The following is a 57,671-nucleotide window of genomic DNA, read 5'->3' as shown; positions in this document are numbered from 1 at the left end:
TGCCGTCCATCGCCGATAAAGACATTGGCTTTATTTTGAAAAACACCGGCATGGTGCTGCTCTCAAGCGTCGGGGGGGCCAGCGGTCCACTGTTTGGTACCTTTTTTATCCGCGCCGCCCAGGTAACCCAGGCTCATCAAAGCCTGACGCTTGAGGAGTTGTATCAAATGATTCGTGATGGCGCAGAAGGTGTGATTAGCCGCGGTAAAGCTGAACCTGGCGACAAAACCATGTGCGATGTCTGGCTGCCGGTAGTGGAATCTTTACGCCAATCCTGCGAGCAAAAGCTGAGCGTACAGGCGGCGCTGGAAGCGGCAAGCCAACAAGCGGAAGCAGCAGCGCAAAGCACCATCACCATGCAGGCCCGCAAAGGCCGCGCCAGCTATCTCGGTGAGCGCAGCATTGGGCATCAGGATCCCGGCGCAACGTCCGTAATGTTTATGATGCAAATGCTGGCTCAGGCGTCCAGAGAGTAAGGATAAAGCGATGGTAAACCTGGTTATTGTTTCTCACAGCGCCCAGTTGGGCGAAGGCGTCGGCGCGCTAGCCCGGCAGATGTTAATGGGTGATGGTTGCAAAATCGCTATTGCCGCAGGCATTGACGATCCTGAGAATCCGATTGGTACCGATCCTATCAAGGTGATGGAAGCCATTGAGTCCGTGGCCGATACGGATCACGTGCTGGTGATGATGGATATCGGTAGTACGCTATTGAGTGCGGAAACCGCGCTGGAACTGCTCGATCCGGCCATTGCCGCCAAAGTACGTCTGTGCGCCGCGCCGCTGGTCGAAGGCACGCTCGCCGCAACGGTTAGCGCTGCCGCAGGTGCTGACATTGAGCGGGTCATCTGTGATGCCATGAACGCCCTCGACGCCAAATGTGAGCAACTGGGTTTACCTTCGCCATCTGCAGCAAAGCCGACATCCGCCGAATTCGCGCCTGATGCAGATGCTCATTCAGTGGCCATTGTGGTGAAAAATCCAAACGGCATTCATGTGCGTCCGGCTTCACGGCTGGTTTCCGCGCTGTCTGGCTTTAACGCCGATTTGTGGCTGGAGAAAAATGGCAAGTGCGTCGTCCCTGATAGCCTGAATCAGATTGCCCTGCTGCAGGTACGCTGTAACGACACGCTGCGCCTGATTGCCAAGGGCGAACAGGCAGAGGATGCGCTGGCCGCATTCAAACAGCTGGCGGCTGAGAATTTTGGTGAATCGCTCGAGCCCGCGCATGCTGATACCGTGGTGACGAAGGTTCCCTCACAGGTCACGGGGACGGCATTCTGTTACACACCGTTCTCACCACAGGTAAGCCAACAGCCTATAGCCTCACTCCAGATTGAGCAGCAACGGTTACGGGTCGCTATCCAAAGCACGCTGAACGACTTAAGCGGGCTAACCGCGCTTGCAGAAGAGAGATATTCCGCAGATATCGCCGCTATTTTCTCCGGTCACCACACACTGTTGGACGATCCGGATCTGTTCGATATGGCCTGTGATCTAATGCGTGAAACGCAGTGCAGCGCGGCCTGGGCCTGGCATCACGTGCTGAGCGATCTCAGCCAGCAGTATTTACAGCTCGACGATCCTTACCTGCAGGCGCGATACATCGATATTGAAGATTTGTTGTCTCGTTCACTGCAGTATTTGACGGGAGAGACTGCACAAATTCCCGCCTTCATCCGTCCCACTATTTTGGTCGCGGAGGTCATCTATCCATCTACGGTGCTGCAACTCGATCCGAAGACCATCAAAGGCATCTGCCTGCGAGACGGGAGCGAAGCGTCTCACCCGGCGATTATCGCCCGTGCAATGGGGTTATGTTGGTTGTGTCAGCAAGGCGAGGCCATCGAGAGTATCACGATGGGTGATACCCTGACCCTTGACAGCGTGGCCCAGCGGATAACCCGCGCGGGCTGATGTCGGTTGCACGCCCTTTCCCGACAAAGGGTGTGCATCTTTTCGATTAGCGTCGGGAAATGTCTGTTTATTCGCAAAATGGGGCGTCGATCACGCGCAACGGTCGATCCTGAACTAAGGTTTTCTCATGGTAAATGCCGCTGCTTCGGCACACCCTAAGGAGATTAACCGATGATAACGCCTGCAACTCGCCATCCAGGCCTGCTCTCTGTTGCAATAAAACTGACGCTCGCAAGCACCTTTTTTGCCCTTTCCTCTTTTGCCGTCAACGCCGAGGACGCACCAACCGCTACGCCTCAGCCGCCTGATATTTTGCTTGGCCCTCTGTTTAACGATGTACAAACGGCCAAACTGTTTCCTGACCAGAAAACCTTTGCTGATGCCGTTCCTAACAGCGATCCATTAATGATCCTTGCCGATTACCGGATGCAGAAAAACCAGTCCGGATTCGACTTACGTCATTTTGTGGAAGTGAATTTCACCTTGCCGAAAGCTGGCGAGAAATACGTCCCTCCAGCCGGGCAATCGCTGCGCGAGCATATTGACGGACTGTGGCCGGTACTCACTCGTTCGACAACCGACGCTGAAAAATGGGACTCTCTGATGCCGCTCCCGGAACCGTATGTCGTGCCTGGCGGGCGTTTTCGCGAAATATATTATTGGGACAGCTATTTCACCATGCTGGGGCTTGCCGAGAGCAATCACTGGGATAAGGTCTCCGACATGGTGGCAAACTTTGCTTACGAGATTGATTCCTGGGGACACATTCCTAACGGCAACCGCACCTACTATCTGAGCCGTTCTCAACCGCCATTCTTTGCCTTTATGGTGGAACTGCTGGCGCAGCATGACGGGGATGACGCGCTGAAAAAATACCTCCCGCAGATGCTCAAAGAATACACCTACTGGATGGAAGGCGTCGAAACGCTCCAGCCCGGTCAGCAGAATAAGCGCGTGGTTAAACTGGATGACGGCACCATTTTGAATCGCTACTGGGATGACCGCGATACGCCGCGGCCAGAGTCCTGGGTGGAGGATATCACCACAGCTAAAAGCAATCCGAACCGACCGGCCACAGAAATCTACCGCGACCTGCGTTCTGCCGCCGCGTCGGGTTGGGACTTTAGTTCCCGCTGGATGGATAACCCCAATCAACTAGGCACCCTGCGCACCACCAGCATTGTTCCGGTCGATCTCAATGCGTTGATGTACAAAATGGAAAAGATGATCGCCCTCGCCAGCAAGGCCGCCGGGGATAATGCCAAAGCTGCACAATATGAAGGCTTCGCAAATGCCCGACAAAAAGGGATCGAAAAGCACCTGTGGAACGACAAAGAAGGCTGGTATGCCGATTACGATCTGAAGAGCCACAAAGTACGTAACCAACTCACGGCCGCCGCCTTGTTCCCGTTGTATGTCAATGCAGCAGCAAAAGATCGCGCCAGTAAAGTGGCCGCGGCAACCCAGGCGCATTTGCTGCAACCCGGCGGCCTGGCCACCACGTCGGTGAAAAGCGGCCAGCAGTGGGATGCTCCCAACGGCTGGGCCCCGCTCCAGTGGGTCGCCGCATCGGGATTACAGAATTACGGTCAGGATAACGTCGCCATGGACGTGACCTGGCGATTCCTCACCAACGTGCAGCACACCTACGATCGTGAGAAAAAGCTGGTTGAAAAGTATGACGTGAGCAGCACAGGCACTGGCGGAGGCGGCGGCGAATATCCGTTGCAGGATGGTTTTGGCTGGACCAACGGCGTAACGTTAAAAATGCTCGACCTGATCTGCGCCAAAGAAAAGCCCTGTGACAGCGTGCCCGCTTCGCGCCCGGCCCCGGCAAGTACCACGCCAGTCGAGCCTAAAAAACAGGCTCAGCCGACGTCTTAATGCCGTTACCTGAAGCGTTTTACTCCCCGAATCCGCGCTGCGTCGCGGATTTTTTCTGGCTTATATTTCGCCATTCCTGTTGTCTCTACGCCATCTAGCCCTTATGGGGTATTCCGGGTTTTCATCCGTGAGAAATTGATTCTGAACATGTTTTTATTCGCTATATATGTAAATATATAGCGATTTTATCACCTTCAGGATAACAATTATGCCACTGACAAGACGGATGTTTGCCCAGCTTGTGGCATCTGCACTGCTGCTACGCCATCTTCCCGCCTTGGCTCAAACGCCGCTAACCGTTGCCGTTGGAGGCCACCCAGCGCCAGAGGCGACCCAACGCGTGGTCAGCGCAGGCGCACCCGCCGACATGCTGCTGCTGGCCGTCGCGCCGGAAAAACTGGTTGGTTTTTCATCCTTTGATTTTTCTCGTCAGACCGCCATCCCGTTTCACGAAGACATTCGGGCTTTACCGAAACTGGGCAAGCTGGCGGGACGCGCCAGCACACTCTCACTTGAAGCGCTACTGGCGCTTAAACCCGACCTGGTGATTGACTGCGGCAATGCCGATGAAACCTGGCTTTCTCAGGCCAGACAAGTGAATGCGCAAACGCAAATTCCCTGGTTGCTGATTAATGGCGAACTGCGGCTCAGCCCGCAACAGCTACTCGCGGCAGGTGAAGCGCTGGGAGTCGCAACGCGGGCCAGGACTCAGACCAAACTGGCCCAGCGTTTTATTGATGAAGCCCTCGCGTTTTCACACTCTCCCGCAGCAAAGCTGCGTTTTTATGCCGCGCGCGGCGCCCGCGGACTTGAAACAGGATTACAAGGTTCATTGCATACCGAAGCGGCAGAACTACTGGGATTACACAATGTGGCGCAAATTCCTGGGCGGCACGGGCTGGCGCAGGTTTCAATGGAAAACCTGTTGAGCTGGCAGCCCGATATTATTCTGGTACAGGATGCGATTACGGCACAGTACCTGCGAGAAGATCCCGTCTGGCAAGGAGTCAAAGCGGTTGCCGATCGGCGCATTCTGTTTCTCAGCGGCCTGCCGTTTGGCTGGCTGGACGCGCCTCCCGGCATCAATCGTTTGCTGGGGTTACGCCGTCTGCATGCCTGGCTTGATCCACAGGTTGAAGCGGGCTTTAAAACCGATATGCAGCGCTACAGTGAACTGTTCTGGCACACCACGTTAAGCGACGCACAGTATCAACAACTGGTGAGCGTCTGATGAAAACATCTACCCTCGGTTTTCTGATGATTACGACGGTGGTGCTTTGCGCGAGCATCGCCGCGGTGTCGGGTGCTTATCGCCTCGATGCACAACAGGTTGTGGATCTTATTGCAGGCAGGGATGGCGTCCCGATGCAGGACAAAATCGTCTTCTGGCAAATCCGACTGCCACGCATTCTGGCTGCATTGTTACTCGGCGCAGCGCTGGCTGGCGCAGGAACCACTTATCAGGGAATGTTCCGTAACCCACTGGTTTCGCCGGATATCCTCGGCGTGGCGGCCGGTGCCGGTTTGGGCGCCTGTACGGCAATCCTGCTGGGGCTACCAATCCTGTTTATTCAGCTGTATGCGTTCACTGGCGGTTTGTTAGTAGTCGCCGGTGTCTGGCTGATCACCCGGCGAGTCAAGCGTCACGATCCAGTGTTAACGCTGGTGCTGGTCGGGATTGCGCTGGGTACGGTCTGCGGCGCGGGAATTTCACTCATCAAAACGCTGGCCGACCCGTATACCCAACTCCCGTCGATCACCTTCTGGCTGCTCGGCGGTTTATCGACAATTACTCTGCACGATCTGTGGTTCTCAGCACCGCTGATCCTTGCTGGACTGGTCCCGTTATTGCTGCTGCGCTGGCGCATGAACCTGCTCACTCTGTCGGATGATGAAGCCCGATCGCTTGGGATCAACGTCTCCCGACTGCGGCTGGGACTGATCGTCTGCGCAACGTTAGTCACCGCCTGTACCGTCGCCATTGCCGGCATTATCGGCTGGATTGGACTGGTGGTGCCGCACATCGGCAGACTCCTCAGCGGGAATAACCACCAGCAGTTACTGCCGGTGTCCATGGGGATCGGCGCCATTTTACTCCTGCTCACCGACACCCTCGCCCGCACGCTGAGCCGCACGGAAATCCCGCTGGGGATCCTGACTGCATTTATTGGCGCACCGTTCTTTTTGCTGCTTTTGCTGCGGGGAAACCGCCCATGACGCTATTACTCGTGCGCCACGCGTCGCTGGGATACCACAGTAAACAACCCGTGTTACGCGATATCTCCTTTCAGGTTTCGCCCGGTTCTGTCTGTTGTCTGATTGGTGCTAACGGCAGCGGTAAAACCACCCTGATGCGCACCATTCTCGGCGTTCTTCCGCCGCTTCGCGGTGACATTCTGCTTGATGGCGTCGCAGTGAATCATCTCAGCGATCGGGAACGCGCCGCAGCCATCGCCTGGGTTCCTCAGGCGCACGACGGCGCGTTTGCCTTCACTGCGCTGGACATGGTGATGATGGGACTGGCCCCGCAACTGGCGGCATTTGCGGTTCCCGGCGCTAAAGAGCGTGAAATTGCACATCAGCAACTGGCGATGCTGGAGATTTCTCACCTGGCACTTCGACGCTGGAACACCCTGAGCGGCGGCGAACGGCAACTGGTGTTGATCGCTCGCGCGCTGGCGCAACGTCCGCGTCTTTTATTGCTGGATGAACCCGCATCCAGCCTTGATTTTGGGCATCAAATCCGACTGCTCGACACGCTGGTGACGCTGAAAAATTCCGGTATGGCCCTGCTGATGTCTACCCATCACCCGTTGCACGCCCGGGCAATCGCCGACAGCGTGGTACGGGTTGAACCAAACGGCGAGGTGTCGCAGGGGCTGCCTGAACATCAGCTCGCCGCCGACCGCCTGGCCGCGCTGTATCGCGTTACACCGTCACAAATTACCCACCATCTTTATGGTTCACTCAATTAAGGAATATTCATGCTCATTGACGACATTGATTTTGCCGATCTTTACCGTAAGCAATTACAGCTGGCGAACAGAACCGAGAAAAAGCCGGAGCACTGGGACAAACGTGCGGAAAAAATGGCGGAGAATTGCGCCTCATTAACCGACAGCTATCTGCTGCAACTGCTGGGGAAAATCGACCTGCAAGGTGCAGAGTCGCTGTTTGATATGGGTTGCGGCCCCGGTACAGTCTCGCTGGCGCTGGCTAAAAAAATGCCAATAATTTACGGCGTAGATTACAGCCAGGGAATGCTGAGCGTAGCTGCCCGCCGCGCCGCACAAATGAACGCCCGTCACGTTCAATGGGTGCAACGAGCCTGGGAAGAGCACTGGGATGATTTACCCCAGTGCGATATCGCCGTCGCTTCGCGTTCCACGCTGGTTGCCGATATGCGCCAGGCAATGAGCAAGCTGAATAATCAGGCCCGGCTGCGGGTTTATACCACCCACCTCGTCAGTTCATCTTTCGTTTCTCCCTCCATTCAGCGCGCACTGGGCCGCGAAGTGATTGAACTGCCCAACTATATCTATGCGCTTAATGTTCTGTATCAGATGGGGATCCACGCGCACGTTGATTTTATCCGCGGTCCCAACTGTCAGCAGGACAACAGCATCTGGACGCGTTTTCTGGAAAACGTGCGCTGGAGTATGGGTGAACTGAGCGCAGACGAGGTCGAACGTCTGGAAAACTGGTATCAACAGCAGGATCCACGCGCTATTGCCCCCGCCAGCCGTGACTGGGCGCTTATCTGGTGGGACAGCATCCCGCGGGAGGCGCTGCGATGATCTACTTTTCGCAGGCGCAAATTGACGCGCTGCTGCTGGAAGATATTCAGGGCGGCGATCTGACCACCCGCGCGCTGGGTATCGGCGCCCAACCAGGCGTCATCGAGTTTAGCCATCGCCAGGGCGGATGCGTTAGCGGTACCGCTGTTGCCAGACAAATGCTGACTTCATTGGGATTAACCGTCACCGATATTTTGTCCGATGGCGAACGGGCGAACGCCGGACAGCGACTGATTCGCGCACACGGACCAGCGGCGGCGCTGCACCAGGGCTGGAAAGCGGTACAAAATGTACTGGAGTGGAGTTGCGGCGTGTCGGGCTATCTCGTCGAGATGCTGAGCATGCTGCATCAACGCTATCCCGATGGGCAGATTGCCTGCACCCGCAAAGCCATTCCCGGTACGCGTTTACTGGCGACTCAGGCAATACTTGCCGCCGGGGGCATTATCCATCGGGGAGGATGCGCCGAAACGGTACTGCTGTTTGCTAATCACCGCCGTTTTCTTACCAACCCAAACGACTGGACAGGCGCGATTGCGCGCTTACGCAGCCATGCGCCAGAAAAAAAGATCGTGGTCGAAGCGGATACGCCAGATGAGGCATTGGTCGCCCTACGTGCCGCCCCTGATGTCCTACAACTCGACAAATTTACCCCCGAGCAGGCGGCAGAAATTGCCCGTCAGGCCCCTGCTCTGGCCCCCCATTGCACGCTGGCGCTGACCGGCGGCATTACCCTCGCCTCGCTGGCGGGTTATCTCGACTGCGGTATCAGACTCTTTATCACTTCCGCGCCTTACTACGCTCCACCTGCGGATATCAAAGTGAGCCTGAGCCCGGACGCACGTGGCCTATAACATCAAAAAATGGACTAAAAATAATGAATTTCAACAAAAGTTGTCTTTACACAGCCCTGTCGTTTGCTTTCGCGCACAGTGCTTTTGCTGGGCAGGAAAGCGAAACCATGACCGTCTGGTCTAGTCCGGTCTCCGCGGCAACCACCACGGTTCTCGGCCAGGAAACGATACAACAGCTGGATAAACAGAACGTGGCGCAGGCGCTGAGCGTCGTCCCCGGCGTCGTGCTGCAAAAGTCAGGCAACCGCAACGAGCAACAGGTAAAAGTGCGCGGATTTGACAGCCGTCAGGTTCCCGTCTTTTTCGACGGCGTGCCGGTGTACATCCCCTATGACGGCAACCTCGACTTCGGCCGTTTTCTGACATCCGATATCGCTTCGGTTGAAGTCTCCAAAGGCTACTCGTCTCTGTTACAGGGGCCAAACCAGATGGGCGGCGCCATCAATATCACTACAAAAAAACCGACCAAACCGCTTGAAGGCAGCATTGGCTATCGCCAGGGCTGGAGTCGCAGCAAAGACAACGCCCACGATATGCACGCTTCATTTGGCGCCAGTAACGATCTCGGCTATATCCAGCTCAGCGGCAGTCAGCTGAAGCAGGATTTCCTTGGGTTACCGCATGGCGTGGACAACCCGGTTGCGGGCAGTCACGGCAAGATGATCAACTCTTCCGCTGATGACAAGCGTGGCATCGTGAAGCTGGGCTTTACCCCTCGTGGAGATGATGAATATGTGCTGACCTATATAAATCAGGACGGTGAAAAAGATAATCCACCGTACGCCGGAACCAGCAGCCAGAAGTCACGCTACTGGCAATGGCCACAATACGATAAAGAGAGCTATTACTATCAGGGAACCACACATCTGGGCGACCGTTTTACCCTGAAAAGCCGTCTGTATCGCGACACCTTTGAAAATACGTTAATGATGTACAACTCGCTGGCCGATCTGAAAAATAAGAAAGGCAGCTACAGCCATTATTCGGACTATAGCGATGGGGCTGGCCTGCAGCTCGCTGCGGATATGCGAGAAAACGATCTGCTCTCTTTCGCCGTGAACTGGAAGGACGATGTTCACCGCGAGAAAGGCGCACCGAATGCGGCTTACGACCGCTACGAAGACCGCACCTGGTCCGTAGCCAGTGAATACCAGTGGGCTGCGGCGGATAATATCGATGTGGTGGCGGGAATAAGCTATGACTGGCGAGACAGTCTGGAAGGTATGAAGCACGAGAAAAACGGCAGCGTCACGCACTACGATGACAACAACCAGTCGGCCTTTAACTGGCAGGTGATGACAAAATACCACTTTGAAAATTCAGATACATTAGCGCTGTCTTACTCTGACAGAACGCGTTTCCCAACGTTAAAAGAACGCTACACGACCTCGAAACCGGCCTATAACCAGGTGGCCCTGGTCAATCCACAGCTTAAACCGGAGCGCGCCCGCAGCGTGGACCTGACATGGAATGGTTCACTTAGCCAGAACTGGGGATTCGAAGCCAGCGTGTATTACAACCGCATCAGCGACGCGATTCTTTCGCACAATATTGATGCCGACACCATCCAGAATCAGAACAGTGGTCGGGTGGATTACACCGGCCTGGATGCAGGCGTTAAAGGTAAAGTTTTTGATATGCTGGACGTCGGGCTGAGCTACGGCCTTATTCATGCGGACGCCAAACGCAGCGATATCGGTAAGATTACCGATCTGCCGACGCAGACCCTGACAGCCTGGATGACGCTGAAACCGTGGGAGCCACTCAGCATTACGCTGTCCGAAGAGGCCCGTTCGTCGAGCTATAGCAATACCGACGGCTCGCAGAAAGCCGCTGGTTTCGCCATTACCCATTTGCGCGCTGATTACGCCATTGGCCACGGGTTTAGCGTTAACGCTTCGGTCAATAACCTGTTCGATACGCAGTACGTTTACAGTGAAGGATTTATTGAAGAGGGGCGTAATTACTGGGCGGGCATTGAGTATCAGTTCTGACTTAACAATGCAGAAAAACGGCCCCGTCAGGGGCCGTTCGATTAATCTCGTCGTACAAGCCGAAAGACACCCAGCACAACAATCGCGCCGACCACGGCCACCAGGAAGCTGTGGAGATTAAACCCGCTGATATCGCCGCCGATACCGAACATCGTAGCCAGCCATCCACCGACCACAGCACCGATAATACCGAGAATGCAGGTCAGGATAAATCCACCGCCATCGCGCCCCGGCATAATCAGTTTGGCGATAACCCCCGCAATCAGACCAAAAATAATCCAGGTAATAATTCCCATTTCCAGGCCCTCTTTCCAGTGAACGCACGCGCAAGACATTCTTGCGCCAGCACGTTAAGTATAGGCAAGCCATCGCTACGTGCTTTTTCCCTCAGACTTAATTCATTGGGTTTGGTAAAAAATTTCATCCATTTGTATTAAGTTCCGTTGATTGATGCCGATAATCCAACGATAAACCAGGCATCCAGGAGTCATTAGGTGTGAGTAACTACAATGAGCAGTTCCTGAAGCAAAATCCGTTAGCGGTGTTAGGCGTACTCCGGGACTTAAATTCGCAGCAGGTTCCGCTGCGTATCTCCTGGTCAGGTGGCCAGTTCATCAGCAAAATACTGGCGGTCAGCCCGGACGAACTGATCATGGATTTTGGTAGTCAGGAATATGAAAACCAGGCCGTGCAGCGAGCCAGTCAGATAACGATTATCGCCGAAACGCAGGGAGCCAAAGTGGAGTTCACCCTGCCACAGCTGAAAAAAGGCGAATACCAGCGGTTACCCGCATTTATCTCATCATTGCCGCCATCTCTGTGGTTCGTCCAGCGTCGGGAATATTTCCGTATCGGTGCTCCGCTGCATCCCCCCTATCGCTGCACGGTAAAAATGCCGGATAACAGCACGCTGTGTTTTCGCTTATTCGATTTGTCTCTTGGCGGTATGGGCGGGCTGTTAGAAACGGCAAAACCAGAGGGACTGGTAGAAGGCATGCGCTTTTCACAGGTTGAACTGAACATGGAGCAATGGGGAGTGTATCAGGTGGACGCCCAGCTAATTTCCATTAGCGAACGCAAAGTTATCGACGGGAAAAACGAAACAATTACCACTCCCCGCCTGAGCTTTCGTTTTCTCAACGTCGGCCCGGCGGTGGAGCGTAACCTACAGCGGATTATTTTTTCCCTCGAGCGCGAGGCCCGGGAAAAGTCAAATAAGGTGCGCGATTAGCATCACCTGAATTACATCACATCCAGCGCTTGTTGAAGCTTCCAGATATAGCGCGGAGCCTGCGGCGCCGGATGATTATCCGCAACATGTTCAATAAATTCATCCGGGCTGAGATCGTTTATCTTATTAATGGCTTTTTTCCTGTCGGAGGAGAACGTTCGCAGCAGCGCGCCCGCACCGTTGGCGTACGATACCACCAGCGCATATTGCATCACCTGCGGATCTTCGATCCCGGCCAGCGGCCCGGTCTCAAGAATGCTCAGGTATGCGGCCCCCATCGAGATATTGCGCTCAGGATTTTTCAGCTCGCTGGTTGACGGCTCGCCACTCCACCCCATGCGACGATAAACATCACGCCCTGACGTAGAGGCTTTTAACTGCATCAGGCCAATCGCATTAGACTTACTGACCGCATTCGGGTTTCCACCTGATTCAATGGCGATGATAGCGGTAATCAATTGTGGACTGACACCCCAGGCCGCACCGGCTTTTTCGCTGATCGGCATCCATTGCATTGCGCGTTTAACCGGAACTTCAGCATTCCACGGCGGATTTTTGTAATCCTGTTTTGAACTACAGCCCGCAAGTAATACAACCAAAAAAGCAAACCATCTCAATTTCACGTCATCTATCCTTATAGCCGGAACCTGTCGCTGAGGTGACAACGACATACCTACGCGGCATGATATACATTTGGTTTTAGTTGTAGCAAGGAAATGCCATGTCCCGGTTTCACTTAATTGCCCCGTCGGGCTACTGTATCAACCAGCAGGCTGCCTTACGCGGGCTGGCGCGTCTTACTGAGGCCGGTCATCAGGTCGACAATTCAGCGGTCATTGCGCGCCGCTGTCAGCGTTTTGCGGGTACAGAAGCAGAACGGCTTGCTGATGTGAACGCGCTCGTAAATCTGAACACGCCCGATACCATTGTGATGGCAGTACGCGGCGGCTATGGCGCGAGCCGTTTACTGGCAGATATTGACTGGCAGGCGCTGGCGGCCCGTCAGCAACACAACCCGCTGCTGCTGTGCGGACACAGCGATTTTACCGCGATCCAGTGTGGTCTGCTGGCGCAGGGGAATGTGATTAGCTTCAGCGGCCCGATGCTGGCGGCTAACTTTGGTGCCGAGGAGATGAACGCATTTACCGAGCACCATTTCTGGCAGGCTGTTCGCAATGCCCAATTTACCCTCGAGTGGCAAGGTAACGGTCCGGCATGTGCGACCGAAGGTACGCTATGGGGCGGAAATCTGGCGATGCTCATTTCTCTGATGGGCACGCCGTGGATGCCCGCTATCGAAAACGGCATTTTGGTGCTGGAAGACATTAACGAGCATCCTTTTCGCATTGAACGCATGCTGCTGCAACTGTATCACGCAGGAATACTGGCCCGACAAAACGCCATTATCCTCGGCAGTTTTAGCGGCAGCGCACCTAATGATTACGACGCGGGCTACAGTCTTGACTCAGTTTGTGATTTTCTACGCGCCAGGTTATCGGTTCCGTTGATCGACGGCCTCGATTTTGGTCATGAACAACGCACCGTCACCTTGCCGTTGGGGGCCAGAGCGGTATTGAAAAATGATAAAAACGGCGCTCAGCTCACCTTAAGTGGGCATCCGGTACTTAAATCGTAAAAAAAGCGGTTAACAGGGCTAAGTAAAACGCTGTTTCTGTCGTTATTATGTTAGGGTTTATAAATACGAAACAGCGTAATTCAGGAGTAACCGAACGTTGGATGCCGCAGCAATAATTAGCCTTTTTATTTTGGGTTCCGTACTCGTCACCTGCAGTATCTTACTCAGTTCATTCTCATCACGTCTTGGTATCCCTATTCTGGTGATATTTCTCGCTATCGGTATGTTAGCGGGAGTCGACGGCGTGGGCGGTATTCCTTTCGATAACTACCCTTTCGCCTATATGGTGAGTAACCTGGCGCTGGCGGTTATCCTGCTCGACGGCGGGATGCGCACCCAGGCCAGCTCATTTCGTGTCGCGTTAGGCCCGGCGCTGTCGCTGGCGACCGTCGGGGTGCTGATTACCTCCGGACTCACCGGCATGATGGCCGCGTGGCTGTTTCATCTGGATCTTATCGAAGGACTCCTGATTGGCGCGATTGTCGGTTCAACCGATGCCGCGGCGGTTTTTTCCCTGCTCGGCGGCAAGGGGCTTAACGAACGTGTTGGCTCTACGCTGGAAATTGAATCCGGGAGTAATGACCCGATGGCGGTGTTTTTAACCATCACGCTTATCGCCATGATTCAAAATCACGAGACCGGTTTAAGCTGGATGTTTGCGGTGCATATTATCCAGCAGTTCGGCTTAGGGATCATACTGGGTCTCGGTGGGGGCTACCTGCTTCAGCAAATGATTAACCGCATTTCACTGCCTGCCGGGCTTTATCCGCTACTGGCCTTAAGCGGTGGGATCCTGATTTTTGCCCTGACCACTGCACTGGAAGGCAGCGGTATTCTGGCGGTCTATCTGTGTGGTTTCCTGCTGGGTAATCGCCCCATCCGCAACCGATTTGGCATTCTGCAAAACTTCGACGGTCTGGCATGGTTGGCGCAAATCGCCATGTTCCTGGTGCTGGGACTGCTGGTTACGCCGTCCGACCTGCTGCCTATCGCGATACCTGCGCTGATTTTGTCTGCATGGATGATATTCATTGCCCGTCCGCTGTCGGTCTTCGCCGGACTGCTGCCGTTTCGTGGCTTCAATCTGCGCGAGCGCATTTTCATCAGTTGGGTGGGCCTGCGCGGTGCAGTCCCCATCATCCTCGCCGTGTTCCCAATGATGGCGGGTCTGGAGAATGCGCGCCTGTTCTTTAACGTCGCGTTCTTCGTGGTTCTGATCTCGCTGCTGTTTCAGGGAACGTCGCTTTCCTGGGCCGCCAAAAAAGCCAAAGTGGTGGTTCCTCCCGTCGGCTGGCCCGTTTCGCGCATTGGTCTGGATATTCATCCGGAAAACCCCTGGGAGCAGTTTGTTTATCAGCTCAGCGCGGATAAGTGGTGTGTAGGAGCCGCACTGCGCGACTTGCATATGCCGGAAGAGACGCGAATTGCCGCCCTGTTTCGTGACAACGTGCTGTTTCACCCATCCGGTAGCACGCGGCTGCGTGAAGGCGATGTTCTGTGCGTCATTGGTCGTGAGCGCGATCTCCCTGCTCTCGGCAAGCTGTTTAGCCAGTCGCCGCCGGTGTCTTTAGACCAGCGCTTCTTCGGTGATTTTATTCTCGAGGCCAGCGCAAAATACGCCGATGTGGCACTGATTTATGGCCTGGAAGATGGCACAAAGTATCGTGATAAACAGCAAACGCTGGGTGAAATTGTCCAGCATCTGCTTGGCGCCGCGCCGGTCGTCGGTGACCAGGTCGAATTTGCTGGCATGATCTGGACGGTTGCTGAGAAAGAAGATAATGCGGTGCTGAAGGTCGGTGTTCGCGTTGCTGAAGATGAGGATGAGGCGCGTTGATGCTTTTTGCCGGGCGGCGGCAGCGCTTTGCCCGGTTTGCGCTCTGCGTCGCATAAACGGTGTAGCCGGATGAAACGCATCAGCGTCGACATCCGGCTTTAGATACGTTACACCGTCACAACCGGCACGCGCAGCGCCAGAGAACACATCAACTCGTAGCCCACCGTACCCGAGGCGCTGGCCACATCGTCAATTTTAATCTCTTTGCCCCACAGCTCTACCGGCGTCCCGATCCCCGCCTGCGGACACGGTGTCAGATCTACCGCCAGCATATCCATTGAGACCGTCCCCACCGTTGTAGTGCGTACGCCGTCCACCAGCACCGGCGTTCCGCTTGGCGCATGGCGCGGATAACCGTCTGCATACCCGGTCGCCACAATGCCAATACGCTGCTCGCCGCTGGCGGTATAGCGTCCCCCGTAGCCCACCCGATCTCCAGCTTTCAGCGTCTGTATGCCGATTATCTCGCTGCTCAGGGTCATGACCGGTTTCAGGCCGGTATTGGCGATGTCCCGCCACTGTCCCGAAGGTGACGCGCCATACAAAATAATGCCCGGGCGCACCCAGTCATAATATGCTTCAGGGTGCCACAGTGTGGCGGCCGAATTGGACAGCGACCGTCTGCACTCCAGCCCTTCTGTCGCCTGTGCAATCCGCGCCATAGCTTCCTGAATACCTTCCGGGTGCTCCGCATCTGCAAAGTGGGACATCAGCGTCATTTCACCGACGTTGGGCATTGCCCGCAGCTGTTGCCAGACCGTTGATACTCTTTCCGGTAAAAAACCCAGTCGGTTCATGCCGCTGTTCACCTTCAGGTAAACATCCAGCGGCGCGTTGAGGCGCGCATTCTGCAGCGCTTTTAATTGCCAGTTACTGTGTACACAGGTGGTCAGACGATATTTGTCATACACCACCAGGTCTTCGGCGTGGAAAAATCCCTCCAGCATGAGTATCGGGCCTTTCCACCCGCGCTCACGCAGGGTTATCGCTTCTTCAAGATTGAGCATGGCAAAACCGTCGGTTGTGCCCAGCGCATTCCAGACACGTTCAATGCCGTGTCCGTATGCATTGGCTTTCACCACCGACCAGACGCGGGCGTCCGGCGCGGCCTGGCGGGTAATGGTCAGGTTTTGTTTCAACGCCTGCAGGTCAATGCTGGCCAGTATTGGGCGAGTCATCTCACGTCCTTATCAGTTATGTGCGCCATGTAAATGCCGTGGACGAGATGGGGTAAACCCCGGGCTGTAACGCGCCACGCTCAGATCGTCGTAAGGAATGGCTGGTGTGCGGCCAGACAGAATGTCGCTCAGCAACTGACCCGAACCGCAGGCCATGGTCCAGCCCAGCGTGCCGTGGCCGGTATTAAGCAGTAGATTCTTAAAGCGCGTTCGCCCGATCACTGGCGTACCGTCCGGCGTCATCGGACGCAGCCCGGTCCAGAAGGTTGCCTGCTCCACATGCCCACCGCGTGGGAAGAGATCGCGGACGACCATCTCCAGCGTCTCACGACGGGGTTGCAGCAATTCCGTATTGAAGCCGACAATCTCCGCCATGCCGCCAACGCGAATACGATTATCAAAGCGGGTAATGGCGATTTTGTAGGTTTCATCAAGGATCGTTGAAACCGGCGCGCCGTCATCTTGCGCCACCGGAATGGTCAATGAATAGCCTTTGAGCGGATAGACCGGAATATCAACGATCCCCTTCAGCATCGCCGTAGAGTACGAGCCGAACGCCATTACATAGGCATCGGCTTTGACTATCTCCTCGCCACACTGAACGCCATAAATCTGCTCACCATCGCTCAACAGCTTATCGACCGGAGTATTAAAGCGAAATTTCACACCCGCCTGCTCCGCCATCAGCGCCAGACGCTGGGTAAACAGCTGGCAGTCACCCGTTTCGTCATTCGGTAAACGCAGACCGCCGGTCAGCTTGTGTGCCACTTCCGCCAGCGCCGGTTCAACTTCCGCCAGGCGGCTTGCTTCCAGGAGCTGATACGGCACACCGGCGTCCTCGAGGACGGCGATGTCGCGGGTCGCGTTCTCATACTGTTGAGCGGTACGGAACAGTTGCAACGTTCCACCCTGGCGTCCTTCGTACTCGATACCGGTAGAGGCGCGTAGCGCTTTCAGGCAATCACGGCTGTATTCCGCCAGTCGCACCATCCGGCCCTTGTTTTCCATGTAATGGCTGGTGTCGCAGTTACGTAGCATCTGCCACATCCATTTCAACTGGAACTGCGTCCCGTCGAGGCGAACGGCCAGCGGCGCGTGGCGCTGAAACATCCATTTAATTGCTTTAAGCGGAACGCCTGGCGCCGCCCAGGGTGCTGCATAACCTGGAGAGATTTGCCCCGCGTTCGCCGCACTGGTTTCCAGTGCCGGACCGGGCTCACGATCAATGACGGTGACATCGTGTCCAGCCTGACTTAAGTACCAGGCGCTGGTCACGCCAACGACACCACTTCCCAGTATGACAACTCGCATAGCCACTCCGTTAACAGTAAAAGAACAATCATCTAATTACATCTTGATAACTCAGTTGAAAATATTATTCAACATATGGCTTTTTTATGGTGACTTATCTCACATATGGCGGTGATGGCGGGGAACTCCCTGCTTTGGTATCTCCTGCTGTGCGTTATTTTTATCCAGCATAAAATTTTGCGGCCATACCGTTTTTCGACGCCTCGCTAACAAGAAATCGCAAAGAAAAAAATTCAGCCGCAGCACGTTTTTTAACACCATGATCTATGCTTGAAATGAGGTACTCCAGACAGAGAGTGCCGCCAACAATGAGGGTGCGCGAATGGCTACGATTGATTCCATGAACAAGGACAGCACACGGTTAAGCGATGGACCCGACTGGACGTTTGATCTGCTGGATGTCTATCTGGCGGAAATAGACCGCGTGGCGAAACTCTACAGACTGGATACCTACCCGCACCAAATCGAGGTGATCACCTCCGAACAAATGATGGACGCTTACTCCAGCGTCGGGATGCCAATCAACTATCCTCACTGGTCGTTTGGTAAAAAATTTATTGAAACCGAGCGTTTGTATAAGCATGGTCAGCAGGGGCTGGCCTATGAGATTGTTATCAACTCCAATCCGTGTATCGCGTATCTGATGGAGGAGAACACCATCACCATGCAGGCGTTGGTGATGGCGCATGCCTGCTACGGACATAACTCCTTCTTTAAAAACAACTATTTGTTCCGTAGCTGGACGGATGCCAGCTCCATCGTTGATTACCTGATCTTCGCGCGAAACTATATTACCCAGTGTGAAGAGCGTTACGGCGTGGATGAAGTCGAAAAGCTCCTCGACTCCTGTCACGCGCTGATGAACTACGGCGTGGATCGTTACAAACGCCCGCAAAAAATCTCCCTACAGGAAGAGAAAGCCCGACAGAAAAGCCGTGAAGAGTATCTGCAAAGCCAGGTAAATATGTTGTGGCGTACGCTGCCGAAGAAAGAGGAAGAGAAAACCGTTGCGGAAGCCCGACGTTATCCTTCTGAACCGCAGGAGAACCTGCTGTACTTCATGGAGAAGAACGCCCCGCTGCTGGAATCCTGGCAACGCGAAGTGCTGCGCATTGTGCGCAAGGTCAGCCAGTATTTTTATCCGCAGAAACAGACCCAGGTGATGAACGAAGGGTGGGCCACTTTCTGGCATTACACCATCCTTAATCACCTTTATGACGAAGGTAAAGTCACCGAACGGTTTATGCTGGAGTTTTTACATAGCCATACCAATGTGGTGTTCCAGCCGCCGTACAACAGCCCGTGGTATAGCGGCATAAACCCCTATGCCCTGGGTTTTGCCATGTTCCAGGATATTAAACGAATTTGTCAGTCGCCTACCGAAGAGGACAAATACTGGTTCCCGGATATAGCGGGTTCTGACTGGCTGGAAACCCTGCATTTCGCGATGCGCGATTTCAAAGATGAGAGCTTCATCAGCCAGTTCCTGTCACCGAAGGTTATGCGTGATTTCCGCCTGTTCACCGTGCTGGATGACGATCGTCATAATTATCTGGAGATTTCCGCGATTCACAACGAGGAAGGATATCGTGAGATCCGCAACAGGCTGTCGTCGCAATATAACCTGAGCAACCTTGAGCCGAATATTCAAATCTGGAATGTCGATCTGCGCGGCGACCGCTCGCTCACCTTGCGCTATATTCCGCATAACCGCGCTCCGCTGGATAAAGGACGCAAAGAGGTGCTCAAGCATGTGCACCGGCTCTGGGGTTTTGACGTGATGCTGGAGCAGCAGAATGAAGACGGCAGTGTGGAACTGCTGGAGCGTTGCCCGCCGAGGATGAACGGTCTGTAAATCTTAATGCCGGATGGCGACGCGAAAACGTCTTATCCGGCCTACAATCGTGCAGTTCGTAGGCCGGATAAGGTGCGATTAGCGCCCCTGAATAGCTAAATCGCCCGGCAGGTTTTTCTGCATACGATGCCAAATCTCGCCGCTGTCGTGACCATAGCGACGCACCGTTTCATATACCTGCTCATGAGCACCCTGATCACAAAGTTCTGACAGCTTACGGTAAAAGCTCAGCGCCAGCGCGCGGGCTTCCGGATTGGCGAAATAATGGCGGCCAATGCGGGTATATAATCCCTTCATTCCATTGAGGATCAAACCGTAAATCGGATTGCCAGAGGCAAATGCCAGACCGCGGAAAATGTTATAGTCCAGATCGGCGAACGCATCAGCATGGTCGGCCACCTGATTTGCCGTTGCCAGAACCTCCTGCGCTTTATCAGGATGCTGGCGAAACGCGGTACGAACAAAGATCGTCGAGATGTTGGTACGCACGGACAGCAGATTATCAATAAGCTGCGGCACGCTCTCGTGATCGAGACGCGCCAGCGTTTCAAGGATATTTAGCCCAGAGGTTTCCCAGAAGTTATTCACCTTCGTCGGCTTGCCGTGTTGAATGGTCAACCAACCGTCCCGCGCCAGACGCTGTAATACCTCGCGTAACGTGGTACGTGTCACTCCAATCAGTTCAGAGAGTTCACGTTCAGCAGGCAAAATAGTGCCAGGTGGGAAGCGGTTATTCCAGATACTTTCAATGATGTACTCTTCCGCGAACCCAGCCGGGCTTTGCGCCTTAATGACCATAGTGATAATTCCATTACACAGCAAAACATAGTTACAGTTATCATACCAGACGGGCTACATGGCTGATAGCTGACGCAATGAAGAAAAAGTGGATCAAGGCTTCATTTTCCAGATTACGCTGAAGCACAGCCAGCCTTGTCCGTCGCGTGAATAGCTTGCCTGTACTCCCTCCTCCCGCTAAGCTTTGCGGTCAAACATAAAAACATGATTTCATTTTTAAAGGTAGGGAAATCACCATGGAGCTATCATGGGGCCGCGCTATGTGGCGCAATTTTTTAGGTCAATCACCTGACTGGTACAAACTTGCACTACTCGTTTTCTTAGTCGTTAACCCGGTTATATTTTTCATCAATCCCTTTATTGCGGGCTGGCTGTTGGTGGCCGAGTTCATTTTTACGCTGGCGATGGCGTTAAAATGTTACCCGCTGCTACCAGGCGGGTTGCTAGCCATCGAGGCGGTCATCATCGGCATGACCAGTGCCACACATGTGCGTGAAGAGGTTGCCGCTAACCTTGAGGTGCTATTGCTGCTGATGTTTATGGTGGCTGGCATCTACTTTATGAAGCAGTTGCTGCTGTTTATTTTCACCCGCCTACTGCTTACGATTCGCTCCAAGATGCTGCTGTCGCTGGCATTTTGCGTTGCCGCTGCCTTCCTTTCTGCATTCCTGGATGCGCTGACCGTTGTTGCCGTGGTAATCAGCGTAGCGGTTGGTTTTTATGGTATTTACCATCGCTTCGCCTCTTCCCGCACGGAAGACAACAATATGCTCGATGATAGCCATATCGATCAGCACAATAAGGTCGTACTGGAGCAGTTCCGTGGTTTTCTGCGCAGCCTGATGATGCATGCGGGTGTCGGTACGGCGTTAGGCGGCGTAATGACTATGGTCGGCGAACCGCAAAACCTGATTATCGCCAAAGCGGCTGGCTGGCATTTTGGTGACTTTTTCCTGCGCATGTCGCCGGTCACCGTCCCGGTGCTGATTTGCGGCCTGTTAACCTGCATGCTGGTTGAGAAATTGCGCTGGTTTGGCTATGGCGAAACGCTGCCGGAGACCGTCCGCGATGTCCTGCAACAGTTTGACGATCAAAGCCGTCAGCAGCGTACTCGTCAGGAAAAAATCAAACTGATTGTTCAGGCGATTATCGGTATCTGGCTGGTGGTTGCCCTGGCCCTGCATCTGGCGGAAGTCGGATTAATCGGTCTGTCCGTCATTATCCTGGCCACGTCGTTGACCGGCGTTACTGACGAACACGCGATTGGTAAAGCGTTTACCGAGTCGCTGCCTTTCACTGCCCTGCTAACCGTGTTCTTCTCTATCGTTGCGGTGATTATCGATCAACAGCTCTTTTCACCGATTATTCAGTTTGTTTTGCAGTCCTCTGAACATGCTCAACTGACGCTGTTCTATCTCTTTAACGGTCTGCTGTCTTCTATCTCTGATAACGTGTTTGTCGGCACCATTTACATTAACGAAGCCAAAGCCGCGTTGGAACATGGGACCATCAGCCTTAACCAATTTGAGCTGTTAGCGGTGGCGATCAATACCGGGACTAACCTGCCTTCCGTTGCTACGCCAAATGGCCAGGCGGCATTCCTGTTCCTGCTGACCTCCGCGCTGGCACCATTGATTCGACTCTCTTATGGTCGCATGGTGTGGATGGCTCTGCCTTATACTCTCGTCCTGACGCTGGTTGGTCTGCTTTGCGTCGAGTTCACGCTTGTTCCGGTGACTGAGTGGATGACCCAGGCGGGCTGGTTAGCTACACTTTCATAACAATTTACCGGGCAAATCACTGCCCGGTTTGACTTTTTGCATGATAATTATCCGATTACTCAAATTTTCAATTCCTGCTAGTGGCGCATAAATTGAATTGGTTTAAACTGCGCTCTCTACGCATGTTGCAGGGAAATTATTATGTTGCGATTTTTAAACCAGTGCTCCCGAGGTCGTGGTGCATGGTTATTGTTGGCGTTAACCGCCTTTGCGCTGGAGCTTGTCGCGCTGTGGTTCCAGCACGTCATGCTGCTAAAACCTTGCGTGTTGTGTATTTACGAACGTAGCGCATTATTTGGCGTGATGGGCGCGGGGCTGGTGGGGGCTATCGCACCAAAAACGCCGCTGCGCTATGTGGCGATGATTATCTGGATTTACAGTGCCTGGCGCGGACTGCAGTTAGCTTATGAGCACACCATGATTCAGTTGCACCCATCACCGTTTATGACCTGTGATTTTGCCGCACGCTTCCCGAGCTGGCTGCCGCTGGACAAATGGCTGCCGCAGGTGTTTTTAGCATCCGGTGACTGTGCTGAACGCCAGTGGTCTTTTTTAACCCTGGAAATGCCACAGTGGCTGTTGGGGATCTTCGCCGCTTACCTGGTGGTCGCCGTGCTGGTAGTCATAGCACAGCCGTTTAAACCGAAAAAACGTGACCTCTTCGGTCGCTAACAGAGACGCTCCTTCGGGAGCGTTTTTTTTGCCTTAAATTCATTGCCTGCTGGCATCTATAAAATGTATATTAAATACATCTTATAGATACCACACCAAGGAGATGTCTGATGTCCCATTTACGCATCCCGGCAAACTGGAAAGTAAAACGCTCTACTCCCTTCTTTACCAAAGACAACGTCCCGGCAGCACTTCTTTCTCACCATAACACCGCAGCAGGCGTGTTTGGACAGCTCTGCGTAATGGAAGGTACGGTAACGTATTATGGCTTTGCCAATGAAGACGCAAAAGAACCTGAAGTGAAAGTGGTGATTAATGCCGGTCAGTTCGCGACCAGCCCACCGCAGTACTGGCATCGCGTTGAATTAAGCGACGATGCGCAATTCAACATTAACTTCTGGGTGGAAGATGACAACCACTCCGATGAAATGTATCAGGCGAAAAAGTCTTAACCCTTAACGCCTGCTAATCGATGGGCGGGTCAGTCCGCCCATGAAGGTTTGTTCAGGATATGATCCTGCCAGTCACGCACTTCCGACTCTTTCACCGCAATATGACGAACCGAGATACGTTCACCGTGCATCGCCGCTTTTGATCCTGTCAGCAACGGGTGCCACTCCGGCAGCCCTTTTCCTTCTGCGAGCAGACGATAGGCGCAGGTCATCGGCAACCATTCAAAAGTCGGCAGATTATCACGCGTCAGTTTGATGCAGTCAGGCTCGTACTCGAATCGACGTTCGTAATTACGACACTGGCAGGTTTTAATGTTGAGCTGACGACAGGCGACGTTGGTAAAGTAGATTTCGTCAGTGTCTTCATCCATCAGCTTATGCAGGCAGCATTGACCGCACCCGTCACATAATGACTCCCACTCGGCATCGGTCATTTCATCAAGGGTTTTACTTTGCCAGAAAGGTATGTCGCTCATCAGGGTTTCCGCTATTGCAATAAAGCTGCACCTTATAACCAGTCTGGCACGCTGATGCAAGTTTTGCCGCCCGAAAAGGCGGCAAGCAGAGATTACAGCACGCGGGTTGTTAGCGTTTGACTGTGAAAACTGATGGCCAGTTCGTCGCCGCTGCTTAAAGGTCCCACGCCTGCTGGCGTTCCCGTTAGCACCACATCGCCCGCTTTGAGGGTAAAGAAACGGCTCATATAAGCAATCAAGGGAACGATGTGATGGATCATGTCCGCCGTGGAGCCGTGCTGGCGAGTTTCACCGTTGACCGTTAATCCAAGCATCGTATCCTGCGGATCGCCATTAAATTCCGCCACCGGAATAAATCCAGACAGCGGGCAAGAGTTATCAAAACCCTTCGCTTTTTCCCATGGCTGCCCCGCCTTCTTCATTTTGCCCTGAATATCGCGCAGGGTCAGATCCAGCGCGACACCATAACCGGCAATGGCTTTGCGCACATGATCTTCTGTCGCTTGCCGCAGGGTCGCGCCGATCAGCACAGCCAGCTCAACTTCATGGTGGACAGACCCCATATCAGATGGGATCACCAGCGGCTGGCGCAAATCGCACAGCGCGGTTTCCGGTTTAATAAACAGAACCGGTTCTTCCGGGGTGGTTCCGCCCATCTCTTTAATATGGTTGGCATAGTTACTCCCTACGCAAACCACCTTACTCACCGGATAATCCAGCAGAGCACCATGCCAGTTGTGATGTTGATACATTACTTTCCCCTAACGTAGTCATAGATTTCAGGTACTGCATCGATGGAACGTGCTGCTGCCGGATGCAGTTTAACGTTTAGCGTCTGGTGTATTTTGTTTTGCCGCTGCCAGATGCTGTTTAAGTAAATCTTCTGGCGGCGGGGGTATTTGTAAATAATAGCCCTGCTCGGTCAGGGCCTGTTTTACTTTTTCAAGATCGGCATTAACTAATTTTTTACGCCCATCAAGCGGTAACATCATTGCCAGCGTCGGCTGACCAAATCCTCTCATCAGTTCTTCAGGAACGCGCGAGAAATCGTCTTTTTTTTCGACATATAAATAGGTCTGGTCACGTTTGCTGCTTCGGTAGATCACACAAAACATATCTTTTACTCTGAATTCACGGAATGGTGGCTTGCCTCAATATAATACTGACTATAACATGCCTTATAGTCTTCGGAATATCACCCCGCGCTGGGGATGATAAATAGCAAATTGAGTAAGGCCAGGATGTCAAACACGCCAATCGAGCTTAAAGGCAGTAGCTTCACCTTATCAGTGGTTCATTTACATGAAGCAGAACCCGAGGTTATTCGTCAGGCGTTGGAAGACAAAATCGCGCAGGCACCGGCTTTTTTAAAACATGCTCCCGTGGTGGTTAACGTGAGTGGTCTTGAAAGCCCGGTAAACTGGTCAGCGCTGCAGAAAGTGGTCGCGTCTACCGGATTGCGCATTATTGGCGTTAGCGGATGCAAAGACGCCAGACTAAAGGCAGAAATCGACGAAATGGGTCTTCCTTTACTGACTGAAGGTAAAGAAAAAGCTATTCGTCCTGCGCCTGTTGAGGTCCCGGCTCCCGTCGCTCCGCCGCAAAACGTTACTCCCATCACAAAAACACGATTAATAAATGTGCCGGTTCGTTCCGGTCAGCGCATTTATGCTCCACAATGTGATCTGATTGTTACAAGCCACGTCAGTGCGGGCGCAGAGCTTATCGCTGATGGCAATATTCATGTTTATGGAATGATGAGAGGCCGTGCGCTGGCAGGTGCAAGCGGCGATCGTGAAGCGCAAATTTTTTGTACCCATCTGACGGCAGAACTGGTGTCTATCGCAGGTGTTTATTGGCTGAGTGATAAAATCCCAGCAGAATTTTATGGCAAAGCGGCCCGTCTGCAATTAGCAGAGAACGCTTTGACAGTTCAACCGTTGAATTGATCCCTTTTTAACAAGGAATTTCTATGGCACGCATTATTGTTGTTACTTCGGGTAAAGGGGGCGTTGGCAAAACCACCTCCAGCGCGGCCATCGCTACAGGTTTGGCCCAGAAGGGAAAGAAAACTGTCGTTATTGATTTTGATATCGGCCTGCGTAACCTCGATCTGATTATGGGTTGTGAACGCCGCGTCGTTTACGACTTCGTCAACGTTATTCAGGGCGATGCGTCGTTAAATCAGGCGTTAATCAAAGATAAGCGTACCGAAAATCTCTTTATTCTTCCGGCATCACAGACTCGCGATAAAGACGCGCTGACGCGTGAAGGCGTCGCGAAAGTTCTGGACGACCTGAAAACGATGGAATTCGATTTCATCGTCTGCGACTCCCCAGCGGGTATTGAAACCGGCGCGCTGATGGCCCTGTATTTTGCCGATGAAGCGATTATCACCACTAACCCGGAAGTCTCCTCTGTACGTGACTCTGACCGTATTCTGGGTATTCTGGCGTCGAAATCTCGTCGTGCGGAAAACGGTGAAGATCCGATTAAAGAGCATTTGTTGCTGACGCGCTACAACCCTGGCCGCGTAAATAAAGGTGACATGCTGAGCATGGAAGACGTACTGGAAATTCTGCGAATCAAGCTGGTTGGCGTGATTCCTGAAGATCAGTCAGTCCTGCGCGCGTCTAACCAGGGTGAGCCGGTTATTCTCGACATCAATGCTGATGCCGGTAAAGCCTATGCTGATACCGTAGACCGTCTGTTGGGAGAAGAACGTCCTTTCCGCTTCATTGAAGAAGAGAAGAAAGGTTTCCTCAAACGCCTGTTCGGAGGATAAGTTATGGCATTACTGGATTTTTTTCTCTCGCGGAAAAAGAGCACAGCGAACATCGCTAAAGAGCGACTGCAGATTATTGTTGCGGAACGTCGTCGTAGTGACGCCGAGCCACATTATTTACCGCAACTGAGGAAAGATATTCTCGAGGTTATCTGCAAGTATGTACAAATTGATCCCGAAATGGTCACCGTACAGCTTGAACAAAAAGACGGCGATATTTCTATCCTCGAACTTAACGTGACATTACCTGAAGCTGAAGAGTCTAAATAACGGCTTTGCTCAGTGAGTTATAGTTGCAAAAAAAGGCAGATTATTCTGCCTTTTTTATTTTCAGTTTCTTGCCAGGCTGTTGCGGATTTATTCCAAAGTAAACTTTGGATAGTTTTCGGCAAAATAGCGGCGCAAATACTCAACCGTAATACGGATTTTTGCCGACGTCGCCAGCCGAGAAACATAAACCGCCCATATATTTGCTGGTTGATAATACTCGGGTAATACGTGTACCAGATGTCCACCGGCAATGTTGTCGCAAACGTCCCACCACGAACGCAGGGCAATTCCCTGCCCATCAAGACACCACTGATGTACCACTTCGCCATGATTAGACGACAGAGGCCCCGTAACTTTAATTGAGTGAGCGCCCTCTTTATTACGCATTTGCCAGATGCCAAACGGATGGTCGCGCTCTTTGATAACCAGACAAGGAAAAGTGGAGAGATCGTTGAGTTGCTTCGGCGTCCCGTGCTGCGCCACAAATTCCGGCGAAGCGCACAGAATACGGTAGTTAGTCGCCAGCTTGCGGGCAATCAGGTTCGGCGCGATATCATCCCCGATACGAATATCAAGATCGACGCCCTCATTCACCATATCCACCAGGCGGTCTTCAACATCGAACCTCAGTTCTAACTGCGGGTACGCTTTTGCCAGCGCAGACAGCGCCGGAGCCACCACCCGACGGCCAAAACCAAAGCTACTAATAATACGTAGCATCCCCTGCGGGATCTGCCTGGCATCCGACAACTCGTCCATCATCTGATCGACATCCTGCAGGATCCGCTGCGCCCATTCGTAGATCCGCTCCCCCTCTTCCGTGATGGTTACACGCCGCGTTGTCCGGTGCAGCAGCACCACGTTCAGTGTCTGCTCCAGCAGGGCTACTCGCTTACTGATAAAAGCCGGTGATACACCCAGTTCCTCGGCAACGGCGGCAAATCCTGCCCGACGGGCAACCAGCATAAAGACGCGTAAATCATTTAGCAGCGGCAGATTATTCATGATCTGTGTTTTATGTTTCACCAGTTAGGGGGATTAACTATTAATCAGTCAATTATAGGATAAGGGGAAAGTCAATTTTGATGGCGAACAAGTGAGAGCTGCTATGAAGAAAACCTGTCGTATTGCCGCTATCCCCGGAGATGGCATTGGTAAAGAAGTGCTGCCTGAAGGCATTCATGTGTTACAGGCAGCCGCCGAGCGTTGGGGGTTGTCGCTCAGCTTTGAGCAAATGGAATGGGCGAGCTGCGAGTACTACGCCCATCACGGTAAAATGATGCCGGATGACTGGCATGAGCAGTTGCAATCCTTTGATGCTATCTATTTTGGCGCCGTTGGCTGGCCGGACACCGTACCGGACCACATCTCTTTATGGGGCTCGCTGCTTAAGTTTCGCCGCGAATTCGACCAGTACGTCAACCTGCGTCCGGTACGCCTGTTCCCGGGAGTCCCTTGCCCACTGGCGGGCAAGCAGCCAGGCGACATTGATTTCTACGTCGTACGCGAGAACACCGAGGGAGAATACTCTTCTCTCGGCGGACGCGTGAGTGAAGGGACGGAACACGAGGTGGTTATCCAGGAGTCGGTCTTCACCCGTCGCGGCGTGGATCGTATATTGCGTTATGCTTTCGAGCTGGCGCAAAACCGCCCGCGCAAAACCCTGACCTCGGCGACCAAATCCAATGGTCTGGCCATCAGCATGCCTTACTGGGACGAGCGTGTTGAAGCAATGGCGGCTAACTATCCTGAGATCCGTTGGGATAAACAGCATATCGATATACTGTGCGCCCGCTTTGTGATGCAGCCGGAGCGCTTTGACGTTGTGGTTGCTTCCAACCTGTTCGGCGACATCCTCTCCGATCTGGGTCCGGCCTGTACCGGGACGATTGGCATCGCACCTTCTGCCAACTTAAACCCGGAACGCACCTTCCCGTCCCTGTTCGAGCCAGTACATGGTTCGGCTCCCGATATTTACGGAAAAAACATCGCCAACCCGATTGCCACTATCTGGGCTGGCGCCATGATGCTGGACTTCCTTGGCAACGGTGATGCCAACTATAAGGCTGCCCACGACGGTATTCTGGCGGCAATTGAGCACGTTATTGCCAGTGGCCCGAAAACACCGGATATGAAAGGCTGCGCCACCACGCAACAGGTGGGAGAAGCCATCTGTCAGGCACTACGTTAGAGGTCAAACCACGAAATATGCGCCGCGTCACTGACGCGGCTTTTTTATGCACTTTGTGGAGCCAATAACCTGCGCTAATTCACCTTTTATTATTTCCGTTCCGTGTTTTATTGCTTCACACATCGGGCAATTGTTTAATTCATGTAAATAACAAATAATAAAATTGTTAAATAAAAAATAACTCATTCTACCCCTACAGCATGATAACAACGACAGGCTAATGCCATACGCGGGCAACTGTGCCCAGGAGATCCCATGTTGAGCAACGTCAAGAAAAAAGACATGCCGCTGATAGCCATCAGCCTGGTGGCTATTCTTTTCATCGCCGCCACACTTAGTCTCTTCCCTCAGCAGTCTGCACAAGTCGCAAATACCCTTTTTAACGGCGTTACCCGGATGCTGGGTTCCGCCGTGCAGATCCTCGTTCTGATGGCTATGGGTCTGGTCGTCTGGCTGGCTACCAGTAAATACGGCAACATTCGTCTGGGAGAAGGTAAAGCGGAATACAGCACGCTCTCCTGGCTTTTTATGTTTATATGCGCCGGATTAGGCTCCTCCACGCTCTACTGGGGCGTTGCTGAGTGGGCCTATTATTACCAGACCCCGGGTCTGAATATCGCGCCGCACTCGCAAAAAGCGCTGGAATACAGCCTGCCTTACTCCTTTTTCCATTGGGGGATCAGCGCATGGGCGACCTACACGTTGGCCTCATTAACCATGGCCTACCACTTCCATGTGCGTAAAAACAAAGGACTGAGCCTGTCCGGGATTATCGCCGCCATTACCGGCGTGCATCCGCAGGGCGTCTGGGGTCGCCTGGTTGACCTGATGTTCCTGATCGCGACAGTTGGCGCGTTAACCATCTCTCTGGTCGTCACCGCCGCCACCTTTACCCGCGGTTTGTCTGCCCTGACGGGGTTACCGGATAACTTCACGGTGCAGGCGTTTGTGATCCTGTTCTCTGGCGGCATTTTCTGCCTGAGCTCCTGGATTGGCATCAATAACGGTTTGCAACGTCTGAGCAAAATGGTCGGCTGGGGGGCATTTTTACTGCCGCTGCTGGTGCTGATCGTCGGCCCGACCGAGTTCATCACCAACAACATCATCAACGCCATCGGCCTGACGACACAAAATTTTTTGCAAATGAGCCTCTTCACCGACCCGCTTGGCAACGGTGAGTTCACCCGTAACTGGACGGTGTTCTACTGGCTGTGGTGGATCTCCTACACGCCGGGCGTGGCAATGTTTGTCACTCGCGTATCCCGTGGTCGCAAAATCAAAGAGGTTATCTGGGCATTAATCCTCGGTAGCACTGTTGGTTGCTGGTTCTTCTTTGGCGTGATGGAAAGCTACTCCATTCACCAGTTTGTGAACGGCGTGATCGACGTACCGCAGGTTATGGCGACGCTGGGCGGTGAGACAGCCGTACAGCAAGTGTTGATGTCGTTGCCTGCCGGGAAACTGTTTCTGGTGGCGTATCTGGCGATCATGATTATATTCCTCGCCTCACACATGGATGCTGTGGCCTACACCATGGCGGCCACCAGCACGCGCAACCTGCAGGAAGGGGAAGATCCGCAGCGCAGTCTTCGTCTGTTCTGGTGCGTGGTCATCACCCTGATCCCATTATCAATTTTGTTCACCGGCGCGTCCCTGGAAACCATGAAGACCACGGTGGTTCTGACCGCTCTTCCATTCCTCGCCATCCTGTTGGTGAAGGTTGGCGGTTTTCTGCGCTGGGTACGGCAGGACTATGCCCACGTTCCTGCGCATCAAATTGAAAGTCATCTTCCCGAAGCGCCAGTTGACGTCCCGGTCGCGCCACCGGCCGGGACACTACTCAAAGGCGACAATTAAGCGCCAGTACAAAAATCCTCTTACTCACAAATTAAAGGTATTCCAATGAGCAATCTGAGCCCTGAGTTTATTCTGCCGCAAAATTTCTGTGCCAACCCGCAGGATGCCTGGACTATCCCGGCCCGGTTTTATACCGACCATCAGGCTTTCGAACACGAACAAGAAAAGGTGTTCGCTAAAAGCTGGATTTGCGTCGCCCACAGTAGCGAACTGGCGAAACCCAATGATTATGTTACCCGAGAAGTGATTGGCGAGAATATCGTGCTGGTACGTGGTCGCGATAACGTGCTGCGGGCATTCTACAACGTCTGCCCGCATCGCGGCCATCAGCTGTTGAGCGGCGAGGGGAAAGCGAAAAATGTGATTACCTGCCCTTACCACGCATGGGCATTCAAACTTGACGGCAATCTGGCGCATGCGCGTAACTGCGAAAACGTCGCCAACTTCGACAGCGAAAAAGCGCAACTTACACCAGTACGCCTGGAAGAATATGCCGGATTCGTGTTTATTAACATGGATCCGAACGCGGGCAGCGTGGAAGAACAACTCCCTGGTCTTGCAGACAAAGTTATCGAAGCCTGCCCAGACGTGCATGACCTGAAACTTGCTGCGCGCTTTACGACTCGTACCCCAGCCAACTGGAAGAATATTGTCGATAACTATCTGGAGTGCTACCACTGCGGTCCGGCCCATCCAGGTTTTTCCGACTCGGTCCAGGTTGACCGTTACTGGCATACCATGCACGGCAACTGGACGCTGCAATACGGTTTCGCCAAACCTTCAGAGCAGTCATTTAAGTTCGAAGAAGGGGTTGATGCCGCCTTCCACGGTTTCTGGCTGTGGCCGTGCACCATGCTCAACGTGACGCCAATCAAAGGCATGATGACCGTTATCTACGAATTCCCGGTAGATGCGGAAACCACGCTGCAAAACTATGACATCTACTTCACCAACGAAGAGCTGACCGAAGAGCAGAAACAACTGATCGAATGGTATCGCAACGTCTTTCGTCCTGAAGATTTACGTCTGGTTGAAAGCGTACAAAAAGGGCTGAAATCGCGCGGGTATCGCGGCCAGGGACGCATTATGGCGGACACCAGCGGCAGCGGCATCTCCGAGCATGGCATTGCCCATTTCCATAATCTGGTCGCCCAGGTTTTTCAGGAATAACCCGGGGCTTTTACGACAGGTTCCGGCGCGTCGCTGAGCCGCGTCGGACAGATTTTTTAGGGAGGCCGCAATGTCTGATTATCAAATGCAAGAAGTCCGGGTCAGCCGGATTGAGACGATTACCGCGCAGGTAAAATGCTTCACCTTAACGGCGACCTCAGGCCAGCCGTTGCCTGCGTTTCAGGGTGGCAGCCATATTATCGTGCAGATGCGCGATGGCGAGAACCTGTACAGCAATGCGTACTCGCTGATGAGTTCACCACGCGATACGCGCGCCTATAAAATCGCCGTACGCCTGGAGGAAGCGTCCAAAGGCGGCTCACGATATCTGCATCAAAACGTGAAGCCCGGCGACACGCTCACGATCTCCACACCAAATAATCTCTTCGCCCTCGCCCCTCAGGCACAAAAACATCTGTTGATTGCCGGAGGTATCGGCATCACACCGTTTTTATCGCAACTCCCGGAGCTAGAACAATCTCAGACGCAATGGCAACTGCACTATTGCTCTCCCAGCCAGGAGACCTGCGCGTTTCATGACGAACTCATGCAACACCCCAGCGCCGATCGCATTCATCTGCACCTGTCGAACGCAGGCACCCGCCTCGATTTAGCCCGTCTGCTGGCAGATGTTGAACCCGGCACGCATATCTACACCTGTGGCCCTGCGGTGCTCAACGATGCTGTCAGAGAAGCGGCTTCCCGCCTTGGGCTGGACAGCAATACGCTACATTTCGAACAATTTGCCGTGGAAGAGAAAGGCGGCGACGCCTTCACCCTGGTGCTGGCGCGTTCCGGGCGCGAGTTTGTGGTCCCGGAAGAGATGACCATTTTGCAGGTTATCGAAAATAACAAAGCCGCCCGGGTTGAGTGCCTGTGCCGGGAAGGTGTTTGCGGCACCTGCGAAACGACGATTCTCGAAGGGGAAGCGGATCACCGCGATCAGTATTTCAGCGACGACGAAAAAGCCAGCCAGCAAAGCATGCTCATCTGCTGCTCGCGCGCCAAAGGTAAGCGCCTGGTGCTCGATCTGTAGCGTTGCGCAGGCCGGGTCAGCAAACGCGCGACCCGGCGAGCCTGGTGACTTACTGCGGGTATTCCTGCAGCAGCGCGTTGAGGCGATCGGACATCAATTCGCCACGCCAGCCGGAAACCAGCTCTGGCAGGGATTGCTGCGGCTTTAATTTCCAGTGCCAGTTGAGCAACTGGTTGATCTGGCGACGCGAAGCAAGCAGTTCGACGCTGAGATTATGTTCCGCACTCACCTCGGCAACCAGCGCTTTGATGGCTTTGAACGCCTTGCGATACCCTGGCATATCCATCAAATTCAGCAGCGGCTGCGGTAGCGACTCTTCCGGTAAAGCCTGTGCCTTTTCCACCAGGGCGATCAGCGTTTTACCGTGGAAACGAATTTCGCTCCCGGAAAGACCCAGGCTATCCAGTTCACCCAGGCTGCCCGGCATATAACGCGCCACCGCCCACAGGTGCTCTTCACGTACCACGAAGTTTACCGCCAGATCGCGCTCGCGTGCTTTACGCAGTCGCCAGTCGGCAAGCAATTGCAGGCAGGCTAGCTGACGGGTGCGCAGTTGCCATGCGTTGGTGATGTCACGCCAGGCGTCTTCTGGCGCCAGAATCTCCTGGCGACGCTGCTGCATTAAGCGGCATTCGTCCAGCGCAGCTGGCAGCCAGCCGCTGGCTTCGGTTTCAGCCATCAGTTTTGTGGTGATCGGTAACAGATACCAGACGTCAGCCGCCGCGTATTCGCACTGACGCTCGGTCAGCGGTCTGGCCAGCCAGTCGGTACGCGATTCGCTTTTGTCGAGCGCCACACCCGTAAACTCTTCCACCATCGAGGCGAAGCCCCACGACAGTGGACGACCGCAAAACGCGGCCAGGATTTGTGTGTCAATTAACGGCTGCGGAAGTTCGCCAAAAGCGTTGAGAAACACTTCCAGGTCTTCACTTCCCGCATGCAGGAATTTGGTGATGGCGGTATCACGCAGAATATCGCGCAGGGGCGACCAGTCGGTGATCCCTAGCGGATCAATCAGAGCAACGTGTTTGCCATCAAACAGCTGGATCAGCCCCAACTGCGGATAATAGGTACGTGTGCGAACAAATTCGGTATCCAGGGCTATCGCCGGAAATTCACGGACGGCTTCGCACAGCGTGGCTAACGCGTCGTCCGTGGTGATCATTTGATAATTCAAATCGTGCTCTCTTAGGTTTGCGCCAAAAAAAACGCCGATTTACCCGGCGTTTTCTGCTGGCTGACTTAACGCTCAGCCTTTATTGTCCACTTTGGCGCGCGCTTCGTCACGTAATTCTCGTCGCAAAATTTTACCGACGTTAGATTTCGGCAACTCGTCGCGAAACTCCACCAGCTTCGGTACTTTATAGCCCGTCAGGTGACGACGGCAGAAAGTGATAAGCGCCTCATCAGTTAACGAGGCATCTTTCTTCACCACGAAAATTTTCACCGCTTCACCGCTGCTGCCCGACGGAACGCCAACCGCAGCCACTTCCTGTACGCCAGGATGTTGCATAACCACGTCTTCAATTTCGTTTGGATAGACGTTGAAGCCGGACACCAGGATCATATCTTTCTTACGATCGACAATACGCAGGAAGCCTTCATCATCCATCACCGCAATATCGCCGGTGTGCAGCCAGCCGTCTTTGACGATTTCGTCGGTGGCGTCTGGTCGCTGCCAGTAGCCCAGCATCACTTGCGGACCTTTCACGCACAGTTCGCCCGGTTCTCCCGGCGGCACTTCGTTATCGTCGTCATCCACCAGTTTGACCTCGGTGGAAGGAACCGGTAACCCGATACTGCCGCTGTGGTAGTCGATATCGTGAGGGTTGACGCTCACCAGAGGGGCACACTCCGTCAGGCCATAGCCTTCCAGCAGATACTGACCCGTCAGCTTCACCCAACGTTCAGCTACCGCCTGTTGAACCGGCATCCCGCCGCCTGCCGAAAGGTGCAGTGACGAGAAGTCCAGTTGTTGGAACTCTTTGTTATTCAGCAGCGCGTTAAACAGCGTGTTGACGCCGGTCATGGCGGTGAACGGATACTTCGCCAGCTCTTTTACCAGTCCCGGAATATCACGCGGGTTGGTAATCAGCAGGTTTTGACCGCCCAGCTCAATAAACAGCAGACAGTTCATCGTCAGCGCAAAAATGTGATACAGCGGTAGGGCCGTCACCACCAGTTCTTTACCCGGATGCAGCAACGGGCCATAAGTGGCGTTAACCTGCTCAAGGTTAGCCAGCATGTTACGGTGCGTAAGCATCGCGCCCTTCGCCACACCGGTAGTCCCCCCGGTATATTGCAGGAACGCCAGATCTTCCGACACCACTTCGGGTTTCACATACTGCATGCGATAACCGTTTTGCAGCGCACTACGAAATGAGATGGCATCCGGCAGGTGATATTTCGGCACCAGACGCTTGATATACTTGACGACAAAGTTAACCAACGTCCCTTTGGCGGTCGACAGCTGATCGCCCATACGCGTCAGGATCACGTGTTGCACCGACGTTTTGTCGACGACTTTTTCCAGCGTGTGGGCAAAGTTAGACACGATGACAATCGCCGACGCGCCGCTGTCGTTGAGCTGATGTTCCAGCTCGCGAGGCGTGTACAGCGGGTTCACGTTCACGACGATCATGCCGGCACGTAAAATCCCAAACAGTGCGACCGGATATTGCAGCAGGTTCGGCATCATCAATGCGACGCGATCGCCCTTCTTCAGCCCGAGTCCCTGTTGCAAATAGGCCGCAAATGCCCGGCTACGCTCTTCAAGCTTGCGGAAGGTCATCACCTCCCCCATGTTTACAAACGCGGGCTGATCGGCATACCGTCTTACTGAGTGTTCAAAGAGTTCCACCAGGGATTGATAACGGTCAGGATTGATCTCCGCAGGAACACCAGCGGGATAACGGTTAAGCCAAACCTTTTTCAATACATCACCTCTAAAATGCGTATTCGTCGTCATCACAACCCCAGGCAATAAACAAATTGTTAACATAATATTAACTCAGCGTACCAGTTTGTTTATTACACAACGACAAGGTTGCGAAGCACGTCACTATTTATTTTTCTTATATCCACGTTAATGCAGAAACAGCGGACGAGCCGCTGTTTCTTTTACTCATAAAACAAAGAGTTACTCAGTTACTATGGTCTGAACCTGTGCCGGGCCGGGATTGTACCATCCCCATCCACCGTAGCCACCGTAAGGCCAGCCACGCGCACCGTAGAACCAGGGGTCGATCGGCTGAGGCGGCATAACAATTTGCTGAGTAATATGCCAGCGTTTATAGCCAGTTACCTGCATCAGCATAAATTTATACGGCGTATTACCGATTTTTCCATCCACAGTACCGCTAATCGGACCGACGACGGTAACCAGTTGACCGCGGAAGTCCACCGGGTCGAGGAAGCCATTTACATCAGCATAAATTCGCCCGCGGGAGGCTTCGCCCAGCACCGGTCGCGCCCCGCTATCAAGAGGAACAGTGGCAATTTCCAGACGGGATTTCCCCTGCTGGTTCTGAATATCCACCACTTTACCGCCGAAACGCGCTTCCTGTCCGACATACAGCTGCGGGGCATTCATCACCCGCACCAGATCCTGCTGCGGCGTAGGGCTCGAACCTTTAATCGCGTCCGGGATGGTGACACAACCGCTAAGCATTAACGCGAATGCGCCCGCCAACACACCTTTCAATAACTGCTTTTGCACCGCCATATTGCGACTCCCTTTTCTTAGCTTCTGCCCCGACCAATTCACCATGCTACGCACTGACGGCTATGCGAATTAACCAGGGATGTACTACTAAGATTCATTCTTTACCGGGAAGTTTCTTCCATGCCACGGTGTTACGTAAATAAACCGGTTCCGCATGTTCAACCGCCACGGTCTTACCGGCAGCCAGCATTTGCGTGGCAACAGGCAGCATATCTTCAGCCGCCGGAAGCAAAACGTCGCCATCGCTCAGCGTCAGACCGCTGTCTTTACCGAGCTCAGGCCAGGCAGGCCAGCCCGTTCCGACCGTTACCCACTCGCCAGACAGTTGCAGTAAACGCGCATGCACCTGCTCGGGGGTTAGCACCGCTTCGGTTTCTTCACCGTGCCAGTTGCCGTGCTCATCACGCAGGTATTCGGCCCAATAGACTTCGCCCATTCGCGCGTCGATCGCGGCCAGTACGCGGGTCGCGCCCGACTTACGCCAGGCTCCCTGCGCCATTGTTGCCAGGGTGGAAACGCCGATCATCGGTAAATTCGCGCCTAACGCCAGCCCCTGAGCAATGCCAATCCCAATACGTACACCGGTGAAACTGCCAGGACCGCGACCAAACGCCAGAGCGTCGATATCGGTTAACGTGAGATCGCCAGCAGCCAGGATTTCCTCGACCATTGGTAAAATTCGTTGGGTGTGTTCTCGTGGGCAAAGCTCGAAATGAGCCTTGGTAGTACCGTCATTCCACAGGGCAACAGAGCACGCCTCTGTGGCGGTATCGATAGCCAGAATTCGCATGGGTGTTTGTGATCAGGTCAATAAATTTGGCGCGCATCTTACCACACTCCGTAACAAATTACTCAGTCGTTGGTATGGCAAGAAAACGAACAGCGCGAGCAATATCACGTGTCCGCGGTGCAGGCGGAAGGCTTGCCAGGAAAGTAGCCCCGTAAGGTCGCATCACCAGACGGTTGTCGCAAATCACCAGCACCCCGCGGTCGTCGGCGTCACGAATCAGACGCCCAACGCCCTGTTTCAGAGTGATCACCGCATCCGGCAACTGAACGTCTTCAAACGGATCGCCGCCGCGCAAACGGCAGTCCTCCATCCGTGCTTTTAACAGCGGATCGTCGGGCGAGGTGAACGGCAGTTTATCAATAATCACCAGCGACAACGTATCGCCACGCACGTCCACCCCTTCCCAGAAGCTGCTGGTGGCAACCAGTAACGCATTACCTGCGCTGACAAACTGCTGTAACAGTTGCCCTTTACTGGTTTCGCCCTGCAGCAGCACGGGAAGGGTCATGGTGGCGCGGAATTGTTCCGCCAGATCGCGCATCATCGCGTGCGAGGTACACAGCATAAAACAGCGTCCGTTGTTCGCTTCGATAATAGGACGCAGCATGGATGCCAGCTGACGCGCCGCTCCCGGTTGGTTGGTTTGCGGGAGATTACGCGGCACGCACAGCAGCGCCTGGCGGGTGTAATCAAATGGACTTGGCAGCAGCATCGACTCGGCATCTTCAATACCCAGCCGCGCGGTGAAATGATGAAGGTCATCGTTTACCGACAGCGTCGCGGAGGTAAAAATCCAGCAGCCCGGCTTCTGTTCCATCACTTCTTTGAATTTATCCGCCACCGTGAGCGGCGTCAGCGCAAGGGCGAAATGGCGCGAGGTGCATTCATACCAGTAGCTGAAACCTGGCTGGTTGATCTCTTTCAGGCGCTTCAGACGAGTACGGTAAAGCGTGGCACGTTCAAACGCGGCATCCAGCAAGGCGGAACGTCCGAGAGACAGTTTCGCCACGTCGTAACACAGCTCCAGCGTGTCATCGAGCAACAAAAACGCGCGCTGCACGCGCGGGTCGGCCAGCAGTTCCCGCAAGTTTCCTCGATAGCCCGGCTCGCCCAACTGCAGGCGGAAGTCCTGCGCGCTTTGCGCCAGTCGGTCGGCGCATTTTTGAAGCTGCTGAGTGTCTTTCAGCTCGGTGCGATAGGCAATGGTGATGTCTTTCGCCAGATCCAGCAGTTGGCGACTGGAGAGCGATTGACCAAAATACTGGCTGGCGATATCCGGTAACTGATGCGCTTCATCGAAGATCATCACTTCAGCTTCCGGGATCAGCTCGCCAAACCCACTCTCTTTCACCACCATATCAGCAAGAAACAGATGGTGGTTTACCACGACGACATCCGCATCCATCGCCTTCTTGCGCGCTTTAACGACAAAGCACTCTTTGTACAGCGGGCAGTCGCTCCCAAGGCAATTATCGTTTGTGCTCGTCACCAGCGGCCAGGCCTGAGAGTCTTCCGCCACGCTGACGCAGGTGCTGATGTCACCATCAAGGGTTTGATTTGACCATGAGCGTAGCAGAATGACGTCACTTAAAGTTTGTACCGGCAGGTCACCGCCCGCCAGCGCCTGTTGTTCGAGACGCTCAAGACACAGATAGTTTGAACGCCCTTTCAGTAGCGCCAGTTTACCCGTGAATTCCAGAGCCTTCGCTACTGTGGGTAAATCGCGGCTGTATAGCTGATCCTGCAACGCCTTCGAGCCCGTGGAGACGATCACTTTCTTTCCGGCACGCAGCGCGGGGGCAAGATAAGCGTAGGTTTTACCCGTTCCTGTTCCGGCTTCGACAACAAGCGGCTGTGATTTTTCGATAGCATGACTGACGGCGAAGGCCATCTGCCGCTGTGGTTCACGCGGTTTAAAACCGGGTATCGCTTTAGCCAACTGACCGTCTGCTGCAAAATCGTCCGTCACACTGCCCCCTGTTCATTTGAACAGGGATTATGTCAGGCCAGCGGCTCTTTCGCCAGTTGAAGAGGTGACGTGGACACAACATTATGGCAGTCTTGGCGCAACCCGAAGCCATTATGAAAAAACGTAAATGAGGAATGATTTATGACGATTGTGCGCATTGATGCCGAAGCGCGTTGGTCCGACGTGGTTATCCACAACAACACGTTGTATTACACCGGCGTACCGGAAAATCTGGATGCCGACGCCTTTGAGCAAACGGCAAATACGCTGGCGCAAATTGATGCGGTGCTGGAAAAACAGGGCAGCAGCAAGTCACGTATTCTTGATGCCACCCTGTTCCTGGCGGACAAAAATGATTTTGCCGCCATGAACAAAGCCTGGGACGCATGGGTTGTTGCTGGTCACGCGCCGGTACGTTGTACCGTTCAGGCCGGGTTAATGAACCCGAAATACAAAGTTGAAATTAAGATTATCGCTGCGGTATAAGCGGCGCTATTCGTCTTCATCTTCAAAACGCGCCACGATCCGCTCGCCGGTATGGCTGGCGCGTAATTCAGCAGCCACTTTCGTAATCGCCTCGCCACTGCTCATCCCCTGGGATATCAGTTCATGAATGCGTTCAACCGCCTGTTGCTGCTGATCGTGCGTGAGTGAAGGTAAACCTGCAATCATGGTGAACTCCTGCTAAATTATTAGCGCTAATTATTTCATGCTACCCGGCACATAGCCAGTGAAGTAGCAACGAGTCAGGACTGATGAAGACGTTATCTCCCGCTGTAATCACACTCCCCTGGCGTCTGGACGCCGCTGAGCACTATTTTGCCACATTAAGCCACCAGCCCTGGGCAATGCTTTTGCATTCAGGCCACGCCGACCATCCGCATAATCGCTTTGATATTCTGGTCGCCGACCCCATTACCACGCTGGTCACACATGCAGAAGAGACCGTTGTGCATGACCATCACGGCACTATGCAAACGGTTGATGATCCGATGACGGTTTTACGTTCGGCGCTGACATCGCTGTCTATTCAGCCCGATTATAATCCCGATTTTCCCTTCCAGGGAGGCGCATTGGGTCTGTTCGGTTATGACTTAGGCCGTCATTTTGAATCTCTGCCAACGGAAGCCGAACAGGATATCACGCTACCGGACATGGCGGTTGGCATTTACGATTGGGCGCTGATTGTCGATCATCAGTTGCAAAGGGTGTCGCTACTTAGCCACTCCGATGTACAGGCACGACGCCGTTGGCTGGAAAATCAACAGATACCCGTGCGCGAACCGTTTTCGTTAACATCCTCGTGGCAGTCAAACATGACCCGCGAGCAGTATGGTGAAAGGTTCCGTCAGGTGCAGCGTTATCTGCACAGCGGCGATTGCTATCAGGTCAATCTTGCCCAGCGTTTTCAGGCGCATTATCAAGGCGATGAGTGGTTGGCGTTTGTACGTCTCAACCATGAGAACCGCGCCCCGTTCAGTGCATTTTTACGTCTTGAGGAAGGGGCGATTCTCAGCCTTTCACCTGAGCGTTTTATTCTGCTGGAAAACCAGCACATCCAGACGCGTCCGATTAAAGGCACGCTGCCCAGACTTGAAGATGCCGATGCCGATCGTCTGCAGGCTCAATCACTGGCGAACTCCCCAAAGGATCAGGCGGAAAACCTGATGATCGTCGATTTAATGCGTAATGATATCGGCCGCGTTGCCGAACCCGGTTCGGTACAGGTTCCGGAACTGTTCGTTGTCGAACCGTTCCCTGCCGTTCATCATTTGGTCAGCACCATTACCGCGCGTCTGCCAGAGTCATTGCACGCCACTGACCTGCTGCGCGCCGCCTTCCCCGGCGGCTCTATTACCGGTGCGCCAAAAGTGCGGGCAATGGAAATTATTGACGAACTGGAACCGCAAAGACGCAACGCCTGGTGCGGTAGCATTGGCTATCTGAGCTTTTGCGGCAATATGGATACCAGCATCACCATTCGCACGCTGACAGCCACCAACGGACGCATTTATTGTTCCGCTGGCGGTGGCATTGTGGCGGACAGCCAGGAAGATGCGGAGTATCAGGAAACGTTTGATAAAGTGAATCGTATTTTGCACCAACTGGAGAACTGACACGTGGAATACAGCAGCCTGACGCTTGATGATTTTTTATCGCGCTTTCAACTCCTGCGCCCGCAGGTTAATCATACTGCGTTAAACCAGCGTCAGGCCGCCGTACTGATCCCCGTCGTGCGTCGTGCACAGCCGGGGTTGCTGTTAACTCAGCGATCCGTTCATCTGCGCAAGCACGCCGGACAGGTCGCCTTTCCCGGCGGCGCGGTGGATAGCAGCGATGCCTCGTTAATTGCCGCCGCCCTTCGCGAAGCGCAGGAAGAAGTGGCGATCCCACCATCCTGCGTGGAGGTGATTGGCGTTCTGCCGCCGGTCGACAGCGTGACCGGTTTCCAGGTCACGCCGGTGGTAGGCATTATCCCGCCAAATTTGCCGTATCGCGCAAGTGTTGATGAAGTTTCCGCCGTGTTTGAAATGCCGCTGGCACAAGCCCTGCATTTAGGTCGTTATCATCCGCTGGATATCTACCGTCGCGGCGATTCACATCGTGTATGGCTTTCCTGGTATGAGCAATACTTCGTCTGGGGAATGACCGCCGGAATAATTCGTGAGCTGGCGCTGCAAATTGGCGTCAAGCCCTGACTATACTTATCTTTACGCACACCATAGACAACTTGAAACTCAGGTCACAACATTAGTAAAACCGCGGTTATCTATTAGTTTAATTCATGTGAATAGTTAAGCCGATCGCCGCGTTCCCTCTTACACTATGCGCAGTTATAACATCGTTACTGGAAACCCCAGTCGCCCTGTAGGAGTATTATCGTGATTAGTCTATTCGACATGTTTAAGGTGGGGATTGGTCCCTCATCTTCCCATACCGTAGGGCCTATGAAGGCGGGTAAACAGTTCGTCGATGACCTGGTCGAAAAAGGATTACTGGACAGCGTTACTCGTGTCGCCGTCGACGTGTATGGTTCACTGTCGCTCACGGGTAAAGGTCACCATACCGATATCGCCATTATTATGGGTCTGGCGGGCAATGAGCCTGCTACCGTAGATATTGACAGCATCCCCGGATTTATCCGCGACGTAGAAACGCGTGGACGCCTGCTGCTTGCGCAGGGTCAGCACGAAGTGGATTTCCCGCAGAATGACGGAATGCGTTTTCACAACGGCAACCTGCCGCTGCATGAAAACGGAATGCAGATCCACGCGTACAGTGGCGAAACCGTCATTTACAGCAAAACCTACTACTCTATCGGCGGTGGATTCATCGTTGATGAAGAACATTTTGGTCAGGATGCCGCGGGCGAGGTCAGTGTGCCTTATCCGTTCAAATCCGCCACCGAAATGCTGGAATACTGCAACAGCACCGGCCTGTCTCTCTCTGGCATGGCGATGCAGAACGAACTTGCTCTGCACAGTAAAAAAGAGATTGAAGAGTACTTTGGTAACGTCTGGCAAACCATGCAGGCTTGTATCGATCGTGGTATGAACACCGAAGGCGTGCTGCCGGGTCCGCTGCGCGTTCCTCGTCGTGCTTCAGCCCTGCGTCGTATGCTGGTTTCCAGCGATAAGCTGTCTAACGATCCGATGAACGTGATCGACTGGGTGAACATGTTCGCGCTGGCCGTTAACGAAGAAAACGCCGCGGGTGGTCGCGTAGTCACTGCGCCAACCAACGGTGCCTGCGGTATCGTGCCTGCAGTGCTGGCCTATTACGATCATTTCATCGAGTCCGTCAGCCCGGATATCTATACCCGTTATTTCCTGGCGGCCGGCGCGATTGGCGCGTTGTACAAAATGAATGCGTCTATCTCCGGTGCAGAAGTGGGTTGTCAGGGTGAAGTGGGCGTAGCCTGTTCCATGGCTGCCGCGGGTCTGGCTGAACTGTTAGGCGCAAGCCCTGAGCAGGTGTGTGTTGCTGCTGAAATCGGCATGGAACATAACCTCGGCTTAACCTGCGATCCGGTGGCGGGACAGGTACAGGTTCCGTGCATCGAACGTAATGCCATTGCGTCAGTGAAGGCGATCAACGCTGCGCGTATGGCAATGCGCCGTACCAGCGCTCCGCGCGTCTCGCTGGATAAAGTCATTGAGACCATGTACGAAACAGGTAAAGACATGAACGCCAAATACCGTGAAACGTCACGCGGTGGTCTGGCAATCAAAGTTCAATGTGACTAATACTTATTTTTCGCCCATCTGCGACGGATGGGCGAATTTGCCCCCTATCCCTCGTCTGGCGTAATTTTCCCCACTACACTTGCTCTGTTGCTGTTGGCTACTGTGACCAACGGCTTATCGGGCGGCCCGCATGCAAACAGCGCAAAGGATCATCAAGAACTATCGCCGGAATCGCTTAATCGTCTGCACACTATGTGCACTACTGACGCTCATTCTCACATTAACTGTCCGATTTATTTCGGAGCGTAATTTAAATCATCGCAATACCGTTACCTTTGCCAACCACGCCGTTGAAGAGTTGGATGACGTGCTTTTGCCCCTACAGACCGGACGCGATGTACTGCTACCGCTGATTGGGCTTCCCTGCTCAGTCGCGCGTTTACCTCTGAGTAAGCATGCAGCCAGACTGCAAACGGTACGTTCTATCAGCCTGATTCAGAGCGGGGTCCTTTATTGTTCCAGCATTTTTGGCTATCGCAATGTGCCTATTCGCCAACTGGAGCCTGAATTACCCAGTCGGGAGCCGCAATTGCTGCTGTCTACCGACCATTCGTTGATTAAGGGCAGTCCGATTCTGACGCAATGGTATCCAGCATCTGCCGATGGTTCAGATGGCGTGCTGGAAATCGTGAATATTGATTTATTATCGTCCATGTTGCTTGAACCCCAGCCACCGCAAATTACCCATGCCAGCTTAACCGTCGGTAATCGCCATTTGCTATATGGACAGGGTGTTGTCGATACGCTACCTGAACTGGATAATGAAAAACGCTACCAGCTCTCATCGCAACATTTCCCCTTTACTATCAGTGTCACCGGTCCGGGTGCCAGCGAATTGGCTATAAAACATCTACCAACACAACTGCCGCTGGCGGTGATCCTAAGTTTTTTAGTGGGCTACCTGGCATGGCTGGCGACCGCCAGCAGAATGAGCTTCTCCTGGGAGATAAATCTGGCCCTTGCTGCACGGGAATTCGAGCTGTTTTGCCAGCCGCTACTTAATGCGCAAACCCAGCAATGTATGGGAGTGGAAATCCTTTTACGCTGGAATAACCCGCGCCAGGGTTGGATCTCTCCCGAAGTGTTTATTCCCATCGCAGAGGAGCACAACCTGATTGTGCCGCTTACCCGTCATGTCATCGCAGAAACCATTCAGCAACGGCACGTATTCCCGATGAGCAGCCAGTTTCATATTGGGATTAATGTTGCCGCCAGCCATTTTCGTAACGGTACGCTGCTAAAAGATCTCAACCAGTACTGGTTCAGCCAGCACCCTATTCAGCAGTTGGTTATCGAACTCACCGAGCGCGATGCGTTACTGGATGTGGATTATCGGGTCGTGCGCGAGTTAAATAGGCTTGGCGTAAAGCTGGCAATTGACGATTTCGGCACCGGCAACAGCTCGCTCTCCTGGCTGGAAAAGCTTCGCCCGGATGTGCTGAAGATTGATAAATCATTTACCTCGGCAATCGGGACAGACGCCGTGAACTCAACCGTCACAGACATCATTATCGCTCTGGGGAAAAAACTGAATATCGAACTGGTGGCGGAGGGCGTTGAAACACAGGCGCAGGCACAGCATTTGCGTCGACACGGCGTACATTTATTGCAAGGCTTTTTGTATGCAAAGCCGATGCCGCTGCACGATTTTCCTAAATGGCTGGCGGGCAGCACGCCGCCGCCCGCCCGGCATAACGGGCGACACAGTATGCACGTTATGCCGTTTCGCTAACCCCGCTTACTCGTCTTCGTCGTGAGCGGGTTGTTCTTTAACAATGCGAACTAAATCCACACGATAGTCATTGGCTTCGACAATGGTAATGCTCAACGGTGCAACATCGATAACATCACCTACGCGTGGAATATGGCCGTTAGCGGCAATGACTAAACCTGCCACCGTGGCGATGTCTTCATCTTCATTCACTAACGTATCCACGTCCAGCGCCTGTTGCAACGCATGCAGATCGGTACCACCTTTCACCAACCAACCGCCTGCATCAGCAATAATTTCAGGCGTTTCATCGGCATCCGGGAATTCACCGGCAATAGCTTCTAATACGTCCAACGGCGTGACCAGACCCTGGACTACACCAAACTCGTTAGTGACGATAACAAAGCTGCCGCGGGCGCGTCGCAGAACACCTAACAGATTGATAGGATCCAGCGTTTCCGGGACAATAATAGCCGGAGACGCGGAGGCAATGGCCGCCACATCCACACCGTCTTCCAGCGCGACCAGCAGCTCTTTAGCACGCACAATACCGATGATTTCATCCAGTTCGCCACGACACACCGGGAACAGGCTGTGTGGTGACGAGAGCAATTGCTCGCGAATTTCCTCCACGCTCAGGTCTGCATCAACCCAGCTAATTTCGCCACGAGGCGTCATAATGCCGCGTAATGAACGCGACGCCAGAGACAGGACGCCGTTGATCATATAACGTTCTTCTTCCACAAATGCGCCTTCCGGGACGGGAACCGGCACCGGGTTGTCGGATTCCATCTGCGCGCTGGCCTGACTTTTACCCCCCATCAGACGTAGGATTGCATCGGCAGTGCGCGCACGCAGCGGCAGCGTCGACTGGTGGCGAATAAAGTTCCGACGGGCAATCTGGTTAAACAACTCAATGATGATTGAGAAGCCAATCGCCGCATACAGATAGCCTTTCGGAATATGGAAGCCAAACCCTTCGGCAACCAGGCTCAGACCGATCATTAACAGGAAGCTCAGACACAGCACCACCACCGTCGGATGTTGGTTCACAAATCGTGTCAGCGGCTTAGAAGCCAGCAGCATCACGGCCATAGCAATCACGACCGCCGCCATCATCACCGGCAGATGGTTGACCATACCGACCGCCGTAATAACGGCATCCAGCGAGAACACCGCGTCGAGGATGACAATCTGCGTCACAACAACCCAAAAACTCGCATACCCTTTTGCCTGGCCGGTATCATGTTCACGGTTTTCCAGCCGCTCATGCAGCTCTGTCGTGGCCTTGAACAAGAGGAAAATCCCCCCCAGCAGCATGATCAGATCGCGCCCCGAGAACGAGTAGTCCATTACCGTAAATAGCGGCTTAGTTAGCGTCACCATCCACGAAATCACGGACAACAAGCCCAGGCGCATAACCAGTGCCAGTGACAAACCGATTAAACGCGCTTTATCTCGCTGTTTTGGTGGCAGCTTATCAGCCAGGATCGCAATGAAGACCAGGTTATCAATACCCAGAACAATTTCGAGAACGACAAGCGTGAGCAAACCCACCCAAATCTGCGGGTCCATTAATAATTCCATGACAAGCTCCTGCTTAAGGAATGACCAAACTGCGCGCTGAGGATCTCAGGCGTTGAAGCGATATGCAGAGAAAATTTGTGGCAAAAAGTGCCAATCTGACAGGCTTGATACGGCCTGATAGTGAAATGACGTCGGTGACGATCCATATGGTGAGCTACTGCCCTATACTCCTGAGTAATTAAACCGATGCTAAACATAACAGAGACAACCGTTTTTTAGCAAAGATTTACCTTCCTTTGCAATAAGTTGTTTCGGAGATATTTTACCCTTCGAAATTTCTTTTTATCGGAAGTTAAATTACGGATCTTCATCACATAAAATATTTTTTTCGATATCTAAAATAATTCACGAAAATCATAGGTTTTTCTTTGTAACCCTTATCTGAATCGATTCGATTGCGGACGACGATTCAAATACATCTTCACGTTGATGTGTTAACGATAATAAAGGAGGTAGCAAGTGACCATTGCTATTGTAATAGGCACACATGGTTGGGCTGCAGAGCAGTTACTTAAGACAGCAGAAATGCTGTTAGGCGAGCAGGAAAACGTCGGCTGGATCGATTTCGTTCCAGGCGAAAATGCCGAAACGCTGATTGAAAAGTACAACGCTCAGTTGGCAAAACTCGATACCAGTAAAGGCGTGCTGTTTCTCGTTGACACATGGGGAGGCAGCCCGTTTAACGCTGCGAGCCGCATTGTCGTCGATAAAGAGCATTACGAAGTCATCGCCGGTGTGAACATTCCCATGCTGGTTGAAACCTTCATGGCGCGTGATGACAACCCCAGCTTCGATGAATTAGTAGCACTGGCCGTTGAAACCGGTAGCGAAGGCGTGAAAGCGCTGAAAGCAAAACCGGTGGAGAAAGCCGCTCCAGCCCCAGTCGCGGCGCCAAAAGCAGCAGCTCCCGCTAAACCGATGGGGCCGAACGATTATATGCAGATCGGCCTGGCGCGTATTGATGACCGCTTAATCCATGGTCAGGTAGCAACTCGCTGGACCAAAGAAACCAACGTAACACGCATTATCGTCGTCAGTGATGAAGTTGCCGCCGATACCGTGCGTAAAACGCTGCTGACCCAGGTTGCACCTCCGGGTGTGACGGCGCATGTGGTTGATGTCGCGAAAATGATCCGCGTCTACAACAACCCGAAATATGCAGGTGAGCGTGTGATGCTGTTGTTTACCAACCCGACCGACGTAGAACGTATCGTTGAAGGTGGTGTGAAAATTACCTCTGTAAACATTGGCGGTATGGCTTTCCGTCAGGGTAAAACGCAGGTAAACAACGCAATTTCTGTCGATGAAAAAGACATCGAAGCCTTCAAGAAACTCAACGAACGCGGTATTGAGCTCGAGGCTCGTAAGGTTTCTACCGATCAGAAACTGAAAATGATGGATTTGATTGCCAAGGTGAAATAACGCCCTGGCATTTACTTAGTTTTCACACTTAAGTCTGTATAGCAATAGGAGAAGTACAATGGAGATTACCACTCTTCAGATTGTGCTGGTGTTCATCGTCGCATGTATCGCGGGTATGGAGTCGGTACTCGATGAATTTCAGTTCCACCGTCCGTTGGTGGCCTGTACGCTGATTGGTGCCGTTCTCGGTGATATGAAAACCGGTATCATCATCGGTGGTACCCTGGAAATGATCGCCCTGGGCTGGATGAACATCGGTGCTGCGGTTGCACCTGATGCCGCATTGGCCTCAATTATCTCTACCGTTCTGGTTATCGCGGGTCACCAAAGCATTGGTGCAGGTATCGCGCTGGCTATCCCACTGGCAGCAGCAGGCCAGGTACTGACCATCATCGTTCGTACTATCACCGTAGCATTCCAGCACGCAGCGGATAAGGCGGCAGAAAACGGTAACCTAACGGCGATCTCCTGGCTGCACGTATCCTCCCTGTTCCTGCAGGCTATGCGTATCGCTATCCCGGCGGTAATCGTGGCGATTTCTGTTGGTACCAGTGAAGTTCAGAGCATGCTTAATGCCATTCCGGAAGTTGTGACCGGCGGTCTGAACATCGCAGGGGGTATGATCGTAGTGGTTGGTTATGCGATGGTCATCAACATGATGCGCGCAGGCTACCTGATGCCATTCTTCTACCTCGGCTTCGTCACCGCGGCATTTACTAACTTCAACCTGGTTGCTCTGGGTGTGATTGGCGCAGTAATGGCTATCCTCTACATTCAGCTGAGCCCGAAATATAACCGCGTAGCCGGCGCACCTGCTGCTGCGGCTGGCAATAACGATCTCGATAACGAACTGGACTAGCAGGTGAGCGAAATGGTTGATATGACTAAAACTACCACCGAGAAAAAACTCACTCCGAGTGACATTCGTGGCGTGTTCCTTCGTTCTAACCTGTTTCAGGGTTCCTGGAACTTCGAACGTATGCAGGCGCTGGGTTTCTGTTTCTCCATGGTGCCGGCTATCCGCCGCTTGTACCCGGAAAACAACGACGCTCGTAAGCAGGCTATTAAGCGTCACCTGGAATTCTTTAATACCCATCCGTACGTAGCAGCCCCCGTATTGGGCGTTACGCTGGCGATGGAAGAGCAGCGTGCAAACGGCGCAGAGATTGACGATGGTGCCATCAACGGTATCAAAGTTGGTCTGATGGGACCGCTTGCAGGCGTGGGCGACCCGATCTTCTGGGGTACCGTACGTCCGGTATTCGCCGCACTTGGCGCAGGTATCGCGATGAGCGGCAGTCTGCTTGGACCACTGCTGTTCTTCATCCTGTTTAACCTGGTTCGTCTGGCAACCCGTTACTACGGTGTGGCATACGGCTACCGTAAAGGTATCGATATCGTTAAAGATATGGGCGGTGGCTTCCTGCAGAAACTGACTGAGGGGGCGTCAATCCTCGGCCTGTTTGTCATGGGAGCATTGGTTAACAAGTGGACGCACGTAAACATCCCGCTGGTGGTTTCCACCATCACCGGTCAGGATGGTCAGACTCGCGTCACCACTGTGCAGACTATCCTTGACCAGCTGATGCCGGGTCTGGTTCCTCTGCTGTTGACTTTCGCCTGTATGTGGCTGCTGCGTAAAAAAGTGAACCCGCTGTGGATCATCGTTGGCTTCTTCGTCATCGGTATCGCGGGCTACGCTGTCGGACTGCTCGGCCTGTAAGACTGTTGTACACCGCCGGGGGCTTGCCCCCGGTTTTTCTATTTAGAGGGTTGAGGATTCATGACTATCACGGACCTGGTGCTGGTTCTTTTTATCTTTTCGCTGCTGGCGTATGCCATTTACGATCAGTTCATCATGCCCCGCCGTAATGGCCCTACTCTGCTGTCTGTCGCCCTGCTTCCTCGTAGCAGAGTCGACAGCGTTATCTTCCTTGGCTTGATTGCTATTCTTATCTACAACAACATCACCAGCCACGGCGCGCAATTTACCACATGGTTATTATGTGCACTGGTATTGATGGGACTGTATCTGTTTTGGATCCGTACGCCAAAAATCATCTTCAAACAAAAAGGCTTTTTTTTCGCCAATGTCTGGATTGAATATAACCGGATTAAAGAGATGAATTTATCTGAAGACGGTGTCCTGGTGATGCAATTAGAACATCGAAGATTACTGATTCGCGTACGGAATATAGACGATCTCGAAAACATATATAAACTTTTAATTTCAAATCAATAAGTTACAAATATAGCCTGAACTATGTTTTTTATATATCCATTCAAAAATAAACATAGCTAAGGCTATATCCCACCGCTCATAATGTTATTTATTTTAACGTTTTATTTATAAATAAATCTAAATGAAAATCGTTTTCAATTAGAGGCCAAATATTATTTCTGCGTTTCTTGTTTTATATTCTCAAAATATGTTAAGGTTGCGCCCGTCGTTGGGGAGTAGCCGATTTCCAGACTCCGGAAATGTACGTGTCAACATACTCGTTGAAAAACGTGGCGCGTACGGACTGATCTTACAGGTTCAGTCAGGCGAGACCATAGGCACATCAACTGCAATGCATACCTGAATGGCGCTGTATTTACAGTGATTCCAGCCTGTATGCATGGTTACTGGGGGCAGTGATGTGTGTTATGGATACCCCGGTCAGGACGCTGTTATGAATCTCACCGCTACTGTTCTTCTTGCTTTCGGCATGTCGATGGATGCTTTCGCTGCATCAATTGGCAAAGGCGCCACCCTGCATAAACCCAAATTTTCTGAAGCACTGCGCACCGGCCTTATTTTCGGCGCCGTTGAAACGCTTACGCCGCTCATTGGCTGGGGCATGGGTATGCTCGCCAGCAAATTTGTACTGGAGTGGAACCATTGGATCGCCTTCATTCTGCTGATCTTTTTAGGCGGACGAATGATAATAGAAGGCTTTCGCGACGACGGGGATGAAGATGAAGAGCCACAGCGCCGCCATGGCTTCTGGCTGCTGGTCACCACCGCCATTGCAACCAGTCTCGACGCAATGGCCGTCGGGGTGGGTCTGGCTTTCCTGCAGGTCAACATTATTACCACAGCGCTGGCCATCGGCTGCGCCACGTTGATTATGTCTACGCTCGGCATGATGATCGGTCGTTTCATTGGCCCAATGCTGGGCAAGCGAGCTGAAATTTTGGGCGGGCTGGTACTGATAGGTATTGGCGCCCAGATCCTCTGGGCACACTTCCACGGTTAATTCAGGCGCTGCCAGATATGAATACTAAAGTCTGTCTGGCAGTCAAACGTCGTTTTTCCGGCTAACGTTTCCCACACTTCCGGCTTTGCCCGCCAGGCGAACGGCGTCATTTGCAGTAACGCAACGGCCTCGCTACCTTTGAGCTGCATCTGATACCCCAGCGCAAGACTCTCTTGCAGAACAAAACCGTCCAGTTGCTCAGTGTGTGGCGCATGCAAACGCACCTCATCATAAATCAGCCCTTTCAGCTCCATTAAATGACGCGGACCCGGCGTGGCGGTAATAACCCAGCCACCCGGTTTTACCACGCGAGCCAGCTCCGGCGCTTTACAGGGCGCATAGATCCGGATGGTGGCATCCATTGACTCGTCGGCAAACGGCAGGCGATGGCTGGAGGCAACGCAAAAGGTCACCTGCGAATAACGTCGGGCTGCGGACTTAATCGCCACTTTAGAGACGTCAAGACCAAAGGTTGTACAGCCCGTCAGAGCATCAGCAAACGCATGGGTGTAATACCCTTCCCCACAGCCAATATCCAGGATCGCCGCATCTTCTGAACTCAACCTCTGGGTGAGCGCATCCACAATTGCATCGCGCAGCGGCTGATAATGTCCGGCATCGAGAAATGCCCGGCGCGCCTGCATCATCTCCGCGCTATCACCCGGATCGCGCGACCGTTTGTGCTGAACCGGCAGTAAGTTGACATACCCTTCTTTCGCCACGTCAAACTGGTGCCGCCCAGGGCAGACAAAACTGTTATTCGCTTGAGTAAGAGGCTGGTGGCAAAGAGGACAGGAAAACGACATGACAACTCCGGCAGGTGACTTAAGGGCGCAAGTGTAACGCGAATTGCGCCCTGGGAAAATAACTTACAGCGACGGCGAGGATACGTTGCTGCCGTGCATTACCAGCAGATGCTCGGAGTCGGGAGGCATACCGTCCGGCTTTACGTTTTCCAGACGCAGGACATCGCCCATTATCTGGCTGAATACAGGCGCGGAGACTGCCCCCCCATAATAAGCACCGTTTTGCGGGTTATTTATAACCACAACCAGCGCGAACTTTGGGTCGCTTGCTGGCGCAACGCCCGCCGTATAGGCCACATATTTATCGACATATTTGCCGTCATCGCCAATTTTCTTTGCCGTTCCGGTCTTAACCGCGACGCGATAATCTCTGACCGCGGCCTTGGTTCCCCCGCCGCCGGGTAGCGCGACGCTTTCCATCATATGTTCAACCTGGTGAACCAACGCCTCCGGCATCACTCGCGTACCTATTACCGGCGGATCGATACGCGTAATAGAAAGGGGTCGATAGATACCAAAACTGCCGATGGTGGCATATACATGCGCCAGCTGGAGCGGCGTCACCATTAATCCATAACCAAATGCGAAGGTTGCCCGGTCCAGATCGCTCCAGTAGCGGCGTTGAGGCATTAATCCGCGACTTTCCCCGGTTAAACCCAGTCCGGTTGGATCGCCAAAGCCAAAGCTTTTATAGGTATTCAGTAATTTCTGTACCGGCATCGCCAGCGAAAGGTGTGACACGCCGGTATCGCTCGATTTCTGCAAAATCCCGGTCAGCGATAGCTCCGGGTAAAATCCGACGTCGCGGATGCGATGCCCATCAACAATAAAAGGATGAGTATCAATCACACTGTCAGGCTGTACTATCCCCTGCTGCAGAGCGGTCATAATCACCAGTGGTTTTACGGTTGAACCGGGTTCAAAGGTATCGCTAATCGCACGATTACGAAAATCATCCAGTACCGCGCCATCACGGTTATTGGGATTGAAATCGGGAAAGCTTGCCATGGAGAGTATTTCGCCGGTGGCAATGTTGACCAGCACTGCGGCCCCTGACTCCGCTTTATTCCATGTCACGGCATTGTCCAGCGCGTCTTCAGTAACCGTCTGCAAACGCTCATCAATGCTGAGCTGTAATTCATGCGCAGGCACCGGCATCACTTCCGTGATATTTTCGATGACATGGCCAAATTTGTCTTTCCGTACCAGGCGGGAGCCAGGTTTGCCCATCAACTGGCTATTGAAGCTTTTCTCCAGCCCTTCAATCCCCTGACCGTCAATGTTGGTGAAACCAATCAGATTGGCTGCAACATGTCCGGCGGGATAAAAGCGGCGGGACTCTTCACGCAGGTTGATTCCCGGCAGATCCAGTTTGTCGACCCATTCTGCCTGCTGAGGAGAGATCTGGCGCGCCAGATAGATAAACCGCCCGGCTGGATTGCTGTTAACGCGTTCAGCCAGCGTGCTGAGCGAAATATGCAGCGTCTTCGCTAACGCCTGCCAACGTTCGTTATAGCCAACGCCACCCTTGCTGATAATCGTCTTCGGATCGGCCCAGACGGCGTTAACCGGAACGCTTACCGCCAGCGGTCGCCCTTCTCTGTCGGTTATCATTCCGCGCGGCGAAGCGATGGACACCTCGCGTAAGGAACGCATGTCTTCCTGTTTTACCAGATTCGTCGGCGTGACAATTTGCAACCACGCAACCCGCCCCAGCAGCAATCCAAGGCTCAATAATATTGCCACGCAAAGCAGGGCAAAACGTACGGGAGTAAAATTGCGCGCATCGCCGTCGTTTTTCTTTTTCACCCGATCTCCAACAAGATAGTTTTTCAGGTGTCTGATTTAACGGGAAATGCCGCAAGAAAGCGGGGAAAACTATGCTACGAACATCACGCCTTTGCAACAAAGCGCTAATGGATGGGCATTCAGTAATATTTTGACGTAATTTGAATTAAAAAGCCCCGCATAAGCGAGGCTTTATATCTGAGATGGATGCGCAAAAGCGCTTCAAATCAGTGGTGTCGATCAGATAGCTGTTACGTTAACAGCAGCCGGACCTTTCTGGCCGTCCTGAATTTCGAACTCAACGTTCTGGCCTTCAGCCAGAGTTTTGAAGCCGTTACCCTGGATAGCGGAGAAGTGTACGAACACGTCTTTGCTGCCATCAGCCGGAGTAATGAAACCAAAACCTTTAGACTCGTTGAACCACTTAACTTGACCTTTAATCTTTGCCATTTGCAAAATTCCTTAGAGTATTTTCTTCGCCCGCGGGCATAACATAGATAAAACTGAGACATTACTGCTTGAGGCACTAATATAAGGTTCGGCAGAGAAGCGGTATTCAACGTCAACGTGTTTACTCAGGACTTCTTTACTGAAAATGCCACACATAAACAGAACTGTACCTCGTTTAACCCAAAACGTGTTATCACATACAACGTTAATAATGGCAAGCCATTTTTAAACGTGTCTCGATCGGTCGCACAAATCCCGTCGTCCATCAAACAGCAACTGCACAGTTATGCGCCAGATCGAGTAGAATTATATTCTCGCCTCTCTCCCCTATCCCCGCCTGACTTGCGCCATAGCCGGGATATTTCTACCATAGCTCAATAGTTTCAGTTGTTCCAGGTTATCTGTTACGGGTTCTGCCAGATATCATTTTTTATGCTTAGTAATGCATAAAATGTCACAAGCGTAAAAATGAGATCCGCCTTCTGGTTTTGCACCAAAATAATGAAAGAATGATGACAAGGCACAAAAAAAGTAAGAGAAACGTTTCGCTGTTAATAAAACGATCGTTATCACAAAAATGACATAATCATATTTTTTACGTATGGAAGATTATATTTATATCAGACTGGGGATAAGATATTAATTAGTCGGAGCATCTGAAAATACTGAGAATAGATGACTGCCCGGCCGCCAATTACACGACGGGGACAGAAGAAAATAATCTGACGCGCTGACGACAGGATGAAGCAACTGAGAACAACAACAGCCGTTCCTCATCCTGCCATACCTTTTTTACCGCTCAGCTACCAGGCGGATGATGTCATCGTCTTCATCCTTAATGGGCAGTGCAGTAGGCTCTGCTGCTTTCTCGGGTTCGTTAGCTTCGCAAAGGCGACGTAACAAAGCGTTCTGTCTTTTTTGCTGATCTAACAATGCCTCAAGCAGCTCAATCTGCTCGTTAGTACGCGAACTTGCCCGATTGATAAAAAACCAAAGAACAAGCCCAACAATCAGAACCACCACCGATACCGCTAAAGGCGCAAAACTCAACGCGCCAGAATTCAAAACTTCGTTCATTTTACCACCTCAATGTAGACAGTGTAGTTTACCACTGCCGCACAAGAAGGTAATCAACTGTTGCGAAAATGCGCTTACCAGGGAATAAATTTATTGAAGGCACAAATACCGCTGAAAAATTGTACGTCCTGATCGCACATGATGTTGAACACCTGCGCCCACATCAGTATGCATACCAGTACAACAACAATCAGCACTACCCAGCGAATTTTTTTCACTCCAGCTCCACTCTTCAACTCCACATCTTATGTCTATAAATTATCATGCGTTACCTAAACCCAGCGTTAACTGTATAGGCATTCAATCTTTTTAGGAATGATTGACTTGTTTCATACCGTGTACAGGCTAATCTAATAACAATGAGAAAAGATAAGAGGTTGTAATGCGTCTGATTATCCGCGCTATTGTGTTGTTAGCTCTGGTTTGGATCGGTTTATTATTGAGCGGCTATGGAATTTTGATTGGAAGTAAGGAGAATGCTGCCGGTCTGGGTCTGCAATGCCAATATCTGACTGCCCGTGGAACCAGCACGGCACAGTACGTCCACACCAGTAGCGGTATCATTGGCCTGTCGGATTGTCCCCTGTTAAGGAAAAGCACGGTCATTATCGATAACGGCTAATAATGCAACATTACATTCGATACGTTATTTACGCCAGGTAACGTTATGACTGTTTATAAAAAACCCCAGGTACAAAACACCTGGGGTTTTTAACATTCGCGATTACGTCAGATTAGAACGGATAGTCGTTATAGCCCATTTGTTCTGAAATCTTGCGCGCTGCCGTATGCAGCATTGCCACATACTCGTGTAAACGCTCTTCTGAGAAACGCAGCGTTGGGAATGAAATACTCAACCCCGCAATAACCACGCCGAAACGGTCAAACACCGGTACGCCGATGCAGCGCAGGCCTTCTTCCTGTTCTTCGTTATCTTCGCCGTAACCCTGCTCACGTACTTTATCCAGCAGTAACAGTAATTCATCAGTATTCGTAATGGTACGATCGGTGCTGCGTTTGTACTCAATGCCATCCAGAATCTGCTTCACTTCATCGCGGTCACGCCATGCCAGCAGAACTTTACCGATAGCCGTACTGTACAGCGGATTACGACGACCAACGCGGGAATACATGCGCAGATTGTACATAGAGTCGATTTTGTGAATGTAGACGATGCTGTCTTCATCCAGCGCACCGAGGTGTACAGTCTCTTTGGTCAGGCGCGAAAGTTCGCGCATCTGAATGTCAGCGCTACGGATAAGATCGACGTTTTGCAACGCGCGCGCGCCCAGCTCGAATAATTTCAGGGTCAGTGAGTATTTCTCAGACTCCCCTTCCTGTGCCACATAACCCAGCGTTTTCATGGTCTGCAAAAAGCGATAAACGGTGCTTTTCGACATCATGACGCGTTGCGACAACTCGGTAATACCAATTTCGCGCTCTTCACCCAGCGCCTGCAGAATGCCAAAAACTTTCAGCACGGAAGATACAGAATCGGGTTGCTTATCCAGATCTGCGATTGCCATTTATCACCCCTTTCGAGTGTTTTATAAAAATCAGAACCGGTTTTTATTATAATTTCACGTACCAACCCTCGCAATCGCTCTTTGCTCACTTAGTTACAAATCTGCGACCTAACACCTGAATATCAATGCTAAAATTATTACTCTCATCATAAATTCCACAAATATCGACTTTCTATGGAAAAAATTCAGGCCGATGGTCTGCAATTGCCCCAGCGATATGGCGCAATTTTAACCATTGTTATTGGCATTTCTATGGCAGTACTCGACGGTGCAATAGCGAACGTGGCCCTGCCAACTATCGCCGCCGATCTTCAGGCCTCACCTGCCAGCTCAATCTGGATTGTAAACGC

Annotated in this window: 58 protein-coding genes and 2 pseudogenes (2 of these 60 running past the window's edge); 35 read left to right on the top strand and 25 right to left on the bottom strand. The window is 52.8% G+C overall.

The window, feature by feature from the left end:
• The 9 genes from dhaL to HV302_RS11120 form a co-directional block, all read left to right on the top strand.
• Positions 1-476: the 3' portion of a dihydroxyacetone kinase subunit DhaL gene (dhaL, locus tag HV302_RS11160; RefSeq protein WP_016153354.1), read on the top strand. It extends 157 nt beyond the left edge of the window; only the last 476 of its 633 coding nucleotides appear in the window; its start codon lies off the left edge, out of view; its stop codon occupies positions 474-476.
• Positions 477-486: 10 nt separating this feature from the next.
• Entirely contained in the window at positions 487-1,917 is a 1,431-nt protein-coding gene (dhaM, locus tag HV302_RS11155) for a dihydroxyacetone kinase phosphoryl donor subunit DhaM (protein WP_181627342.1), read from the top strand.
• Between the two features lie 171 nt (positions 1,918-2,088).
• Positions 2,089-3,801: an alpha,alpha-trehalase gene (locus HV302_RS11150; RefSeq protein ID WP_181627341.1), complete on the top strand. Its 1,713-nt coding sequence runs from the start codon at positions 2,089-2,091 to the stop codon at positions 3,799-3,801.
• Between the two features lie 208 nt (positions 3,802-4,009).
• The gene (locus HV302_RS11145; protein ID WP_181627340.1) at positions 4,010-5,032 is read left to right on the top strand and encodes an ABC transporter substrate-binding protein; all 1,023 of its coding nucleotides are present in this window, start codon (positions 4,010-4,012) and stop codon (positions 5,030-5,032) included.
• A 26-nt stretch (positions 5,033-5,058) separates the two neighbouring features.
• Positions 5,059-6,018, top strand: a complete 960-nt coding sequence (locus tag HV302_RS11140) for a FecCD family ABC transporter permease (RefSeq protein ID WP_369707202.1) — start codon at positions 5,059-5,061, stop codon at positions 6,016-6,018.
• Entirely contained in the window at positions 6,015-6,776 is a 762-nt protein-coding gene (locus HV302_RS11135) for an ABC transporter ATP-binding protein (RefSeq protein ID WP_046275011.1), read from the top strand. Before HV302_RS11140 ends, HV302_RS11135 begins: the two co-directional genes overlap by 4 nt.
• 9 nt (positions 6,777-6,785) lie before the next feature.
• Positions 6,786-7,598 carry a class I SAM-dependent methyltransferase gene (locus HV302_RS11130; RefSeq protein ID WP_181627339.1) on the top strand — a complete coding sequence of 271 codons (813 nt, stop codon included), beginning with the start codon at positions 6,786-6,788 and terminating at the stop codon, positions 7,596-7,598.
• Positions 7,595-8,452, top strand: a complete 858-nt coding sequence (modD, locus tag HV302_RS11125; protein ID WP_181627338.1) for a ModD protein — start codon at positions 7,595-7,597, stop codon at positions 8,450-8,452. The genes HV302_RS11130 and modD overlap by 4 nt, the downstream gene beginning before the upstream one ends.
• Before the next feature lie 23 nt (positions 8,453-8,475).
• Positions 8,476-10,446 carry a TonB-dependent receptor plug domain-containing protein gene (locus HV302_RS11120; protein WP_181627337.1) on the top strand — a complete coding sequence of 657 codons (1,971 nt, stop codon included), beginning with the start codon at positions 8,476-8,478 and terminating at the stop codon, positions 10,444-10,446.
• 41 nt (positions 10,447-10,487) lie between these two features.
• Here HV302_RS11120 and HV302_RS11115 read toward each other — a convergent pair whose 3' ends face one another.
• Positions 10,488-10,742, bottom strand: coding sequence for a GlsB/YeaQ/YmgE family stress response membrane protein (locus tag HV302_RS11115; protein ID WP_016153363.1), 255 nt, complete (start codon positions 10,740-10,742; stop codon positions 10,488-10,490).
• Between the two features lie 200 nt (positions 10,743-10,942).
• Here HV302_RS11115 and ycgR point away from each other — a divergent pair, with 200 nt between their 5' ends.
• A complete protein-coding gene (gene ycgR, locus HV302_RS11110; RefSeq protein WP_095715404.1) occupies positions 10,943-11,677 on the top strand; it encodes a flagellar brake protein YcgR in 735 nt (244 codons plus the stop codon).
• Between the two features lie 11 nt (positions 11,678-11,688).
• Here the strand turns inward: ycgR and emtA are convergent, their stop codons facing one another.
• Positions 11,689-12,300 (bottom strand): membrane-bound lytic murein transglycosylase EmtA, encoded by a 612-nt coding sequence (gene emtA, locus HV302_RS11105; protein WP_016153365.1) that lies wholly within the window; start codon positions 12,298-12,300, stop codon positions 11,689-11,691.
• 98 nt (positions 12,301-12,398) lie between these two features.
• On the opposite strand from emtA, the gene ldcA reads away from it, so the two are divergent.
• Together ldcA and HV302_RS11095 are read left to right on the top strand one after the other, a co-directional pair.
• Complete coding sequence (gene ldcA / locus HV302_RS11100) at positions 12,399-13,313, top strand: muramoyltetrapeptide carboxypeptidase (RefSeq protein WP_181627335.1); 915 nt, start codon at positions 12,399-12,401, stop codon at positions 13,311-13,313.
• A gap of 97 nt (positions 13,314-13,410) precedes the next feature.
• A pseudogene (locus HV302_RS11095) lies at positions 13,411-15,141 on the top strand (potassium/proton antiporter); the annotation flags it as partial.
• On the opposite strand, the pseudogene HV302_RS28580 reads toward HV302_RS11095, so the two are convergent.
• From HV302_RS28580 to HV302_RS11085, 3 genes and pseudogenes are all read right to left on the bottom strand, one after another.
• Positions 15,088-15,204: pseudogene (locus tag HV302_RS28580) on the bottom strand (hypothetical protein); the annotation flags it as partial. The pseudogenes HV302_RS11095 and HV302_RS28580 sit on opposite strands and share 54 nt — an antisense overlap.
• 53 nt (positions 15,205-15,257) lie before the next feature.
• The gene (gene dadX / locus HV302_RS11090; protein ID WP_181627333.1) at positions 15,258-16,328 is read right to left on the bottom strand and encodes a catabolic alanine racemase DadX; all 1,071 of its coding nucleotides are present in this window, start codon (positions 16,326-16,328) and stop codon (positions 15,258-15,260) included.
• 12 nt (positions 16,329-16,340) lie between these two features.
• Complete coding sequence (locus HV302_RS11085) at positions 16,341-17,639, bottom strand: D-amino acid dehydrogenase (protein ID WP_046275019.1); 1,299 nt, start codon at positions 17,637-17,639, stop codon at positions 16,341-16,343.
• 322 nt (positions 17,640-17,961) lie between these two features.
• Here HV302_RS11085 and HV302_RS11080 point away from each other — a divergent pair, with 322 nt between their 5' ends.
• Positions 17,962-19,494: a SpoVR family protein gene (locus HV302_RS11080; RefSeq protein WP_003833557.1), complete on the top strand. Its 1,533-nt coding sequence runs from the start codon at positions 17,962-17,964 to the stop codon at positions 19,492-19,494.
• Positions 19,495-19,572: 78 nt separating this feature from the next.
• On the opposite strand, the gene fadR is transcribed toward HV302_RS11080, so the two are convergent.
• On the bottom strand, positions 19,573-20,292 hold the full coding sequence (fadR, locus tag HV302_RS11075) for a fatty acid metabolism transcriptional regulator FadR (RefSeq protein ID WP_016153370.1): 720 nt from the start codon (positions 20,290-20,292) through the stop codon (positions 19,573-19,575).
• Between the two features lie 236 nt (positions 20,293-20,528).
• Between fadR and nhaB the strand changes: the two genes are divergently transcribed.
• From nhaB to HV302_RS11060, 3 genes are all read left to right on the top strand, one after another.
• Positions 20,529-22,073 (top strand): Na(+)/H(+) antiporter NhaB, encoded by a 1,545-nt coding sequence (nhaB, locus tag HV302_RS11070; RefSeq protein ID WP_029139569.1) that lies wholly within the window; start codon positions 20,529-20,531, stop codon positions 22,071-22,073.
• A gap of 141 nt (positions 22,074-22,214) precedes the next feature.
• Positions 22,215-22,745 (top strand): disulfide bond formation protein DsbB, encoded by a 531-nt coding sequence (dsbB, locus tag HV302_RS11065; RefSeq protein WP_003844060.1) that lies wholly within the window; start codon positions 22,215-22,217, stop codon positions 22,743-22,745.
• 110 nt (positions 22,746-22,855) lie between these two features.
• Positions 22,856-23,197, top strand: coding sequence for a DUF1971 domain-containing protein (locus HV302_RS11060; RefSeq protein WP_016153372.1), 342 nt, complete (start codon positions 22,856-22,858; stop codon positions 23,195-23,197).
• Positions 23,198-23,226: 29 nt separating this feature from the next.
• Here the strand turns inward: HV302_RS11060 and HV302_RS11055 are convergent, their stop codons facing one another.
• The 3 genes from HV302_RS11055 to HV302_RS11045 form a co-directional block, all read right to left on the bottom strand.
• Positions 23,227-23,673, bottom strand: a complete 447-nt coding sequence (locus HV302_RS11055; protein ID WP_016153373.1) for a YcgN family cysteine cluster protein — start codon at positions 23,671-23,673, stop codon at positions 23,227-23,229.
• 92 nt (positions 23,674-23,765) lie between these two features.
• Positions 23,766-24,425: a fumarylacetoacetate hydrolase family protein gene (locus HV302_RS11050; RefSeq protein ID WP_131405058.1), complete on the bottom strand. Its 660-nt coding sequence runs from the start codon at positions 24,423-24,425 to the stop codon at positions 23,766-23,768.
• Between the two features lie 69 nt (positions 24,426-24,494).
• Entirely contained in the window at positions 24,495-24,788 is a 294-nt protein-coding gene (locus tag HV302_RS11045; RefSeq protein ID WP_016153375.1) for a YcgL domain-containing protein, read from the bottom strand.
• 126 nt (positions 24,789-24,914) lie between these two features.
• Between HV302_RS11045 and minC the strand changes: the two genes are divergently transcribed.
• Genes minC through minE form a run of 3 tightly spaced genes read left to right on the top strand, consistent with a single transcriptional unit; the run spans position 24,915 to position 26,728 of the window.
• Positions 24,915-25,622 (top strand): septum site-determining protein MinC, encoded by a 708-nt coding sequence (gene minC, locus HV302_RS11040; protein WP_016153376.1) that lies wholly within the window; start codon positions 24,915-24,917, stop codon positions 25,620-25,622.
• Between the two features lie 23 nt (positions 25,623-25,645).
• Positions 25,646-26,458, top strand: coding sequence for a septum site-determining protein MinD (gene minD / locus HV302_RS11035; protein ID WP_003020956.1), 813 nt, complete (start codon positions 25,646-25,648; stop codon positions 26,456-26,458).
• Positions 26,459-26,461: 3 nt separating this feature from the next.
• The gene (gene minE / locus HV302_RS11030; protein WP_001185666.1) at positions 26,462-26,728 is read left to right on the top strand and encodes a cell division topological specificity factor MinE; all 267 of its coding nucleotides are present in this window, start codon (positions 26,462-26,464) and stop codon (positions 26,726-26,728) included.
• An 87-nt stretch (positions 26,729-26,815) separates the two neighbouring features.
• On the opposite strand, the gene HV302_RS11025 is transcribed toward minE, so the two are convergent.
• The gene (locus tag HV302_RS11025; RefSeq protein WP_016153377.1) at positions 26,816-27,733 is read right to left on the bottom strand and encodes a LysR family transcriptional regulator; all 918 of its coding nucleotides are present in this window, start codon (positions 27,731-27,733) and stop codon (positions 26,816-26,818) included.
• A gap of 103 nt (positions 27,734-27,836) precedes the next feature.
• On the opposite strand from HV302_RS11025, the gene HV302_RS11020 reads away from it, so the two are divergent.
• The 4 genes from HV302_RS11020 to HV302_RS11005 all read left to right on the top strand — a co-directional run bounded on the left by HV302_RS11020 (position 27,837) and on the right by HV302_RS11005 (position 32,982).
• Positions 27,837-28,919, top strand: coding sequence for a tartrate dehydrogenase (locus HV302_RS11020; protein WP_049269114.1), 1,083 nt, complete (start codon positions 27,837-27,839; stop codon positions 28,917-28,919).
• A 255-nt stretch (positions 28,920-29,174) separates the two neighbouring features.
• Positions 29,175-30,776 carry a BCCT family transporter gene (locus HV302_RS11015; RefSeq protein WP_049043155.1) on the top strand — a complete coding sequence of 534 codons (1,602 nt, stop codon included), beginning with the start codon at positions 29,175-29,177 and terminating at the stop codon, positions 30,774-30,776.
• 45 nt (positions 30,777-30,821) lie between these two features.
• Positions 30,822-31,946 carry a carnitine monooxygenase, oxygenase subunit YeaW gene (gene yeaW / locus HV302_RS11010; protein WP_181627332.1) on the top strand — a complete coding sequence of 375 codons (1,125 nt, stop codon included), beginning with the start codon at positions 30,822-30,824 and terminating at the stop codon, positions 31,944-31,946.
• A gap of 70 nt (positions 31,947-32,016) precedes the next feature.
• Positions 32,017-32,982 carry a PDR/VanB family oxidoreductase gene (locus tag HV302_RS11005; protein WP_075848666.1) on the top strand — a complete coding sequence of 322 codons (966 nt, stop codon included), beginning with the start codon at positions 32,017-32,019 and terminating at the stop codon, positions 32,980-32,982.
• Positions 32,983-33,031: 49 nt separating this feature from the next.
• Here the strand turns inward: HV302_RS11005 and rnd are convergent, their stop codons facing one another.
• The 5 genes from rnd to HV302_RS10980 all read right to left on the bottom strand — a co-directional run bounded on the left by rnd (position 33,032) and on the right by HV302_RS10980 (position 39,465).
• Positions 33,032-34,147 (bottom strand): ribonuclease D, encoded by a 1,116-nt coding sequence (gene rnd / locus HV302_RS11000; protein WP_016156789.1) that lies wholly within the window; start codon positions 34,145-34,147, stop codon positions 33,032-33,034.
• Between the two features lie 84 nt (positions 34,148-34,231).
• Positions 34,232-35,917: a long-chain-fatty-acid--CoA ligase FadD gene (fadD, locus tag HV302_RS10995; protein WP_131379489.1), complete on the bottom strand. Its 1,686-nt coding sequence runs from the start codon at positions 35,915-35,917 to the stop codon at positions 34,232-34,234.
• Between the two features lie 204 nt (positions 35,918-36,121).
• Positions 36,122-36,706 (bottom strand): Slp family lipoprotein, encoded by a 585-nt coding sequence (locus HV302_RS10990; RefSeq protein WP_016153384.1) that lies wholly within the window; start codon positions 36,704-36,706, stop codon positions 36,122-36,124.
• 94 nt (positions 36,707-36,800) lie between these two features.
• Positions 36,801-37,496: a tRNA (adenosine(37)-N6)-threonylcarbamoyltransferase complex dimerization subunit type 1 TsaB gene (gene tsaB / locus HV302_RS10985; RefSeq protein WP_094761103.1), complete on the bottom strand. Its 696-nt coding sequence runs from the start codon at positions 37,494-37,496 to the stop codon at positions 36,801-36,803.
• A 58-nt stretch (positions 37,497-37,554) separates the two neighbouring features.
• A complete protein-coding gene (locus HV302_RS10980) occupies positions 37,555-39,465 on the bottom strand; it encodes an ATP-dependent DNA helicase (protein ID WP_181627331.1) in 1,911 nt (636 codons plus the stop codon).
• 141 nt (positions 39,466-39,606) lie between these two features.
• On the opposite strand from HV302_RS10980, the gene HV302_RS10975 reads away from it, so the two are divergent.
• Positions 39,607-39,951: a RidA family protein gene (locus tag HV302_RS10975; RefSeq protein WP_016153387.1), complete on the top strand. Its 345-nt coding sequence runs from the start codon at positions 39,607-39,609 to the stop codon at positions 39,949-39,951.
• 6 nt (positions 39,952-39,957) lie between these two features.
• Here the strand turns inward: HV302_RS10975 and HV302_RS10970 are convergent, their stop codons facing one another.
• A complete protein-coding gene (locus HV302_RS10970; RefSeq protein WP_016153388.1) occupies positions 39,958-40,137 on the bottom strand; it encodes a YoaH family protein in 180 nt (59 codons plus the stop codon).
• A gap of 83 nt (positions 40,138-40,220) precedes the next feature.
• On the opposite strand from HV302_RS10970, the gene pabB reads away from it, so the two are divergent.
• The 4 genes from pabB to HV302_RS10950 all read left to right on the top strand — a co-directional run bounded on the left by pabB (position 40,221) and on the right by HV302_RS10950 (position 45,444).
• Positions 40,221-41,582, top strand: coding sequence for an aminodeoxychorismate synthase component 1 (gene pabB / locus HV302_RS10965; protein ID WP_181627330.1), 1,362 nt, complete (start codon positions 40,221-40,223; stop codon positions 41,580-41,582).
• A gap of 3 nt (positions 41,583-41,585) precedes the next feature.
• The gene (locus HV302_RS10960) at positions 41,586-42,164 is read left to right on the top strand and encodes a CoA pyrophosphatase (protein ID WP_016153390.1); all 579 of its coding nucleotides are present in this window, start codon (positions 41,586-41,588) and stop codon (positions 42,162-42,164) included.
• Between the two features lie 183 nt (positions 42,165-42,347).
• On the top strand, positions 42,348-43,712 hold the full coding sequence (gene sdaA / locus HV302_RS10955; protein WP_016153391.1) for an L-serine ammonia-lyase: 1,365 nt from the start codon (positions 42,348-42,350) through the stop codon (positions 43,710-43,712).
• A gap of 130 nt (positions 43,713-43,842) precedes the next feature.
• Entirely contained in the window at positions 43,843-45,444 is a 1,602-nt protein-coding gene (locus tag HV302_RS10950) for an EAL domain-containing protein (RefSeq protein WP_181627329.1), read from the top strand.
• A gap of 6 nt (positions 45,445-45,450) precedes the next feature.
• On the opposite strand, the gene yoaE is transcribed toward HV302_RS10950, so the two are convergent.
• Positions 45,451-47,010, bottom strand: a complete 1,560-nt coding sequence (gene yoaE / locus HV302_RS10945) for a CNNM family cation transport protein YoaE (RefSeq protein WP_016153393.1) — start codon at positions 47,008-47,010, stop codon at positions 45,451-45,453.
• Positions 46,998-47,156 (bottom strand): protein YoaL, encoded by a 159-nt coding sequence (locus tag HV302_RS28575; protein WP_371745393.1) that lies wholly within the window; start codon positions 47,154-47,156, stop codon positions 46,998-47,000. Before HV302_RS28575 ends, yoaE begins: the two co-directional genes overlap by 13 nt.
• 313 nt (positions 47,157-47,469) lie before the next feature.
• Here HV302_RS28575 and manX point away from each other — a divergent pair, with 313 nt between their 5' ends.
• The 5 genes from manX (at position 47,470) to mntP (ending at position 51,674) form a co-directional block, all read left to right on the top strand.
• Positions 47,470-48,432, top strand: coding sequence for a PTS mannose transporter subunit IIAB (manX, locus tag HV302_RS10940; protein WP_016153394.1), 963 nt, complete (start codon positions 47,470-47,472; stop codon positions 48,430-48,432).
• Positions 48,433-48,490: 58 nt separating this feature from the next.
• Positions 48,491-49,291 carry a PTS mannose transporter subunit IIC gene (manY, locus tag HV302_RS10935; protein WP_016153395.1) on the top strand — a complete coding sequence of 267 codons (801 nt, stop codon included), beginning with the start codon at positions 48,491-48,493 and terminating at the stop codon, positions 49,289-49,291.
• 12 nt (positions 49,292-49,303) lie between these two features.
• Positions 49,304-50,155, top strand: coding sequence for a PTS mannose transporter subunit IID (locus tag HV302_RS10930; RefSeq protein ID WP_016153396.1), 852 nt, complete (start codon positions 49,304-49,306; stop codon positions 50,153-50,155).
• A 60-nt stretch (positions 50,156-50,215) separates the two neighbouring features.
• Positions 50,216-50,674 carry a DUF986 family protein gene (locus tag HV302_RS10925; RefSeq protein ID WP_016153397.1) on the top strand — a complete coding sequence of 153 codons (459 nt, stop codon included), beginning with the start codon at positions 50,216-50,218 and terminating at the stop codon, positions 50,672-50,674.
• Between the two features lie 433 nt (positions 50,675-51,107).
• Complete coding sequence (mntP, locus tag HV302_RS10920; protein WP_146086834.1) at positions 51,108-51,674, top strand: manganese efflux pump MntP; 567 nt, start codon at positions 51,108-51,110, stop codon at positions 51,672-51,674.
• Here the strand turns inward: mntP and rlmA are convergent.
• The 6 genes from rlmA to mgrB form a co-directional block, all read right to left on the bottom strand.
• The gene (rlmA, locus tag HV302_RS10915) at positions 51,671-52,480 is read right to left on the bottom strand and encodes a 23S rRNA (guanine(745)-N(1))-methyltransferase (protein WP_103283743.1); all 810 of its coding nucleotides are present in this window, start codon (positions 52,478-52,480) and stop codon (positions 51,671-51,673) included. The genes mntP and rlmA overlap by 4 nt on opposite strands.
• 63 nt (positions 52,481-52,543) lie before the next feature.
• Positions 52,544-54,289: a peptidoglycan glycosyltransferase FtsI gene (gene ftsI, locus HV302_RS10910; RefSeq protein ID WP_065554706.1), complete on the bottom strand. Its 1,746-nt coding sequence runs from the start codon at positions 54,287-54,289 to the stop codon at positions 52,544-52,546.
• A gap of 219 nt (positions 54,290-54,508) precedes the next feature.
• Complete coding sequence (cspE, locus tag HV302_RS10905) at positions 54,509-54,718, bottom strand: transcription antiterminator/RNA stability regulator CspE (RefSeq protein WP_001062678.1); 210 nt, start codon at positions 54,716-54,718, stop codon at positions 54,509-54,511.
• Between the two features lie 12 nt (positions 54,719-54,730).
• Complete coding sequence (locus HV302_RS10900) at positions 54,731-54,874, bottom strand: DUF2627 domain-containing protein (protein WP_006684179.1); 144 nt, start codon at positions 54,872-54,874, stop codon at positions 54,731-54,733.
• Between the two features lie 636 nt (positions 54,875-55,510).
• Positions 55,511-55,795, bottom strand: coding sequence for a YebO family protein (locus HV302_RS10895; RefSeq protein ID WP_047358298.1), 285 nt, complete (start codon positions 55,793-55,795; stop codon positions 55,511-55,513).
• A 74-nt stretch (positions 55,796-55,869) separates the two neighbouring features.
• On the bottom strand, positions 55,870-56,013 hold the full coding sequence (gene mgrB / locus HV302_RS10890) for a PhoP/PhoQ regulator MgrB (protein ID WP_016153402.1): 144 nt from the start codon (positions 56,011-56,013) through the stop codon (positions 55,870-55,872).
• A 164-nt stretch (positions 56,014-56,177) separates the two neighbouring features.
• On the opposite strand from mgrB, the gene HV302_RS10885 reads away from it, so the two are divergent.
• Entirely contained in the window at positions 56,178-56,417 is a 240-nt protein-coding gene (locus HV302_RS10885; RefSeq protein ID WP_016153403.1) for a YobH family protein, read from the top strand.
• Between the two features lie 112 nt (positions 56,418-56,529).
• On the opposite strand, the gene kdgR is transcribed toward HV302_RS10885, so the two are convergent.
• Entirely contained in the window at positions 56,530-57,321 is a 792-nt protein-coding gene (gene kdgR / locus HV302_RS10880) for a DNA-binding transcriptional regulator KdgR (RefSeq protein ID WP_016156798.1), read from the bottom strand.
• Between the two features lie 174 nt (positions 57,322-57,495).
• Here kdgR and HV302_RS10875 point away from each other — a divergent pair, with 174 nt between their 5' ends.
• On the top strand, positions 57,496-57,671 hold the 5' end (the start) of the coding sequence (locus HV302_RS10875; RefSeq protein WP_181627328.1) for an MFS transporter. Its footprint extends 1,198 nt past the window's final position; 176 of the gene's 1,374 nt are visible here — the first part of the coding sequence; its start codon is at positions 57,496-57,498; its stop codon lies beyond the right edge, outside the window.

Source organism: Citrobacter sp. RHBSTW-00859, from assembly GCF_013729795.1.
Classification (GTDB): Bacteria; Pseudomonadota; Gammaproteobacteria; order Enterobacterales; family Enterobacteriaceae; genus Citrobacter; species Citrobacter braakii.
Note: the sequence above shows the minus strand (reverse complement) of the source record. Positions and strands in the feature narration are given on the sequence as shown.

Coding starts and splice junctions, on each gene's coding strand:
- dhaM (WP_181627342.1), top strand. CDS start 487: ATGGTAAACCTGGTTATTGTTTCTCACAGCGCCCAGTTGGGCGAAGGC.
- HV302_RS11150 (WP_181627341.1), top strand. CDS start 2,089: ATGATAACGCCTGCAACTCGCCATCCAGGCCTGCTCTCTGTTGCAATA.
- HV302_RS11145 (WP_181627340.1), top strand. CDS start 4,010: ATGCCACTGACAAGACGGATGTTTGCCCAGCTTGTGGCATCTGCACTG.
- HV302_RS11140 (WP_369707202.1), top strand. CDS start 5,059: ATGATTACGACGGTGGTGCTTTGCGCGAGCATCGCCGCGGTGTCGGGT.
- HV302_RS11135 (WP_046275011.1), top strand. CDS start 6,015: ATGACGCTATTACTCGTGCGCCACGCGTCGCTGGGATACCACAGTAAA.
- HV302_RS11130 (WP_181627339.1), top strand. CDS start 6,786: ATGCTCATTGACGACATTGATTTTGCCGATCTTTACCGTAAGCAATTA.
- modD (WP_181627338.1), top strand. CDS start 7,595: ATGATCTACTTTTCGCAGGCGCAAATTGACGCGCTGCTGCTGGAAGAT.
- HV302_RS11120 (WP_181627337.1), top strand. CDS start 8,476: ATGAATTTCAACAAAAGTTGTCTTTACACAGCCCTGTCGTTTGCTTTC.
- HV302_RS11115 (WP_016153363.1), bottom strand. CDS start 10,742: ATGGGAATTATTACCTGGATTATTTTTGGTCTGATTGCGGGGGTTATC.
- ldcA (WP_181627335.1), top strand. CDS start 12,399: ATGTCCCGGTTTCACTTAATTGCCCCGTCGGGCTACTGTATCAACCAG.
- dadX (WP_181627333.1), bottom strand. CDS start 16,328: ATGACTCGCCCAATACTGGCCAGCATTGACCTGCAGGCGTTGAAACAA.
- HV302_RS11085 (WP_046275019.1), bottom strand. CDS start 17,639: ATGCGAGTTGTCATACTGGGAAGTGGTGTCGTTGGCGTGACCAGCGCC.
- HV302_RS11080 (WP_003833557.1), top strand. CDS start 17,962: ATGGCTACGATTGATTCCATGAACAAGGACAGCACACGGTTAAGCGAT.
- fadR (WP_016153370.1), bottom strand. CDS start 20,292: ATGGTCATTAAGGCGCAAAGCCCGGCTGGGTTCGCGGAAGAGTACATC.
- nhaB (WP_029139569.1), top strand. CDS start 20,529: ATGGAGCTATCATGGGGCCGCGCTATGTGGCGCAATTTTTTAGGTCAA.
- dsbB (WP_003844060.1), top strand. CDS start 22,215: ATGTTGCGATTTTTAAACCAGTGCTCCCGAGGTCGTGGTGCATGGTTA.
- HV302_RS11060 (WP_016153372.1), top strand. CDS start 22,856: ATGTCCCATTTACGCATCCCGGCAAACTGGAAAGTAAAACGCTCTACT.
- HV302_RS11055 (WP_016153373.1), bottom strand. CDS start 23,673: ATGAGCGACATACCTTTCTGGCAAAGTAAAACCCTTGATGAAATGACC.
- HV302_RS11050 (WP_131405058.1), bottom strand. CDS start 24,425: ATGTATCAACATCACAACTGGCATGGTGCTCTGCTGGATTATCCGGTG.
- HV302_RS11045 (WP_016153375.1), bottom strand. CDS start 24,788: ATGTTTTGTGTGATCTACCGAAGCAGCAAACGTGACCAGACCTATTTA.
- minC (WP_016153376.1), top strand. CDS start 24,915: ATGTCAAACACGCCAATCGAGCTTAAAGGCAGTAGCTTCACCTTATCA.
- minD (WP_003020956.1), top strand. CDS start 25,646: ATGGCACGCATTATTGTTGTTACTTCGGGTAAAGGGGGCGTTGGCAAA.
- minE (WP_001185666.1), top strand. CDS start 26,462: ATGGCATTACTGGATTTTTTTCTCTCGCGGAAAAAGAGCACAGCGAAC.
- HV302_RS11025 (WP_016153377.1), bottom strand. CDS start 27,733: ATGAATAATCTGCCGCTGCTAAATGATTTACGCGTCTTTATGCTGGTT.
- HV302_RS11020 (WP_049269114.1), top strand. CDS start 27,837: ATGAAGAAAACCTGTCGTATTGCCGCTATCCCCGGAGATGGCATTGGT.
- HV302_RS11015 (WP_049043155.1), top strand. CDS start 29,175: ATGTTGAGCAACGTCAAGAAAAAAGACATGCCGCTGATAGCCATCAGC.
- yeaW (WP_181627332.1), top strand. CDS start 30,822: ATGAGCAATCTGAGCCCTGAGTTTATTCTGCCGCAAAATTTCTGTGCC.
- HV302_RS11005 (WP_075848666.1), top strand. CDS start 32,017: ATGTCTGATTATCAAATGCAAGAAGTCCGGGTCAGCCGGATTGAGACG.
- rnd (WP_016156789.1), bottom strand. CDS start 34,147: ATGATCACCACGGACGACGCGTTAGCCACGCTGTGCGAAGCCGTCCGT.
- HV302_RS10990 (WP_016153384.1), bottom strand. CDS start 36,706: ATGGCGGTGCAAAAGCAGTTATTGAAAGGTGTGTTGGCGGGCGCATTC.
- tsaB (WP_094761103.1), bottom strand. CDS start 37,496: ATGCGAATTCTGGCTATCGATACCGCCACAGAGGCGTGCTCTGTTGCC.
- HV302_RS10975 (WP_016153387.1), top strand. CDS start 39,607: ATGACGATTGTGCGCATTGATGCCGAAGCGCGTTGGTCCGACGTGGTT.
- HV302_RS10970 (WP_016153388.1), bottom strand. CDS start 40,137: ATGATTGCAGGTTTACCTTCACTCACGCACGATCAGCAGCAACAGGCG.
- pabB (WP_181627330.1), top strand. CDS start 40,221: ATGAAGACGTTATCTCCCGCTGTAATCACACTCCCCTGGCGTCTGGAC.
- HV302_RS10950 (WP_181627329.1), top strand. CDS start 43,843: ATGCAAACAGCGCAAAGGATCATCAAGAACTATCGCCGGAATCGCTTA.
- yoaE (WP_016153393.1), bottom strand. CDS start 47,010: ATGGAATTATTAATGGACCCGCAGATTTGGGTGGGTTTGCTCACGCTT.
- HV302_RS28575 (WP_371745393.1), bottom strand. CDS start 47,156: ATGGATCGTCACCGACGTCATTTCACTATCAGGCCGTATCAAGCCTGT.
- manY (WP_016153395.1), top strand. CDS start 48,491: ATGGAGATTACCACTCTTCAGATTGTGCTGGTGTTCATCGTCGCATGT.
- HV302_RS10930 (WP_016153396.1), top strand. CDS start 49,304: ATGGTTGATATGACTAAAACTACCACCGAGAAAAAACTCACTCCGAGT.
- HV302_RS10925 (WP_016153397.1), top strand. CDS start 50,216: ATGACTATCACGGACCTGGTGCTGGTTCTTTTTATCTTTTCGCTGCTG.
- mntP (WP_146086834.1), top strand. CDS start 51,108: ATGAATCTCACCGCTACTGTTCTTCTTGCTTTCGGCATGTCGATGGAT.
- rlmA (WP_103283743.1), bottom strand. CDS start 52,480: ATGTCGTTTTCCTGTCCTCTTTGCCACCAGCCTCTTACTCAAGCGAAT.
- cspE (WP_001062678.1), bottom strand. CDS start 54,718: ATGGCAAAGATTAAAGGTCAAGTTAAGTGGTTCAACGAGTCTAAAGGT.
- HV302_RS10900 (WP_006684179.1), bottom strand. CDS start 54,874: ATGTGTGGCATTTTCAGTAAAGAAGTCCTGAGTAAACACGTTGACGTT.
- HV302_RS10895 (WP_047358298.1), bottom strand. CDS start 55,795: ATGAACGAAGTTTTGAATTCTGGCGCGTTGAGTTTTGCGCCTTTAGCG.
- HV302_RS10885 (WP_016153403.1), top strand. CDS start 56,178: ATGCGTCTGATTATCCGCGCTATTGTGTTGTTAGCTCTGGTTTGGATC.
- kdgR (WP_016156798.1), bottom strand. CDS start 57,321: ATGGCAATCGCAGATCTGGATAAGCAACCCGATTCTGTATCTTCCGTG.